General features: G+C 65.3%; 40 protein-coding genes, 1 pseudogene and 1 riboswitch. Of the genes and pseudogenes, 24 read left to right on the forward strand and 17 right to left on the reverse strand.

The genetic code is table 11. The features are described 5' to 3' along the window. The 4 genes from pgk to FFS60_RS21510 form a co-directional block, all read right to left on the reverse strand. Positions 1–593: phosphoglycerate kinase (pgk, locus tag FFS60_RS21495; RefSeq protein ID WP_137823095.1), on the reverse strand; the 593-nt coding region annotated here is incomplete at its 3' end. A 28-nt stretch (positions 594–621) separates the two neighbouring features. Then, a complete protein-coding gene (gene epd, locus FFS60_RS21500; RefSeq protein ID WP_028629583.1) occupies positions 622–1,671 on the reverse strand; it encodes an erythrose-4-phosphate dehydrogenase in 1,050 nt (349 codons plus the stop codon). A gap of 122 nt (positions 1,672–1,793) precedes the next feature. Beyond that, on the reverse strand, positions 1,794–3,794 hold the full coding sequence (gene tkt, locus FFS60_RS21505; RefSeq protein WP_137823096.1) for a transketolase: 2,001 nt from the start codon (positions 3,792–3,794) through the stop codon (positions 1,794–1,796). 104 nt (positions 3,795–3,898) lie between these two features. After that, positions 3,899–5,032 carry a TDT family transporter gene (locus FFS60_RS21510; RefSeq protein WP_137823097.1) on the reverse strand — a complete coding sequence of 378 codons (1,134 nt, stop codon included), beginning with the start codon at positions 5,030–5,032 and terminating at the stop codon, positions 3,899–3,901. Between the two features lie 108 nt (positions 5,033–5,140). On the opposite strand from FFS60_RS21510, the gene FFS60_RS21515 reads away from it, so the two are divergent. The 4 genes from FFS60_RS21515 (at position 5,141) to ligB (ending at position 10,155) form a co-directional block, all read left to right on the forward strand. Next, complete coding sequence (locus FFS60_RS21515) at positions 5,141–6,022, forward strand: LysR family transcriptional regulator (protein WP_137823098.1); 882 nt, start codon at positions 5,141–5,143, stop codon at positions 6,020–6,022. 77 nt (positions 6,023–6,099) lie between these two features. Then, positions 6,100–7,101, forward strand: coding sequence for a metalloregulator ArsR/SmtB family transcription factor (locus FFS60_RS21520; RefSeq protein WP_137823099.1), 1,002 nt, complete (start codon positions 6,100–6,102; stop codon positions 7,099–7,101). 19 nt (positions 7,102–7,120) lie between these two features. Beyond that, the gene (gene metK / locus FFS60_RS21525) at positions 7,121–8,311 is read left to right on the forward strand and encodes a methionine adenosyltransferase (RefSeq protein WP_137823100.1); all 1,191 of its coding nucleotides are present in this window, start codon (positions 7,121–7,123) and stop codon (positions 8,309–8,311) included. Between the two features lie 173 nt (positions 8,312–8,484). Beyond that, positions 8,485–10,155, forward strand: a complete 1,671-nt coding sequence (gene ligB, locus FFS60_RS21530; protein WP_137823101.1) for an NAD-dependent DNA ligase LigB — start codon at positions 8,485–8,487, stop codon at positions 10,153–10,155. Here the strand turns inward: ligB and FFS60_RS21535 are convergent. Together FFS60_RS21535 and FFS60_RS21540 are read right to left on the reverse strand one after the other, a co-directional pair. Next, positions 10,149–10,601, reverse strand: coding sequence for a cytochrome c (locus FFS60_RS21535; RefSeq protein ID WP_137823102.1), 453 nt, complete (start codon positions 10,599–10,601; stop codon positions 10,149–10,151). The two genes, ligB and FFS60_RS21535, sit on opposite strands and share 7 nt — an antisense overlap. Before the next feature lie 386 nt (positions 10,602–10,987). Beyond that, entirely contained in the window at positions 10,988–11,377 is a 390-nt protein-coding gene (locus FFS60_RS21540) for an acyl-CoA thioesterase (RefSeq protein WP_028629575.1), read from the reverse strand. A gap of 185 nt (positions 11,378–11,562) precedes the next feature. After that, positions 11,563–11,689: riboswitch (S-adenosyl-L-homocysteine riboswitch) on the forward strand. A gap of 22 nt (positions 11,690–11,711) precedes the next feature. On the opposite strand from FFS60_RS21540, the gene ahcY reads away from it, so the two are divergent. The 11 genes from ahcY to FFS60_RS21595 all read left to right on the forward strand — a co-directional run bounded on the left by ahcY (position 11,712) and on the right by FFS60_RS21595 (position 27,249). Then, entirely contained in the window at positions 11,712–13,121 is a 1,410-nt protein-coding gene (gene ahcY, locus FFS60_RS21545) for an adenosylhomocysteinase (RefSeq protein ID WP_137823103.1), read from the forward strand. 71 nt (positions 13,122–13,192) lie between these two features. Continuing rightward, the gene (gene metF / locus FFS60_RS21550; RefSeq protein WP_028629573.1) at positions 13,193–14,038 is read left to right on the forward strand and encodes a methylenetetrahydrofolate reductase [NAD(P)H]; all 846 of its coding nucleotides are present in this window, start codon (positions 13,193–13,195) and stop codon (positions 14,036–14,038) included. A 428-nt stretch (positions 14,039–14,466) separates the two neighbouring features. Further along, complete coding sequence (locus FFS60_RS21555; RefSeq protein ID WP_137823104.1) at positions 14,467–16,281, forward strand: DUF1302 domain-containing protein; 1,815 nt, start codon at positions 14,467–14,469, stop codon at positions 16,279–16,281. Positions 16,282–16,292: 11 nt separating this feature from the next. After that, complete coding sequence (locus FFS60_RS21560) at positions 16,293–17,666, forward strand: DUF1329 domain-containing protein (RefSeq protein ID WP_036997552.1); 1,374 nt, start codon at positions 16,293–16,295, stop codon at positions 17,664–17,666. A 300-nt stretch (positions 17,667–17,966) separates the two neighbouring features. Next, positions 17,967–18,896 carry a LysR family transcriptional regulator gene (locus FFS60_RS21565; RefSeq protein ID WP_137823105.1) on the forward strand — a complete coding sequence of 310 codons (930 nt, stop codon included), beginning with the start codon at positions 17,967–17,969 and terminating at the stop codon, positions 18,894–18,896. A gap of 147 nt (positions 18,897–19,043) precedes the next feature. Next, the gene (locus FFS60_RS21570; RefSeq protein WP_028629569.1) at positions 19,044–20,225 is read left to right on the forward strand and encodes a M20 aminoacylase family protein; all 1,182 of its coding nucleotides are present in this window, start codon (positions 19,044–19,046) and stop codon (positions 20,223–20,225) included. Then, positions 20,222–21,511, forward strand: a complete 1,290-nt coding sequence (locus FFS60_RS21575) for an MFS transporter (protein WP_137823106.1) — start codon at positions 20,222–20,224, stop codon at positions 21,509–21,511. Before FFS60_RS21570 ends, FFS60_RS21575 begins: the two co-directional genes overlap by 4 nt. A 17-nt stretch (positions 21,512–21,528) precedes the next feature. Next, positions 21,529–23,001: a CapA family protein gene (locus FFS60_RS21580; protein WP_028629567.1), complete on the forward strand. Its 1,473-nt coding sequence runs from the start codon at positions 21,529–21,531 to the stop codon at positions 22,999–23,001. A gap of 153 nt (positions 23,002–23,154) precedes the next feature. After that, positions 23,155–24,231, forward strand: a complete 1,077-nt coding sequence (locus FFS60_RS21585; RefSeq protein ID WP_028629566.1) for a M14 family metallopeptidase — start codon at positions 23,155–23,157, stop codon at positions 24,229–24,231. Between the two features lie 108 nt (positions 24,232–24,339). Continuing rightward, positions 24,340–25,101 (forward strand): ABC transporter substrate-binding protein, encoded by a 762-nt coding sequence (locus FFS60_RS21590; RefSeq protein ID WP_028629565.1) that lies wholly within the window; start codon positions 24,340–24,342, stop codon positions 25,099–25,101. 183 nt (positions 25,102–25,284) lie between these two features. Further along, the gene (locus tag FFS60_RS21595) at positions 25,285–27,249 is read left to right on the forward strand and encodes a DEAD/DEAH box helicase (protein WP_171016556.1); all 1,965 of its coding nucleotides are present in this window, start codon (positions 25,285–25,287) and stop codon (positions 27,247–27,249) included. Between the two features lie 287 nt (positions 27,250–27,536). Here FFS60_RS21595 and FFS60_RS21600 read toward each other — a convergent pair whose 3' ends face one another. From FFS60_RS21600 to FFS60_RS21610, 3 genes are all read right to left on the reverse strand, one after another. After that, on the reverse strand, positions 27,537–28,112 hold the full coding sequence (locus tag FFS60_RS21600; RefSeq protein WP_137823107.1) for a YceI family protein: 576 nt from the start codon (positions 28,110–28,112) through the stop codon (positions 27,537–27,539). Between the two features lie 31 nt (positions 28,113–28,143). Continuing rightward, positions 28,144–28,698 (reverse strand): cytochrome b, encoded by a 555-nt coding sequence (locus FFS60_RS21605; RefSeq protein ID WP_028629562.1) that lies wholly within the window; start codon positions 28,696–28,698, stop codon positions 28,144–28,146. Between the two features lie 234 nt (positions 28,699–28,932). Beyond that, entirely contained in the window at positions 28,933–30,408 is a 1,476-nt protein-coding gene (locus FFS60_RS21610; protein WP_137823108.1) for a flavin monoamine oxidase family protein, read from the reverse strand. Positions 30,409–30,569: 161 nt separating this feature from the next. Here FFS60_RS21610 and FFS60_RS21615 point away from each other — a divergent pair, with 161 nt between their 5' ends. Both FFS60_RS21615 and FFS60_RS21620 read left to right on the forward strand, forming a co-directional pair. Continuing rightward, complete coding sequence (locus FFS60_RS21615) at positions 30,570–31,976, forward strand: adenosylmethionine--8-amino-7-oxononanoate transaminase (RefSeq protein WP_137823109.1); 1,407 nt, start codon at positions 30,570–30,572, stop codon at positions 31,974–31,976. Positions 31,977–32,041: 65 nt separating this feature from the next. After that, entirely contained in the window at positions 32,042–32,761 is a 720-nt protein-coding gene (locus FFS60_RS21620; RefSeq protein ID WP_137823110.1) for a 16S rRNA (uracil(1498)-N(3))-methyltransferase, read from the forward strand. A 122-nt stretch (positions 32,762–32,883) separates the two neighbouring features. Here FFS60_RS21620 and FFS60_RS21625 read toward each other — a convergent pair whose 3' ends face one another. The 8 genes from FFS60_RS21625 to pilG all read right to left on the reverse strand — a co-directional run bounded on the left by FFS60_RS21625 (position 32,884) and on the right by pilG (position 46,669). Then, on the reverse strand, positions 32,884–33,354 hold the full coding sequence (locus tag FFS60_RS21625) for a chemotaxis protein CheW (RefSeq protein WP_137823111.1): 471 nt from the start codon (positions 33,352–33,354) through the stop codon (positions 32,884–32,886). A 13-nt stretch (positions 33,355–33,367) separates the two neighbouring features. Next, positions 33,368–34,387: a chemotaxis protein CheB gene (locus tag FFS60_RS21630; RefSeq protein ID WP_028629557.1), complete on the reverse strand. Its 1,020-nt coding sequence runs from the start codon at positions 34,385–34,387 to the stop codon at positions 33,368–33,370. Next, on the reverse strand, positions 34,384–42,138 hold the full coding sequence (locus FFS60_RS21635) for an Hpt domain-containing protein (RefSeq protein ID WP_137823112.1): 7,755 nt from the start codon (positions 42,136–42,138) through the stop codon (positions 34,384–34,386). Before FFS60_RS21635 ends, FFS60_RS21630 begins: the two co-directional genes overlap by 4 nt. 9 nt (positions 42,139–42,147) lie before the next feature. Next, positions 42,148–43,008, reverse strand: a complete 861-nt coding sequence (locus tag FFS60_RS21640) for a protein-glutamate O-methyltransferase (RefSeq protein WP_137823118.1) — start codon at positions 43,006–43,008, stop codon at positions 42,148–42,150. Between the two features lie 62 nt (positions 43,009–43,070). Further along, positions 43,071–45,119 carry a methyl-accepting chemotaxis protein gene (locus FFS60_RS21645; RefSeq protein WP_137823113.1) on the reverse strand — a complete coding sequence of 683 codons (2,049 nt, stop codon included), beginning with the start codon at positions 45,117–45,119 and terminating at the stop codon, positions 43,071–43,073. 139 nt (positions 45,120–45,258) lie between these two features. Further along, positions 45,259–45,795 carry a chemotaxis protein CheW gene (locus FFS60_RS21650; RefSeq protein ID WP_137823114.1) on the reverse strand — a complete coding sequence of 179 codons (537 nt, stop codon included), beginning with the start codon at positions 45,793–45,795 and terminating at the stop codon, positions 45,259–45,261. A gap of 55 nt (positions 45,796–45,850) precedes the next feature. Beyond that, positions 45,851–46,216 (reverse strand): twitching motility response regulator PilH, encoded by a 366-nt coding sequence (gene pilH, locus FFS60_RS21655; protein WP_028629552.1) that lies wholly within the window; start codon positions 46,214–46,216, stop codon positions 45,851–45,853. Between the two features lie 45 nt (positions 46,217–46,261). Next, positions 46,262–46,669, reverse strand: coding sequence for a twitching motility response regulator PilG (pilG, locus tag FFS60_RS21660; RefSeq protein WP_003455569.1), 408 nt, complete (start codon positions 46,667–46,669; stop codon positions 46,262–46,264). Positions 46,670–46,936: 267 nt separating this feature from the next. Here pilG and gshB point away from each other — a divergent pair, with 267 nt between their 5' ends. From gshB to FFS60_RS21695, 7 genes and pseudogenes are all read left to right on the forward strand, one after another. Further along, positions 46,937–47,899: a glutathione synthase gene (gene gshB, locus FFS60_RS21665; RefSeq protein WP_137823115.1), complete on the forward strand. Its 963-nt coding sequence runs from the start codon at positions 46,937–46,939 to the stop codon at positions 47,897–47,899. Positions 47,900–47,955: 56 nt separating this feature from the next. Beyond that, the gene (locus FFS60_RS21670) at positions 47,956–48,849 is read left to right on the forward strand and encodes an energy transducer TonB (protein WP_137823116.1); all 894 of its coding nucleotides are present in this window, start codon (positions 47,956–47,958) and stop codon (positions 48,847–48,849) included. 104 nt (positions 48,850–48,953) lie between these two features. Further along, positions 48,954–49,520 (forward strand): YqgE/AlgH family protein, encoded by a 567-nt coding sequence (locus FFS60_RS21675; RefSeq protein ID WP_028629549.1) that lies wholly within the window; start codon positions 48,954–48,956, stop codon positions 49,518–49,520. Then, on the forward strand, positions 49,520–49,960 hold the full coding sequence (gene ruvX / locus FFS60_RS21680; RefSeq protein ID WP_137823117.1) for a Holliday junction resolvase RuvX: 441 nt from the start codon (positions 49,520–49,522) through the stop codon (positions 49,958–49,960). Before FFS60_RS21675 ends, ruvX begins: the two co-directional genes overlap by 1 nt. A 13-nt stretch (positions 49,961–49,973) precedes the next feature. Then, on the forward strand, positions 49,974–50,486 hold the full coding sequence (gene pyrR, locus FFS60_RS21685) for a bifunctional pyr operon transcriptional regulator/uracil phosphoribosyltransferase PyrR (protein WP_028629547.1): 513 nt from the start codon (positions 49,974–49,976) through the stop codon (positions 50,484–50,486). Between the two features lie 37 nt (positions 50,487–50,523). Then, on the forward strand, positions 50,524–51,531 hold the full coding sequence (locus FFS60_RS21690; RefSeq protein WP_028629546.1) for an aspartate carbamoyltransferase catalytic subunit: 1,008 nt from the start codon (positions 50,524–50,526) through the stop codon (positions 51,529–51,531). Further along, positions 51,531–51,818, forward strand: a pseudogene (locus tag FFS60_RS21695) (dihydroorotase); the annotation flags it as partial. The gene FFS60_RS21690 and the pseudogene FFS60_RS21695, both read left to right, overlap by 1 nt.

A 51,818-nucleotide genomic window follows, 5' to 3' on the forward strand; every position in this document is an offset into this window, starting at 1 on the left:
AGCTTGGTGGACACCTTGGAGCCGGCAACGATGGCGGCCATCGGACGGGCCGGGTTGCCCAGAGCCTTGCCCAGTGCATCCAGCTCGGCAGCCAGCAGCGGGCCGGCAGCGGCGACCTTGGCGAACTTGGCGACGCCGTGAGTCGATCCCTCGGCGCGATGGGCGGTACCGAAGGCGTCCATCACGAAGACGTCGCACAGGGCGGCGTACTGCTGGGCCAGCTCGTCGGCGTTCTTCTTCTCGCCCTTGTTGAAGCGCACGTTCTCGAACAGCACGACCTGGCCGGGCTGCACATCAACACCACCGAGGTAGTCGGCCACCAGCGGCACTTCGCGACCGAGGGCCTTGCTCAGGTAGTCGGCGACTGGCTTGAGGCTGTTCTCTTCGGAGAACTCGCCTTCGGTGGGACGGCCCAGGTGGGAGCAGACCATTACCGCCGCGCCCTTCTCCAGTGCCAGCTTGATGGTCGGCAGGGAGGCGAGGATGCGCGCATCACTCTTCACGACGCCGTCCTTCACCGGCACGTTGAGATCCTCACGGATCAGTACGCGCTTACCCTGGAGGTCGAGGTCGGTCATTTTCAACACGGTCATGGGGTCAGTCCTTCACGGGGGCTGGTTGTTAACGAGAAACAGCGGAAACCCGCAGATAGTGGTCTGCGGTGTCGAGCATACGGTTGGCGAAGCCCCATTCGTTGTCGAACCAGGCCAGCAGGTTGACCAGGCGCGGGCCGGACACGCGGGTCTGGCTGCCATCGACGATGGCGGAATGGGGATCGTGGTTGAAATCGCAGCTGGCGTGGGGCAGCTCGGTGTAGGCCAACAGGCCCTTCAGCGGGCCGCTTTCCGCGGCCTCGCGGAGCACCTGGTTGATCTCGGCGGCCGAGGTATCGCGGGCGGTCTGCAGGGTGATGTCCAGGCAGGACACATTCACCGTCGGCACGCGGATGGCCTTGGCCTGGATGCGCCCTGTCAGTTCCGGCAGCAGGCGCTCGATGCCCCGGGCGAGTCCGGTGGATACCGGAATCACCGACTGGAAGGCGGAGCGGGTGCGGCGCAGGTCTTCGTGGTGGTAGGCGTCGATCACGGGCTGGTCATTCATCGCCGAGTGGATGGTGGTAATGGAGACGTACTCCAGACCCACGGACTCGTTGAGAAGTTTCAGCAGCGGCACGCCGCAGTTGGTGGTGCAGGAGGCGTTGGACACCAGCTTTTCGGAGCCGGTCAGGCTGTCCTGGTTGACGCCGTAGACGATGGTGGCGTCGATGTCCGCTTCGCCGCTCATCGGCTGCGACAGCAGCACCCGGGGCGCGCCGGCAGCCAGGAAACGCTCGGCCTGTTGGCGATGGGTGTACTGGCCGGAGCATTCCAGCACCAGGTCCACGTCGAGGGCGGCCCAGTCGATACCCTCCGGCTCGGCGCTGCGCAGCACCTTCACGCAGTTGCCATTGATATGCAGGCAATCGCCATCCACACGCACTTCTCCGGGGAAGCGGCCGTGAGTGGAGTCGAAGCGGGTCAGGTACTCGATGCTGGCCTGGTCGGCCAGGTCGTTCAGCGCGACGATCTCGAAGCTCGCCCCGCCACTGCGCTCATGGAGCGCGCGCAGCACGCAACGACCAATACGGCCGTAGCCGTTGAGGGCGACTTTGAAGGGGCGATTGCTAGGCATGGGGCGGTCTCGGATCGAAAAGCCACTCCCGCGCAACGCGGGAGGGCGGACCGTAGGATGGGTGGAGCGCAGCGATACCCATGCTGCATGCCGAGGGGTATCGCGGGCTCAACTCATCCTACTCAGACGTCCAGCAGCTCTTCGGCGGTGCCGACGATGTTGTCGACGGTGAAGCCAAAGTGCTCGAACAGCGCGGCAGCCGGGGCCGACTCACCGAAGGTGGTCATGCCGATCACGCGGCCTTCCAGGCCGACGTACTTGTACCAGAAGTCGGCATGGGCGGCCTCGATGGCGATGCGCGCGCCAACCTGTACCGGCAGCACGGCCTGCTTGTAGGCGGCGTCCTGCTGGTCGAACAGGTTGGTGGACGGCATGGACACCACGCGCACCTTGCGGCCGGCGGCGGTCAGCTTGTCGAAGGCCTGGACGGCCAGGCCGACTTCGGAACCGGTGGCGATCAGGATCAGCTCCGGCTCGCCATCGCTGTCCTTCAGCACATAGCCACCGCGGGCGATGTCGGCGATCTGGCCGGCATCGCGCGCCTGGTGAGGCAGGTTCTGGCGGGAGAAGATCAGCGCGCTCGGGCCGTCATTGCGCTCGATGGCGGACTTCCAGGCCACGGCGGATTCCACCGCGTCGGCCGGACGCCAGGTGTTCAGGTTAGGGGTGCAGCGCAGGCTGGCGAGCTGCTCGACCGGCTGGTGGGTCGGACCGTCTTCGCCCAGACCAATGGAGTCGTGGGTGTAGACGAACAGCACGCGCTTCTTCATCAGCGCGGCCATGCGCACGGCGTTGCAGGCGTATTCCATGAACACCAGGAAGGTGGCGCCGTAAGGAATGAAGCCGCCGTGCAGGGCGATGCCGTTCATGATGGCGCTCATGCCGAATTCGCGAACGCCGTAGAACAGGTAGTTGCCGGAGGCATCTTCAGCGGACACGCCCTTGCAGCCTTTCCACAGGGTCAGGTTGGAGCCGGCCAGGTCAGCCGAGCCACCGAGGAATTCCGGCAGCAGCGGACCAAAGGCATTCAGGGCGTTCTGGCTGGCCTTGCGGCTGGCGATGGTTTCGCCCTTGGCGGCAACTTCAGCGATGTAGGCATCGGCCTTGGCGGAGAAGTCGGCCGGAAGTTGGCCCTTGATGCGGCGCTGGAACTCGGCAGCCAGTTCCGGATGGGCGGCGGCGTAGGCGGCGAAGCGCTCGTTCCACGCGGCCTCACGGGCGGCACCGGCAGCCTTGGCGTCCCACTCGGCGTAGATGTCGGCCGGGACTTCGAAGGGCGCATGGTTCCAGCCCAGCGCAGCGCGGGTCAGGGCGATTTCGTCGTTGCCCAGCGGCGCACCGTGGCACTCTTCCTTGCCCTGCTTGTTCGGCGAACCGAAGCCGATCACGGTCTTGCAGCAGATCAGGGTCGGACGGTCGCTGGACTTGCGCGCGGTCTCGATGGCGGTCTTGATCTCGTCGGCGTCATGGCCGTCGACATTGCGGATCACCTGCCAGCCGTAGGCTTCGAAGCGCTTCGGGGTGTCATCGGTGAACCAGCCATGGACTTCGCCGTCGATGGAGATGCCGTTGTCGTCGTAGAAGGCGACCAGCTTGCCCAGGCCCAGGGTACCGGCCAGGGCACAGACTTCATGGGAAATGCCTTCCATCATGCAGCCATCGCCGAGGAACACGTAGGTGTTGTGGTCGACGATGTTGTGACCTTCACGGTTGAACTGGGCAGCCAGGGTCTTTTCGGCGATGGCGAAGCCAACGGCGTTGGCGACTCCCTGGCCCAGCGGACCGGTGGTGGTTTCCACGCCGGCGGTGTAGCCGTATTCCGGGTGACCCGGCGTGCGGCTACCGAGCTGGCGGAAGTTTTTCAGGTCTTCGATGGTGAGGTCGTAGCCGGTCAGGTGCAGCAGCGAGTAGTTCAGCATCGAGCCGTGGCCGTTGGACAGCACGAAGCGGTCACGGTTGGGCCATTCGGGGTTGTTCGGGTTGTGCTGCAGGTAATCCCGCCAGAGCACTTCGGCGATATCGGCCATTCCCATGGGGGCGCCGGGGTGGCCGCTGTTGGCTTTCTGCACAGCATCCATGCTCAGGGCACGAATGGCATTGGCACGCTCACGACGGCTGGGCATCGCTTATCTCCTGCAGGTCTGAATAGACGGCTAATCGAAAAAAGGCCGCTATTTTCGCCCAGCCGGCAGGTCGCGGGCAATCACAGATGGTCGCAGTTCGCCGGTCAGTTGCGCGAAAGTCCCTCCGCAGCCGCAAGGCAGGGCGCCTGGAACAGTTCTCCGTGCCAGAGCCCGCCCAGTGTCCGCGCCATCACTTGCACCCAGATCAGCGCCAGTCCGAGGACCAGCGCCGCGCCCGCCGGGCCGAAGAAACCCATGCTGGTGCGCCGCTGGAGCTCGAAGGTGGCCAGGGTGAATACCGCCAGCGGGAAGGTGAAACCCCACCAGCCAAGGTTGAAGCGCATCTCCTGGCGCAAGTGGCGGCGGGTGCAGAACAGTGCCATCACCAACCACCAGGCCGCAGCCCCCCAGAGCAGCAGGCCGCCGAGCAAACCGACATCGCGGGCGAGTTCCGCCACACCCGCCAGCGCGGTGCCGGCAAAGGCGGCCGGCATCGCCTTGCCCAGACTCAGCAGCCCCAGGCAGCCCGTGGCCAACGGGCCGACCGGTAGCCAACTGGTCGCGGCGAACTCGCTGCCCGGCAATTTGTGCAGGGCCAGGCGCAGCAGCACCAGCGTGATAAGGGAGAAGGCCAGGCTCAGGGAGACGCCCCAGAGCAGGTAGCCCACAACCAGCATCTGCCGCGCCAGCTCCGGCGCCAGGTGCGGCGCCAACACGCCGGCCGAGGCTGCCGCCACTTCAGGAGCGACGATGGGCAGCAGCCAGACCGCCGTGAGCTTCTCCAGGGCGTGGTCCTGCCGGGTGAACATCAAATAAGGCACCAGCAGGGCGACACCCAGCGCCAGCATCACATCCAGCCACCACAATCCGTGGGCAACGGCGAGCACCCCATCGCCCCAGCGCGGCACGCCGAACAGCACCAGGCCGTTGATCAGGGTTGCCAGCCCCATGGGAATGGCGCCGAGGAACATCGACTGCACCGGGTGTAGCAGCATCGGTCGCACGGTGTCGCGAAACAGCAGAACCCGCGCAACGAACAACAGGGCGAAGCCCACGAAGAGTGCGGCATTGAACAACCACAGCGCCTCCGCCAGCCGCGCCTCCAGCTCCCCGCCCCAGGGCAACGCCGCCACGACCAACGCCAGCGCACCAGTGCCCATGGTCACGGCAAACCAACTGGGGGTGAACTGACGAACGAACGCCAAGGGCTCGGCGAGGCGGGTAAAGGGGCGTGGCATCGTGGACTCCGGTCGGGTGATCCCGCAGCGGGAAAGACCGAGCCAGACTAGGCCGCGCCGTGCTATATGAAAAATACATAATCAACATCTAACGCATGCCTTTCATTTATGAATCTGCACCACCTCAAGGTCTTCCTTGCCGTCGCCGAGAGCGGCAGCATCAGTGCCGGCGCCAGCCGCCTGTTCATCAGTCAGCCGGCGGTAACCCGGGAAATCCGCGATCTGGAAACCAGCATCGGCCTCACCCTGTTCGACCGCCGGCCACGTGGGGTCAACCTGACCGAGGGCGGCCAGCGCCTGCTGCAATACGCCCAGCGCATCTTCGCCTTGGAAGCGGCCGCCGAGCGTGACCTGCGCGGCTTCGCCAGCCTCGATGACGGTGAGCTTCGCCTTGGCGCCAGCGCCACCCTGGGCAGCTACCTGCTGCCGGAACTGATCGAACGCTTCCACCAGGTGCATCCGTCCGTGGCGGTGGACCTCGCCGTCAGCAATACCCGCGAAGTGGCAGCACAGTTGGAGGATGGCCGCATCAGCCTGGGCTTCGTCGAAGGCGAGTTCGACCGCCAGGCCTTTTCCAGCCACCTGCTGGACCGCGACCGCCTGCTGGCAGTGGTCGGTCCGACGCACGTGCTGGCCGGAAGCGGCGAACTCAGTGCCCAGGATCTCGCTGGGCAGGACCACTACCTGCGCGAACAGGGCTCGGCCACGCGCGCCAGCGTCGAGCAGGCGTACCGCGAACGGGGCATCGAACTGCGCGTGCGGATGTCCATCGGCAGCACCGAAGCGTTGAAACGCCTGGTGCAGGACGGCCGCGGCATCGCCTGGCTATCGCCGCACATGGTCCGCGCGGAACTGGCCAGCGGCCGCCTGGTGCGCCTGGAGGTAAGCGACCTGCGCATCGAACGCGAACTCCACGCTCTATGGCGGCCAGGGCAGAGCCTGAGCCCGGCACCGGCCGCGTTCCTCGAACTGACGCGGAAACCCGGCTAACCGCCGATCACCCAATATCAAAACTTTTTGATATTGGCATTGCGACACCCGGGGACGGGGGCTAGACTGCGCCCCCTATGAGCCTGCGCGTACCCCAGATCCGCCATGACGACAGCGACGAGCTGGCCGCCCTGTGCAAGGCCGGCGGCGACCCACTGCGCCTGAACGTGCTGCGGGTACTGGCCAACGACTCCTTCGGCGTGCTGGAACTGGCACAGATCTTCGCCACCGGCCAATCAGGCATGAGCCATCACCTCAAGGTGCTGGCGCAGGCGGGGTTGGTGGCGACCCGGCGCGAAGGCAATGCGATTTTCTACCGTCGTGCCCTGGCGCAGAACGAGCGGGTCGGCGGCATGTTGCACGCAGCCCTGTTGGCCGAAGTCGACGAACTGGAGCTACCGGCCGAGATCGCCGGGCGCATTGCCGAAGTGCACGCCCAGCGCGAAGCGGTCAGCCGCGACTTCTTCGCCCGCGCGGCGGAAAAATTCCAGGCGCAGCAAGACCTGATCGCAGGATTGCCGCAATACCGTGACAGCGTGCTGGCATTGCTCGACGCACTGAGCTTCGAAACCGGCGCCACGGCGCTGGAGGTCGGGCCTGGTGACGGCGGTTTCCTGCCGGACCTGGCACGGCGCTTCCGCCAGGTCACGGCGCTGGACAACAGCCCGGCCATGCTGGAACTGGCGCGGATGCGCTGCAGCGAAAAAGGCCTCGGCAACGTCGAACTGCGACTGGCCGATGCCCTGAATGACGAGCAGGCGGCCGCCGACTGCGTGGTGCTGAACATGGTCCTGCACCACTTCGCGGCACCGGCCGATGCGATGAAACAATTGGCCCAGCGGGTGCAGCCAGGTGGCGCCCTGCTGGTAACCGAGTTGTGCAGCCACAACCAGAGTTGGGCCAGGGAGGCCTGCGGCGATCTATGGTTGGGCTTCGAACAGGACGACCTGGCCCGTTGGGCCAATGCCGCGGGGCTCACGCCCGGCGAGAGCCTCTACATTGGCTTGCGAAACGGCTTTCAGATTCAGGTTCGGCACTTCGCCAAACCGGACTCACGAAGCGAACTCACCCACCGGTAACGAATAGGAAAACCGATAGATGAGCGAATACTCCCTGTTTACCTCCGAATCCGTGTCCGAAGGCCATCCGGACAAGATCGCCGACCAGATTTCCGATGCCGTCCTCGACGCCATCATCGCCCAGGACAAGCACGCCCGCGTTGCCTGCGAAACCCTGGTCAAGACCGGCGTTGCGATCATCGCCGGTGAAGTCACCACCTCTGCCTGGGTCGACCTGGAAGAGCTGGTGCGCAAGGTCATCATCGACATCGGCTACGACAGCTCCGACGTCGGCTTCGACGGTGCCACCTGCGGCATCCTGAACATCATTGGCAAGCAGTCCCCCGACATCAACCAGGGTGTCGACCGCTCCAAGCCGGAAGACCAGGGCGCCGGTGACCAGGGCCTGATGTTCGGCTACGCCAGCAATGAAACCGACGTGCTGATGCCCGCCCCGATCTGCTTCTCCCACCGTCTGGTGGAGCGCCAGGCCGAAGCCCGCAAGTCCGGCCTGCTGCCGTGGCTGCGCCCGGACGCCAAGAGCCAGGTCACCTGCCGCTACGAGAACGGCAAGGTCGTCGGCATCGACGCCATCGTGCTGTCCACCCAGCACAACCCCGACGTGAAGTACTCCGACCTGCGCGAAGGCGTGATGGAGCTGATCGTCAAGCACGTGCTGCCGGCCGAGCTGCTGCACAAGGACACCCAGTTCCACATCAACCCGACCGGCAACTTCGTGATCGGCGGCCCGGTGGGCGACTGCGGCCTGACCGGTCGCAAGATCATCGTCGACTCCTACGGCGGCATGGCCCGTCACGGTGGCGGCGCGTTCTCCGGCAAGGACCCGTCCAAGGTTGACCGTTCCGCTGCCTACGCCGGCCGTTACGTGGCCAAGAACATCGTCGCCGCCGGTCTGGCCGAGCGTTGCGAGATCCAGGTGTCCTACGCCATCGGCGTGGCCCTGCCGACCTCCATCTCGATCAACACCTTCGGCACCGGCAAGATCAGCGACGACAAGATCGTCCAGCTGGTTCGCGAGCACTTCGACCTGCGTCCGTACGCGATCACCAAGATGCTCGACCTGCTGCACCCGATGTATCAGCCGACCGCGGCCTACGGCCACTTCGGTCGCAATCCCTATGAGATGACCTACGGTGACGACACCTTCACCGCGTTCACCTGGGAAAAGACCGACAAGGCCGAAGCCCTGCGCATTGCCGCTGGCCTCTAAGCCCTGACCGATCGACAAAGAGCCCCGCCTTGTGCGGGGCTTTTTGTTGGGCGCTTCACAGCAGTGCGCTTTCCCTCACAACGAACCGCGCCCGGACGGACACGCAATTCAGCTCCCGCCGACAAGCACCCTGCCTAGACTGGCCGCCTCCCCCACGAGCACGGAGGCTCGCCATGAAAACCTGGATGTTTCTTCCCTTCCTCCTGCCTTGCCTCGCCCTGGCCGACGCCTGCCCGGACTGGCCAAGCGAACGCGCCAGCACCGAGCTCGCCGCCCTCGACACGCGCATCGCCGACTTGGACGTCCAGTACCACCGCGAGGGCCGTTCGCCGGTGGACGACGAGCTCTACGACCAGAGCCGCGCACGCCTGGACCTGCTGCGCGACTGCTTTCCCGCCGAGGCACCGCCAATCCGCGATCCCCTTGCCGGCGCTTCCGGCCGCGCCCGCCACCCGGTGTCCCAGACCGGCCTGGACAAGCTGCGGGACATCGACGAACTGCGCCGCTGGCTTGGACAACGCCGCGACCTGTGGGTCCAGCCCAAGGTGGATGGCGTGGCCGTCACCCTGGTGTACCGCCAGGGGCGGCTGGCGCAGGCCATCAGCCGGGGCGACGGTGACCACGGACAGGACTGGACTGACAAGGCACGGCGCATCGCCGCCATTCCGGCGCAGCTGGCCGGCATCGGCGATGGCGTACTGCAGGGCGAACTCTACTGGCGACTGGACGCTCACGTGCAGGCGGAACATGGAGGTCAAGGCGCACGCGGGAAAGTGGCCGGGCTGCTCAATCGACGCGAACTGGAAGAACGCGACGCCCTCGGCATAGGCCTCTTCGTCTGGGACTGGCCAGACGGCCCCGCGCAGATGGAAAAGCGCCTGCAAGGCCTGGGGGCAATGGGGTTCGAAGATGCCCTAGAACTTACCCACCCCGTCGCCAGCGCCAAGGACATCGCGACCTGGCGCGAACGCTGGTATCGCTCGCCACTGCCGTTTGCCAGCGACGGCATCGTCATTCGCCAGGGCATACGACCGGCGGCGCGGCGGTGGAAGCCGCAACCGCCGAACTGGGCGGTGGCCTGGAAATACCCGTTCACCAAGGCCCTGGCGGAAGTCCGCGCGGTGGAGTTCAAGGTCGGTCGCACCGGTCGGGTCACGCCACTGCTGAAGCTGGCGCCGGTCGAACTGGATGGCCGGCGCATCCAGCGCGTCGGGCTGGGCTCCCTGAAACGCTGGCGAGCACTGGACATCCGCCCCGGCGACCAGGTGGCCATCGCCCTGGCCGGCCTGACGATTCCGCAGCTGGATTCCGTGGTGCTGCGTGCCGCCGAGCGTCCCAAAGTGCAGGCGCCAGCGGCTGGCCAGTATCACGCCCTCAGTTGCTTTCGCCCGGAACCTGACTGCCGCGAGCAGTTCCTTTCGCGACTGGAATGGCTGGGCGGCCGCAAGGGACTGGCCTTGCAAGGAATGGGGCGCGGCACCTGGGCACGCCTGCAACTGACCGGACTACTGGACTGGCTGGACCTCGACGTGGCGGCACTGGAAGCCAGGCCGGGCATCGGCGCATTACGCGCCAGCGCACTGGCACAGCGCTTCGACGATGCCCGCGCAAGACCGTTCGCACGGTGGCTGGCCGCATTGGGCCTGCCGCCCACGGGCGCAGCACGGCTGGAGGCCAACTGGGCAACGCTCAGCAGCAGGACCGCACGAGACTGGCAAACGCGCGAGGGCCTGGGGCCGATCAAGGCTGCCAGGCTGGAAGCCTTCTTTCAGCATCCGGACGTTCAGGCGCTGGCAGAGCGGCTCCGCAGCGCCGGGGTAGACGGATTCGCCGCGCCTCAGTAAGCGCGGAATTCCTTGTGGCAGGCCTCGCAGCTGTCTTCCACCTTCTGCACCAGGGGCGCCATGCCCTGGGCGGTCAGCGGGGGGGCCTGGGCGGCACTGGCGAGCTGGCCGGTGCTGGCTTCCAGCTCGCGCACGAGTGTCTGGAAACGCTCCTCGCGTTGCCAGACCTCATCGCGGGCGGCGCTGTCGGCGTCGCCTTCCTGTACCTGTGGAAAGTGCTGCCAGGGCTGACGGGAGAGCTGGTCCAGCTTGGTCGCGCCAGTGGCGAAGCGCTGCTCGTCGAAACTGATGCGGCCACGCAGCATGCCGCCAAGGTCTTCGCTGGTACGCAGCATGTCCTTGAAGATCGCCTGGCGCTTGCCCAGCGGCGAATTGGGGTCCACGCCACCGCAGGCGGCAAGGCCCAGGCAGGCGGCGACAACGATCAGAAGCGTCTTGGCATTCATCGGCAGGATCACGGGTAGGGCTGAAGGCGGGCGACAGTATCCCCACCTGTCCGGCAAATACCAAGCCTGGCGACAGTTTGTCGCAGATCGATGAAGAGGCCATCCAGCCCGTACCAGCCGGCGTTTCCCGCCAGAATGTAGCCCCCGCGACTGGAGGAAAAACCGATGAACAGACGTTTTATCCTACCCGTAGCGACCCGCGCCGAGCTGCAGGCAGCCGAGCAGGCGCTGCTGCGCTGAATCCCCACGTGCGCCGACCGGGGTCGTGGTTCTGGCGCAGGCCGAAATCGCCCCCGGTGAACTTGGCCGTGGCGGTGGAGAGATGTCGCGCCATCGCCAGCCATCGCAGGCCTGCCCGAGCGAAACGCGCCCGGGCCAATGCATGATTATTCCTTGAACTGGTCCTTGATGAAGGTGATCTCGGTCTTGCCATGCGGCGCCGGAAGGCCGTCTTCACCGATGTTCACGAACACCATCTTGTCGATCGTCAGGATGCTCTTGCGGGTGATCTTGTTGCGCACCTCGCAACACAGGGTGATGGAGGTGCGGCCGAACTCGGTGGCGGTGATGCCCAGTTCGATGATGTCGCTCTGGCGCGCCGAACTGACGAAATTGATCTCGGAGATGAACTTGGTGACCACGCGCTGATTGCCGAGCTGGATGATGGCGTAGATGGCCGCCTCTTCGTCTATCCACTTCAGCAGGCTACCGCCGAACAGGGTGCCGTTGGGGTTGAGGTCTTCGGGCTTGATCCATTTGCGCGTATGGAAATTCATGCAGCGTCCTCCTTGTGTGAGATGGGATGAATCATGGACGCGCGACTAAGGCTTGTCGCAACAAGGGTTTCAATGGCTGCGATAGGCACCCGTCCGGGCGACGGAAAACCTTGGGCTTGCCCGCCAGCACCGCTATAATCCGCAGGTTTTTCAAACGACCGGCACAGCCCGGTCGTTCCCGCCTCCCTTCCGAGGGGCGCTGCAGCACGTGGTGCCTGTTTCGAATCAGGCTCCGCCTGTCAGGCTCGGAAGGGGCGTAGACCCGGTCAGCAGCCAGCTGATCGACAAACGCATCAACGGCGCCCATTCGCACACTACGAATGGAGACTCACGCATGAGCGCTGTCATGACGCCTGCCGATTTCACCGACTACAAGGTCGCCGACATTTCCCTGGCCGCCTGGGGCCGCCGCGAGCTGATCATCGCCGAATCCGAGATGCCGGCCCTGATGGCCCTGCGCCGCAAGTACGCTGGCCAGCAGCCGCTCAAAGGCGCGAAGATCCTCGGCTGCATCCACATGACCATTCAGACCGGCGTGCTGATCGAAACCCTGACCGCCCTGGGCGCCGAAGTGCGCTGGTCCTCGTGCAACATCTTCTCCACCCAGGACCAGGCCGCTGCCGCCATCGCCGCCGCCGGTATCCCGGTATTCGCCTGGAAGGGCGAGACCGAGCAAGAGTACGAGTGGTGCATCGAGCAGACCATCCTCAAGGACGGCCAGCCGTGGGACGCCAACATGGTGCTGGACGACGGCGGTGACCTGACCGAGATCCTGCACAAGAAATACCCGGCGATGCTGGAGAAGATCCACGGCATCACCGAAGAAACCACCACCGGCGTGCACCGTCTGCTCGATATGCTCAAGGCCGGCACCCTGAAAGTCCCGGCGATCAACGTCAATGACTCGGTGACCAAGAGCAAGAACGACAACAAGTACGGCTGCCGCCACAGCCTGAACGACGCCATCAAGCGCGGCACCGACCACCTGCTGTCCGGCAAGCAGGCCCTGGTGATCGGCTACGGCGACGTGGGCAAGGGCTCGGCCCAGTCTCTGCGTCAGGAAGGCATGATCGTGAAGGTCTCCGAAGTCGACCCGATCTGCGCCATGCAGGCCTGCATGGACGGCTTCGAAGTCGTTTCCCCGTACAAGAACGGCCTGAACGACGGCACCGAAGCCAGCGTCGATGCCGCGCTGCTGGGCAAGATCGACTTGATCGTCACCACCACCGGTAACGTCAACGTCTGCGACGCCAACATGCTCAAGGCCCTGAAGAAGCGCGCCGTGGTCTGCAACATCGGCCACTTCGACAACGAGATCGACACCGCCTTCATGCGCAAGACCTGGGCCTGGGAAGAAGTGAAGCCGCAGGTGCACAAGATCCACCGCACCGGCAACGACGGCTTCGACCCGCTCAACGACGACTACCTGATCCTGCTGGCCGAAGGCCGCCTGGTGAACCTGGGCAACGCCACCGGTCACCCGAGCCGGATCATGGACGGTTCCTTCGCCAACCAGGTGCTGGCGCAGATCCACCTCTTCGAGCAGAAGTTCGCCGACCTGTCGGCCGCCGACAAGGCCGCGCGCCTGACCGTCGAAGTACTGCCGAAGAAGCTGGACGAAGAAGTGGCTCTGGAGATGGTCAAGGGCTTCGGTGGCGTGGTCACTCAGCTGACCAAGCAGCAGGCCGACTACATCGGCGTGACCGTGGAAGGCCCCTTCAAGCCGGACACCTACCGCTACTAAGAGCCATGGGCAGCAAGCTGCGGGGAAGGTTCTTCCCGCAGCTTGAGGTCTGCCACTGAAGGAAATCTTCAATGTCCCAAGAACGCCGTTACAGCTTCGAGTTCTTCCCTGCCAAGACCGAAGCCGGGCACGAAAAACTCATGGCCACCGCCCGCACCCTGGCCAGCTACCAGCCGGATTTCTTCTCCTGCACCTATGGTGCCGGCGGCTCCACCCGCGACCGCACCCTGCAGACCGTGCTGCAGCTGGACGGCGAGGTGAAGGTGCCGACCGCACCGCACCTGTCCTGCGTCGGTGACAGCAAGGCCGAACTGCGCGCCCTGCTGGCCCACTACAAGGATGCCGGCATCCAGCGCATCGTCGCCCTGCGTGGCGACTTGCCGTCGGGCATGGGCATGGCCAGCGGCGAGCTGCGCTTCGCCAACGAACTGGTTGAATTCATCCGCGCCGAAACCGGTGACCACTTCCACATCGAAGTCGCCGCGTACCCGGAAGTTCACCCGCAGGCGCGCAGCTACGAGTCCGACCTCGCCAACTTCGTGCGCAAGGTCAAGGCCGGCGCCAGCAGCGCGATCACCCAGTACTTCTTCAATGCCGACAGCTACTTCTACTTCGTCGAGCGCGTACGCAAGCTGGGCGTGGACATCCCGGTAGTCCCGGGCATCATGCCGATCACCAACTACAGCAAGCTGGCCCGTTTCTCCGACGCCTGCGGCGCGGAAATCCCGCGCTGGATACGCAAGCAACTGGAGGCCTACGCCGATGACACGCAGAGCATCCAGGCCTTCGGCGAGCAGGTGATCACCGAGATGAGCGAACAGCTCCTCCAGGGCGGTGCTCCCGGTCTGCACTTCTACACCCTGAACCAGGCCGAACCGAGCCTGGCAATCTGGAAGAACCTCAATCTGCCGCGTTGAGTACCTTGTAGAAGACAAGAAGGCCGGGCGTTGTCCCGGCCTTTTTCTTTTCCGCATCTGCATGGCCGCGCAGGAGCGAGCTTGCTCGCGAACAGCCCCGGGCACGGCCTTCTCGAGCAAGCTCGCTCCCACAACAAGCGCTGACTCTGCCCGGAACGCCGCATCCGTCTTTAATCCTGTTTATCGGGATAACTCCGGGTTATGCGCGACCAGCGCCTAACGGAGCAGCATTTTCCCGGCTCCCGCCTGCGCCTCGCCGCCAACTGCACCGTCGCCATCCTCACCTTTGGCTATGGGCATAAGGATTATTCAGAAGTCAGGAGGCCGTCCCCTTACCTAGGATGCCCCCGCACCTGTCATCAGGCTGCAAAGAAGCGTGAGCCCGGCGGGTCTTTCCGCGGGCCTTCTTTGACCAGGCGGAGAGCATCATGAAAAGAACAACAACAGGCGTGGGGGCCATGTATCCCAGCGCCCTGGCCCTGGCTGTAGCGCTGTCCAGCGCGCTACCGGCACAGGCCGCCAGTTTCAACATCGGGGAGATCGAGGGCCGTTTCGATTCGTCGCTGTCCATCGGCGCCAGTTGGGCCATGGACGATGCCGACAAGACCTTCATCGGCAAGGCCAATGGCGGCACCGCCTCGACCCGCACCAGCGACGACGGCCGGCTGAACTTCAAGAAGGGCGAGACCTTCTCGAAGATCTTCAAGGGCATCCACGACCTCGAACTCAAGTACGGCGACACCGGCGTCTTCCTGCGTGGCAAGTACTGGTACGACTTCGAGCTCAAGGACGAACACCGCCCGCTCTATGACATCGACGACAGCGGCCGCGATAACGCCGCCAAGTCGTCCGGCGCCCAACTGCTGGACGCCTTCGTCTACCACAACTACCTGCTCGGCGACCTGCCCGGCAGCGCGCGCGCCGGCAAACAGGTGGTGAGCTGGGGCGAAAGCACCTTCATCGCCAATGGCATCAACGCCATCAACCCGACCGACGTCGCCGCGTTCCGCCGCCCCGGCTCGGAGATCAAGGAAGGCCTGATCCCGGTGAACATGCTCTACGCCACCCAGGGCCTGACCGAGAACCTCTCGGTGGAAGCCTTCTACCAGCTGGAGTGGGACAAGACCGTACTGGACAACTGCGGCACCTTCTTCGGCAGCGATACCGCGCCGAAGGGCTGCGATCTCGGCATGACCACCTTCGGCACCGACTTCGACCGCGACCCGGCCCGCTACGGCTGGGTGCCGCGCCTTCCGGATGACGAAGCCCGCGACGGCGGCCAGTTCGGCGTGGCCATGCGCTGGCTGGTACCGGCGCTGAACGATACCGAGTTCGGTTTCTACGCCATGAACTACCACAGCCGTACGCCGGAAAGCGTCTGGACGGTTGGCGCGCCCAGTCTGGCGGCGATCAGCGGCGCCCCCGGCCCGGCCACCGCGCGCTACCAGCTGGCCTACCCCGAGGACATCCGCCTTTACGGCATCAGCTTCGCCACAACCCTGCCGGATGGCACCGCGCTCTCGGGCGAGATCAGTCACCGACCCAACATGCCGCTGTCGCTCAACGGCACGGACGTGTCCACCGCCGCCAGCGTCGGCGGCCTGGTGGGTCTGCTGAACCTCGATGGCCTGGCGATCTTCGACACCGACTGGGCCGACACCAGCGCCGGCAGCCTGGTACAGGGCTACAAGCGCATGCCCTTCAGCCAGGCCCAGGTCACCGCGGTGCACACCTTCGACCAGATACTGGCCGCCGACCGCCTGAACCTGGTGGCCGAAGTGGGCTTCAGCCATATCGGCGACCTCGGTTCCAGCGATGGCTCGGACCTGCGCTTCGGCCGCAGCAGCGTGTTCGGCAACGGCGCCCTGCCGAGTTCGGCATCCGCGTTGGGCAGCACCGGCAACAGGGTATGCACCGCCCTGCTCAACACCACCAACCCGGACCAGTGCACCGACAAGGGCTTCTACACCGACAACTCCTGGGGCTACCGCCTGCGCGCGCAGCTGGAGTTCAACGACGCCATCGCCGGGGTCAACCTCAAGCCCAACCTGGCCTTTGCCCATGACGTCGACGGCTTCGGCCCGACCTTCACCGAAGGCAACAAGTCGGTGAGCGTCGGCCTGGATGCCGACTACCTGTCCACCTACACCGCCAGCCTGAGTTACACCGATTACTTCGGCGGCGACTTCAACACCAATACCGACCGCGACTTCCTCGCCTTCAGCGTCGGCGCGAGCTTCTGAGGTCCCTGCACATGAAACTGAACATGATCGATTCACGACTCCTGCGCGCCGGCTGCATCGGCCTCAGCCTGCTCGCCACTCAGGCGCTGGCCGCGGTGCCGGCCGACCAGGTTGCGCGCCTTGGCGCCGACCTCACCCCGATGGGGGCCGAGAAAGCCGGTAATGCCGAGGGCAGCATCCCGGCCTGGACCGGCGGCCTGGCCAAGGACGCCGGCCAGCGTGACGCCGACGGCTTCCTTTCCGACCCCTATGCCGCCGACCAACCGCTGTTCACCATCACCGCGCAGAATGTCGAGCAGTACAAGGACAAACTGACCCCCGGCCAGTTGGCGCTGTTCAAGCGCTACCCGGACAGCTACCGCATTCCGGTCTACCCGACTCGCCGCTCCATCAACCTGCCCCAGGGCTACCTGGACACCACCCGCGAAAACGCCGGCAACACCCAACTGGCGGAAAGCGGCAACGGCCTGCAGCACTACAAGAGCGGCGGCCTGCCTTTCGCCATCCCGAAGGACGGCCTGGAGGTGATCTGGAACCACATCGGCCGCTACCGCGGTCTTTCCCTGCAGCGCCAGGTGGTGCAGGCCTCGCCCCAGGCCAACGGCGCCTTCACCCCAAGCCTGGTGAAGCAGCAGCTGGCTTATCCGGTGGGCCTGTCGGACTACTCGCCGCAGGAGATGGAGAACATCCTTTACTTCTACCGCGAGGAATTCCTCTCCCCGGCTCGCCTGGCGGGCGGCGTGCTGTTGATCCACGAGACCATCAACCAGGTCCGGGAACCACGCATGGCCTGGCAGTACAGCGCCGGTCAGCGCCGCGTGCGCCGTGCCCCACAGATCGCCTACGACAGCCCCGGCGCCGAAGGCATGCGGACCCTGGACGACTTCGACATGTTCAACGGTGCGCCGGACCGCTTCGACTGGAAACTGGTAGGCAAGCAGGAGCTGTACATCCCCTACAACGCCTACAAGCTGGGCTCGTCCAAGCTGAAATACAGCGACGTCATCAAGCCCGGCCACCTCAACCCCGAGCACACCCGCTATGAGCTGCACCGCGTCTGGCACGTGACCGCGACCCTGAAGCCAGGCCAACGCCACATCTACTCGCGGCGCGACCTGTACATCGACGAGGACAGCTGGCAAGCCGCCGAAGCCGACGCCTACGACGGTCGCGGCAACCTGTGGCGGGTTTCCGAAGGCCACACCAGCTTCTTCTACGACCAGCAGATGCCGCTGTTCAACGCCGAAACCCACTACGACGTGCAATCCGGTCGCTACGCGGTGAACGCCCTCTACAACGAGGAAAAGAACGCCTACCAGTTCGACATCAACTACAGCCGCAAGCAGTTCACCCCCAACGCCCTGCGCGCCACCGGTATCCGCTGATCGCATCGCGCTCCACCTTGGCGGCCTTCGGGCCGCCTTTTTCGAAGCTGGATCGGCCCACGGCCACCTTGTAGGGGCGATTTCAATCGCCAAGCAGGCCGAAGGTCTGCCCCTGGAACCCGCAGGGGCAGCTACGCCGCCCTTGGCGATTGATATCGCCCCCCACAGGAGAAGCATTTCATCACCCGGATGGAGTCCGGAAATTCCCGGCACCGTCGCACCGCTGAAACTTCTCTTTACAGCACCAGGCCCACTTCTTGCCTTAAAGTCGGCCCACTCTCCAACCACCCGGGCCCGTTCATGAAGTTGCACCAGCTCCGCGCCATCGTCGCGATCTGCGAGAGTGGCAGCATCCAGGAAGCCTCGCGGCTGCTCCATATTTCCCAGCCCGCCCTGTCCAAGGGCATCAAGGAGCTGGAGGCCGAGCTTGGCGTACCGCTGCTGGTGCGCTCCAACCGCGGCATCACCCTGACCGAGTACGGCGAACGCCTGGTGCGCCGCGCACGGCTGATTCTCGAAGAAGTGCGTCGCGCCCGCGATGAGATCGAAACCCTCAAGGGTGTGATGGACGGCAAAGTCTCCATTGGCGTCTCGCCGGTGACCCCGGGGGCGCAATTCATCGCCAGCCTCAACCGTTACCGCAAGCGTTTCCCCAAGGTGCAGGTGAAGATTCACGAACTGCGCCCGTCGAAGCTGATGGAAGGCCTGCGCGAAGGTTTACTCGACCTGGTGCTCACCTCACTGCCGGCTTCCCGCAGCAGCGATGGATTCCACTGGACCGAGCTGTTCACCCAGCCCACCGTGCTCGCCGTGCGCAAGGGCCACCCATTGCGCCATGCCCGCTCCCTGGGCGAGTTGCGCGACCAGGAGTGGCTGCTGCAGGACTCGCTGGAGCAGTCGCGGGTCGGCTGGATGTTCGAAACCTATCAGGTGGAGCCACCGGAACGGGTCATCGAATGCGCCTCGGTGGTGCTGTTCTCCGAACTGGCGCTGAACACCGACGCGGTGAGTTACTGGTCACTGCGCGTGCTCGACCATGTGCGCAAGCTCGGCCAGGAACTGGAGACGCTCGACCTGGTGGAGCAGGTGCCGCCGATGAACATCTCCCTGGTGTGCCGTGACCAGGAATTGATGACCCGCGAAGCCAAGGCCCTCACCGATGAGCTGGTCTACGCCTACAAGAACCCCCATGCGCCCAAGGCCAGCCTGCTGCTCAACCCCGCCCCCTGAATCCCGCCGGCCCCGTCGTGACCTGCGCTGCCCGTTGGCAACGCGTGCATAACCAAAGCCGATACGCATGCCCAGAGGTGATTATCACGGCCACCCCGGGCTGCGGCATGCTGCGCGCCATGCTGATCACGACAACAAGGGCAAACCATGCAGCTGATCCCACAGATCCTGGCCTGGCAGGATGAATTCGCGCAGATTCGGCGACGGATCCACCAGCACCCCGAGCTCGGTTTCGAGGAGCACGTCACCAGCGAGCTGGTGGCCGGCTACCTGCGCCAATGGGGTTATGAGGTCTTCGAGGGTATCGGCGGCACGGGCGTCGTCGGTGCCCTCAAGCACGGCAGTGGCAACCGCAGCATCGGCATCCGCGCGGACATGGACGCCCTGCCGATCCAGGAAGAAAGCGGCGTGCCCCACGCCAGCCGCGAAGCCGGCAAGATGCACGCCTGCGGCCATGACGGCCATACCGCCATCCTGCTCTGCGCTGCCCGCTACCTGGCCGAGACGCGCCAGTTCGACGGCACCCTCAACCTGATCTTCCAGCCCGCCGAGGAAACCCTGGGCGGCGCCCGGCGGATGATCGAAGACGGCCTGTTCGAGCGCTTTCCCTGCGATGCGGTCTACGCCCTGCACAACATGCCGGGGCTCCCGGTGGGCATGTTCGTCAGCCAGCCGGGGGCCATGAGCGCCTCGTCCGACGTGGCGACCATTCGCCTGATCGGTGTCGGCGGCCACGGTGCCATGCCGCACAAGGCCCGCGATCCGATCGTCGCCGCCGCCGAACTGGTCCTGGCGCTGCAGACCATCGTCGCGCGTAACGTGCCGGCCGGCGAGGTGGGCGTCATCACAATCGGCGCCATCCAGGGCGGTGAAGCCCATAACGTGATCCCGGATGTGGCCACCCTGAAACTCAGCGTGCGCTCCACCAGCCCGGACATCCGCACCCTGCTGCGCCGACGCATCACCGAAATCAGCCAGGGCGTCGCCCTTGCCCATGGCATCGAGTTGGACCTGGACTACGACGAGCGCATCGGCGTGCTGGTCAATACGCCGGCCGAGACCACGCTGCTGCAGCAGGTAGCACGCGGCCTTGTGGGCGAAAAGGCGGTGCTCACCAGCGTGCCCAGCGGCTACCTGGGAAGCGAGGACTTCGCCTCCATGCTAGAGGCGCGCCCGGGTTGCTACATGGTGCTCGGCAATGGCAACAGCGGCCCGAGCGGCTGCATGGTCCACAACCCCGGCTATGACTTCAACGACTCCGCCATCCCCTTCGGCGCCAGCCTCTGGGCGCGTCTGGTGGAAACCTACCTGAGTGAGACCCGAGCATGAGCGTCCCTTCCGACAGCCGCCGCCCCCTGGTGGTGGCCCTGCTGATGGCCGTGATGGTCATCAGCGTGCTGGACAAGAGCATCTTCGCCTTCGCCGGCCCGCAGATCATCGACGAGCTGAAACTCAGTCCCGAGCAGTTCGGCTTCATCGGCAGCGCGTTCTTCTTCCTCTACTCCATCTCCGGCGTGCTGGTGGGCTTTCTCGCCAACCGCCTGCCGAGTCGCGGCATCCTGGCCGGCATGTCCGTGGTGTGGATGGTGGCCCAGCTGCTGACCGCCCTCAGCAGCAGCTTCTTCGCCCTGGTGGCCAGCCGCATGCTGCTTGGCGCCGGTTGCGGGCCGGGCACCGCGGTGACCCAGCACGCCTGTTTCAAGTGGTACGCACCGCGCGAGCGGGTACTGCCTTCGGCGCTGATCCAGGTGGCGATCATGCTCGGCGCGATTGCCGGCGCATTGTCGCTGCCGCTGCTGATCCAGCACTTGGGCTGGCGCGTGGGCTACCTGATCCTGGCCGCCATCGGCCTGGTGTGGCTGGTGCTGTGGCTGGTGTACGGACGCGAAGGCCAGCATGACGATGCCGAGGGCGAAGCCTCCGGCGGCACCGCCCCCTATCGCCACCTGTTGCTCAACCGCACCTTCGTTTTCATTACCCTGGCCGGCTTCTGCAGCTACCTGCCCACTGCGCTGATCTACAGCTGGGTGCCGGTGTACCTGCAGAAGGGCCTCGCGATGACGCCAATGCAGTCCGGCTACGTGGTGATGGCCGCCACCGTCGGCGTGATTGCCCTCAACCTGGCGGTTTCCAGCCTCTCGCAGCGCGCCCTCAAGCGCGGCGCCAGCGTACGCCTGGCAATGGTCGCCCCACCCATGCTGGCCTGCCTGGTCGCCGGCCTCGCCATGAGCCTGATGGGCTTCGTTGAGCAGGGCCTGACCGCGACCCTGGCGCTGTACCTGGTCGGAGGCATCCTGGTGAACCTGCTGCCGGCCTTCGCCAACAGCATCGTCGCCTTCATCGCCCCGCCCCGTCAGCGCGGCAGCATGCTGGCCATTCACATTGGCCTGATGACCAGCGCCGGCATGCTCGCGCCCCATGTGGTCGGCCAGGCTGTCGGCTGGGAGGGCGGCGACATCGCCAGGGGCTTCGAACTGGCTGTCGGGCTGTTCGGCCTGGCCCTGATCGCCGGCGGCCTGCTCGGCGTGCGCCTGATCGACCCGGAACGCAGCCGCGCAAAGATCGCCACCCACTCCACTGAATCCGCCAACACGCCGGCCCCGTGCCAGGCCTAAGTCAGGAATCACGCTTCATGCATCAACGTATCAGCGCTCCGCAGCAGCGGCCGGCCACCTTGGAACTGCAACCCTCCTGGCGGGAAGCCGAGGTCGAGGACGGCTTCTGCGTGATCGCCGTGGGCGACATCATCATCACCCACGCCATCGCCCATAAGCTCAAGCGCAAGTCCCCCGAGTTGCTGGACATCCTCAGTCGCGGCGATGTGGTGGTCGGCAACTACGAAGGCTCGGCCATCGACCTGAAGACCTACGACGGCCACCCGGAAGCCGAGTCCGGCTTCGCCTGGCTGATCAGCGACCCGGACGCGCCGGCGGACCTCGCCTCGCTGGGCTTCAACCTCATGGCCCGCGCCAACAACCACGCCCTGGACTGGGGGACGGCCGGCATGCGCATGACCAACGAACTGCTGGATGCCGCCGGCATCACCCACGCCGGCACCGGCGCCAGCCTAGCGGCCGCCCGGGCGCCGGCTTTCGTCAACACCGACCGGGCGCGGGTGTCGCTGATCTCCTACGCCACCACTTTCGAAGCCAACTCGCCGGCCAACGACGGGCTGGGCGTCGTGCCGCCGCGCCCCGGCCTGAACCCGCTGCGCACCACGCCCCATCGCCTGGTGTCGGCTGAAGACTTCGCCGTGCTCAAGCGCCTGAACGACCAGGAAGCCTTCCAGGACCATTACCTGCTGAAAGCCCTCTACGGCCAGCACAGCGTGCACCTGGGGATGGCCCTGCACTATCGCGTCGATCCGAACGCCGCCGCCGGCTCGCTGCGCATCCACCATGAGTGCGACAAGCGCGACCAGGCCGAAATCCTGTTGAACCTGCGCCAGGCCAAGCAGACCTCCGACTTCACCATCGTCGCCCAGCACACCCACGAGCCGGACAACTTCACCACCGAAGTGCCCAACTACCTGCCGACCCTGGCGCGCAGCCTGGTGGACAACGGTGCCGACATGCTCTGTGGCCACGGCCCGCATCAGATTCGCGGCATCGAGGTCTACAACGGCAAACCGCTGCTCTACTCCCTGGGCAACTTCTGCTTCATGGACAACAGCCAGCAGGTCGTGGCCCGCGACGAGTGGGAGGAGATGGAATGGATGGCCGCCGAAGCCATCGTCGGCCCCAAGGGCATCACCAACCCACGGATCTCCACCCCGGCCGAGTTCCTCGAGTGGAAGCGTGTGGTGGGCATCTTCAGCGAGCCGATCTGGTTCGAAAGCGTGGTCGCCGAATGCCGTTTCAATACGGATGGCCGCCTCAAGGAACTGCTGCTGCACCCCATCGAACTGGGTTTCGACGGACGTGACGCCGAACGCGGCATCCCGCGCCTGGCCTTCGACAGCGCGGACAACCAGCAGCAGGCGCGGCGCATCCTCGAGCGCCTGCAGACACTGTCCGCCGAGTTCGGCACGCAGATCGAGATCGACACGGTGGAACTCGGCCAGCGCGTCACCAGCGTCGGCCGGGTGGTGATCCCGGCAGCCTGATTGACCCGCGCCGACCGGCGCCCAGCGCGGTGGCCCATCCGGTCGCCAACCGCTCCCCTGCCCTCATTGCCGTCGCCAGGCACCGGCCACAAACCAGTGCCCGGGCACGGCCGCGCCCGTGAACGACCACGGGCGCATGACACGGAACCTGAAATGGACCTGACCTGTTTCTCCCGCGACTACGCCGAAGCCCGCCGCAAATTCCTCGAAAGCTGTGACCAGCGCGGCCTCGCCGTAGAGTCCCACCTCCACCCCATGCGCGGTTTCGACAACGAGCATCTGGCCCTGGACCTGGCCTACAGTGGCCCGCGAGATGCCGCCAACCTGCTGGTGCTCAGCAGCGGCTGTCACGGCGTCGAGGGATTCTGCGGCTCGGCGATCCAGGTCGACCGCCTGCGCGACGAGGCCTGGGCCGCGCGTTGCCGGCGAGACGATCTCGCCGTGCTCTACCTTCACGCCCTCAACCCCTACGGCTTTTCCTGGCTGCGCCGGGTGAACGAGGACAACGTCGACCTGAACCGCAACTTCCTCGACTTCACCCAGCCGTTGGCCGATAACCCCGACTACCGCGCCGTAGCACCCTGGCTGCTGCGACCGAACCTGCTGAACGACCTGCGCCTGCTCGGCTATGCCCTGCGCCATGGCAAGAAAAGCCTGCAAAGCGCCATTTCTCGCGGCCAGCACAGTGACCCGCATGGGCTGTTCTTCGCCGGAACCCGGCCGACCTGGAGCAACCTCACGCTGCGCCGCGTCCTGCGCGAATACGGACGGCAATGTCGGCGCATCGCCTGGATCGACGTGCACACCGGGCTCGGCCCTCACGGGGTGGGCGAACGCATCTACAAAGGACATCAACAGGCCGCGGCCATCGCCCGCGCCCGCCGCTGGTGGGGCCCCCAGGTGACCAACAGCGCCGAAGGCACCTCGGTATCGGCGAAGCTCAATGGCACCCTCGACCAGATGGTGATGAGCGAGTGCGAACAGGCCGAATACAACGGCCTGACCCTGGAGTACGGCACGCTACCGGGACGCAAAGTCCTGTACGCGCTGCGCGCCGAGCAGTGGTTGCAGAACCACCCGGACGCCGCCCACACGACACGCGAACGCATCAAGCAGCGGTTGCGTGGCGCTTTCTACCCTCAACAGGATGGCTGGAAACGAGCGGTACTGGGTCAGGCACGCGAGGTGATGGACCAGACCCTGGCCGGGTTGGCCAGTCCACTGGATTGATGGCGGCTGTATCCGCCTGCGCGATGGGGTCGCGAAGGCGGTCACAGCTTCGGTTCTTTGACCCTTGCCGTACTACCCACGGCGCTTGCGGCCACGTAATCTGGCCACATGCCATTACTCAGCATGCTCCTCCTCACCCTGCTCGCCAGCCTCGGCTCAGCCGTCCAGGCCGAGCCCCTGCGCATCGTCAGCGAGCCCTGGGCACCCTATATCTACGAGGAGAACGGCCAGCCCCGCGGCCTGGACTACGAGGCCAGCGCCATCGTGTTCCAGCGTCTGGGAATCGAGGTGCAATGGAGTCTGATGCCCTGGAAGCGCTGCCTGGTGGAGCTGGAGAGCGGGTCGGCCGATGCGGTGCTGGATATTTTCCAGAACCGGGAACGCGAGAAGCAGATGGCCTTTCCCCGCGAGCCGTTGTCGCAGGTGGAGTTCGTGCTGTTTTACGCCCGGCAACGGCCCTATCCCTTCCAGCGCCTGGCCGATCTTCAGGGTCTGAAAGTAGGTGTCTCCCCCGGCTACTGGTACGCCGACCAGGCCTTCCGCACCTCGCCGTTGTTCATCCGCGAGCCAGCCCCCACCCACGAGGCCAACCTCGGCAAGCTGGTGCGCGACCGGGTCGACCTGGTGGTGAACGACCGCCGGGCAGGACAATTCCTGCTCCGCCAGATGGGGCTCGAAGACGAGGTCGGTCAGCACGCCAAAGTGATCAGCCGCGACCACCTGTACCTCGCATTTCGCCGTCTGCCGCGCCTGGAAGGCCTGGCCGAGCGCTTCGGCGAAGCGCTGCGGCGCTTCAAGCAGGAACCCGAATATGCACAGCTGATAGCCCGCTACCAGGAGCCCGGTGGAGACATCTCCAGTAACCGTTGAGCACCACAAGGGCTGTACATTGTCGAGGAGCTGTTATACTCGGCGCTCCGTCAGGCATACGCCCGGACGCTGAGCCATCCCTTCGGCCAGCAGGACCGGTCGGGACCGCGCGCCATCGCCGCGATTCTAGCCAGACACGATCACCCTATTGGGCCAGCCCCTTAGAACTACACAGGATTTCCCATGTCCTTTGCTTCCCTCGGTCTCTCCGAGGCATTGGTCGGCGCCGTCGAAGCTGCCGGCTACGCCCAGCCCACCCCCGTGCAACAGCGGGCCATTCCCGCCGTGTTGCAAGGCCGCGACCTGATGGTTGCTGCCCAGACAGGTACCGGCAAGACTGCCGGTTTCGCGTTGCCCGTTCTGGAACTGCTGTTCCCCAACGGTCACCATGACAAATCCCAGCGCCACGGCGCGCGCCAGGCGCGCGTACTGGTACTGGCCCCCACCCGCGAACTGGCGGCCCAGGTACACGACAGCTTCAAGCTCTACGCCCGTGACCTGAGCCTGACCAGTGCCTGCATCTTCGGCGGTGTCGGCATGAATCCCCAGGTGCAGGCCCTGTCCAAGGGCGTGGACCTGCTGGTGGCCTGCCCCGGCCGTCTGCTCGACCTGGCCGGACAGGGCAAAGTCGACCTCTCCCATGTGGAAATCCTCGTGCTCGACGAAGCCGACCGGATGCTCGACATGGGCTTCATCCACGATGTGAAGAAGGTCCTCGCCAAGCTGCCGCCCAAACGCCAGAACCTGCTGTTCTCGGCGACCTTCTCGAAAGACATCGTCGACCTGGCCAACAAGCTGCTGCATGACCCCGAACGCATCGAGGTAACCCCGCCGAACACCACGGTGGAGCGCATCGAGCAGCGCGTGTTCCATCTCCCCGCCAGCCACAAGCGCGCCTTGCTGGCGCACCTGATCACGGTCGGCGCCTGGGAGCAGGTACTGGTCTTCACCCGTACCAAGCACGGCGCCAACCGGCTCGCCGAATACCTCACCAAGCACGGCCTGGCCGCTGCCGCGATTCACGGCAACAAGAGCCAGAACGCGCGCACCAAGGCCCTGGCGGACTTCAAAGCCAACGACGTGCGCATCCTGGTCGCCACTGATATCGCCGCCCGCGGCCTGGACATCGACCAGTTGCCCCATGTGGTCAACTTCGAGCTGCCCAACGTCGAAGAAGACTACGTGCACCGTATCGGTCGTACCGGCCGTGCCGGCCGTAGCGGTGAAGCCATCTCCCTGGTAGCACCGGATGAAGAGAAACTGCTGAAGGCCATCGAGCGCCTGACCAAGCAGAAGATCCCGGACGGCGACACCCAGGGCTTCGACTCGGCGACAGTCGAAGCCGAACGCCCCGAGGCTCGCCCATCGCGCCCCGAACGCCAGCCGCGCGCCGACAAGCCCAAGCGCGAAGGCAAGGCACCGGCACACCAGGCTGCCGGTGAGTCCAAGGACGCCACCGGCGAAAGTGCCGAAGGCAAGGAGCGCAAGAGCCGCAATCGCCGCCGTGGCAAGGGTAAGGGCCAAGGCCAGGAGCAAGGCCAGCAAGGCCAACAGGCTGCCGGCCAACGACAGCCCCAGCCCCAGCCTCAACAGCCCAAGCAGGCACGTCCGCAGCAGTCCAACGCGGACCGCGATCCGGAAGAGTTCCTCGATGACGAGGTGGACAACTTCGGTAACCGCGTCGACTACGTCAGCCCCTACCCACCCAAGGGCCAGAACCAGGGCCGCAATCAGCGCCGTGGCGGTCAAGGCCAAGGCCAGGCACCGCGTCCGCAGGGCCAAGGTCAGGGTCAGGGTCAGGGCCGCAGTGGTGGTGGCGGCGGCGGTCAGAGCCGTAGCCAGGGCAGCAACCCGGCTCCGCGTCAGGGTGGTGGTGGCCAGAAGCAGGGCCAGAAACAAGGCCAGCAGCGCCAGGGCAAGCCCGCCAAAGGCCGTGGCAACGGCCCGCGCCGTGGCGAAGATCAACTGGTGTCTCGTGGTCGCGACGAGCCGGCCGTGCAGGACCCACGGGCCAACAAGCCGGCACCGAAGATCATCATGAAAGAGTCCCGCACCGACCGTTTCCCAACGCCGGAGCAACTGGACGAACTGCAACAGAGCAACCGCCCGCGCGGCGAGAAACCGGCATTGCTGACCCGCAATCGCTGAGTTTCAGCTGCTCATGAGAACGCCGGCCCAGTGCCGGCGTTTTCGTTTCCGTGAGGAGCGCATTCCCCCGTGTGAGCGATTTCAGTCGCGAATGAATTCGCTCACAGGCCCCCGACGCCGAAGGATGAGCTTCAGCCGTTCGGCATAACGCCGCTGGTGGATGGAAAGGCGTCATCCACCCTACGTGGCCAAGGCGTTGACATGGAATCTCCCGCAAGGTCAGTTTTCTGCCCACAAAGCAGAACGCCGGCTCAAGGCCGGCGTTCTGGTACTGCGGGAAAGCGCGCTTAGGAACGCACGCCCTCGAAGGAGATGATCAGCTCGGCTTCCTGGGAGGCCGGGCCGAGGTCCTTCTGGATGGCGAAGTCCTTCAACTTGATGGTGGTCGAGCCTTCGAAGCCGGCGCGGTAGCCGCCCCACGGGTCGTCGCCCTGGCCGACGAACTTGGCCTTGATGACGACCGGCTTGGTCACACCGTTGAGGGTCAGGTTGCCGGTTACATCGGCAGTGCCCTGGCCAGTGGACTTGACCGCGGTGGACTCGAAGGTGGCGGTGGGGTTCTTGCTGACGTTCAGGAAGTCACCGCTCTTGATGTGCTTGTCACGCTCGGCGTGGTTGGTATCAACGCTGGCGGTCTTCAAGGTGACCTTGACCTTGCTGGCCTCAGGGTTCTTCTCGTCGAAGCTGAACGTGCCGTCGAAATCCTTGAAAGTACCGTAGATGTAGCTGTAGCCCAGGTGGCCGATCTTGAAGTTGACGAAGGCGTGCTGGCCTTCCTTGTCGATCACGTAGTCGGCGGCCATGGCCTGGCCAGCGAACAGTGCGGCACCGAGAGTGAGCGCAGCGAAGGTTTTCTTCAGCATCGGTGAATCTCCTTGTTGAGAGGTTGCAGCGTTATTTGGCGGCGCGACCGAGCATACGGGTCAGGGTCGCGTCGCGATCGATGAAATGGTGCTTGAGGGCGGCCAGGGCGTGGACGCCTGCGAAGATGAGCAGCCCCCAGGCCAGGTATTCGTGTATGGCGCCGGCCACATCTTCCTGGTCGGGAATGGCGGTCAGGGTGGCCGGTACTTCGAACAGGCCGAATACGGCGATGCCACGACCTTCGGCCGTGGAGATCAGGTAACCGGAAATCATCAGGGCGAACAGACCGACGTAAAGCACCAGGTGGCCGACCTTGGAGCCCAGGCGAGTCATCGGACCATGGTTCGGCAGGGCCGGCGGCGGCGGGCTGATGAAGCGCCAGGCCATGCGTGCCAGCATCACCAGGAAGAGCAGGATGCCGACGCCCTTGTGAATGTCCGGGGCGGTCTTGTACCAGCTGCTGTAGTAGTTCAGACCGACCATCCACAGGCCCAGGGCGAACAGGCCGACGAAGACGATGGCCACCCCCCAATGCAGAAGAATACTGACCAGGCCGAAGCGGGACGGGGAATTACGCCATTGCATGGAGGACATCCTTGGAAAACACAAGCTGGGTAAAAGCGAGTGATAAAGCCTAGCGGTAAATCTATCGAATTAAAGCGGAAAATTTTGCTTTGAAATATCGAGTAAAACGATCTTTATAACGAGTGGGACTTCGCAGACTTTTGTCGGAAGAAAAGTCTGATAGCTCGTCAGCCGCGGCCGAACGGTATGAGGAGGGGGGACCGGCGGCGATGAGCTCGCCACCGGGGATACAACTCAGTTGAACAGACGGGAGAAGAAGCCTTTCTTCTCGTCCTTGGTGAGCGTCTTGGGTGTCGCTTCGGGCCTGCTCTCGGTTTCTGCTTCCACCGGGCCAACGGCCTTGCCGGCCTTGAGGTCAATGACCTGGGCGGCGGCGCGCTGGCCGCTGCGCAGGGCGCCTTCGAGGGTGCCTGGATAAAGCGCGTCGGTGTGCTCACCGGCGAATACCACGCGGCCCAGGGGCTTCTCCCACATGCGCCAGTAAAGGCTGATTTCGCCGGGGCCGTAAGCCAGGTAGGCGCCACCCGCCAGGGCGTCCTTGCCATAGCGACGCACCTCGAAGCCCTTGAATTGCTCGCGGGCGCCCGGGAAATGTTTGTCGAAGCGGATCAGCACCTGGTCGACCATCTGCCGGTCGCCGAAGGCCTGCATCAGGCGGGCGTTGTCGCCGGACAGGTTGATCAGCAGGTTGGCGCCGCCCTTGAGGGCCGGTTCGACCCAGAGCATGCCCAGCCCCTGGTCGCTGTAGACCTCGCCGGAAAGTCGGCTCTTGCCCCAGACCGGCTTCTTGAACTGCAGCAGCATCTGGTCGCGCCAGCCATAGTTGATGTCCTTCAGCGCGCGCAGCTGCAGGGCCGAGAGGGACGGCGTCATGCTGATCCTGCCCAGGGCCGGCAGCGGTACGGCAAGCACCACGTAATCGGCGTGGTAGCCGGCACCCCCGACCTTGACGGCGACGCCGTCCTTCTCTTGCACGATGGCCGAGACGCGGGCGTTGGTCTTGATGGTCTTGATCTGCTTGGCCATGGCCTGGGCCAGGCCCTGGCTGCCGCCGGGCAGGCGCGCGGCGCGCATCTCGGTATCCGGCAGGCCGCGATAGACGCGGGCCTGCTGGGCCAGGTAGAGCAGCGACAGGCGCGAGGGTTCGTCATAACGGGAGCGGATGCGCTGCTCCACCAGGGCCTTCGCGGTGGGTGGCAGGCTCAGCTTCTCCAGCCAGCGGGCGACGCTGATGGAGTCGAGGGTTTGCAGCGTGTGATTGACCAGCGGCTTGAGTGGGTCTTCGATCGAGGCGGCCAGGTCGTCCAGGCTCTTGTCGAAGCGTTTCAGGCCCTCCACCGTGCTCGGGGATTCCTTGAGCAGGTCGGCCTCGGAGAAGTAACGGCCGTTCACCAGGTAGCCCGGATTGCGCACGTAATCCGGCGCGGGCACGGCCTTCAGCTTGAACTGGTCCAGGTAGCGGTAGAGGCTGGGCTGCAACTTGGCGCTGCCGACCCACTCGCTGGCCGCCAGGCCCGAGCGACCACCGATGCTCGGCTTGGCCTCCAGAACGGTGACCTGCCAGCCCTTCTGCTGCAGCTCGTAGGCCGAGGTCAGGCCCGCCATGCCACCGCCGATGACGATGGCCGTCGGCTGCTTGTCCTTGGCCAGCGCCGTCGCGCTGAGCCCTCCCACGATGATCAGCGCCAAGACGCGCCAGGCTGCAGGCATGAAGATTCCCCCGGTGAAACAGCGTTGTTCGAAATTGGCGCGCAGGATACGCCAGCCCCAACGGCCGGGCCAGACGTGCCTTCCGGGTGGTTGGGTGCGTCCTGCTTGTCCGGGCCGGCCTCATTGCATAGGCTTCGCCGATCGCTACAGGAGAACGACTCATGGGCCTCAATGCCGACTGGATGCAACGTGACCTCGCCGTGCTCTGGCACCCCTGCACCCAGATGAAAGATCACGAACGCCTGCCGGTGGTGCCGATCCGCCGCGGCGAAGGCGTCTGGCTGGAGGACTTCGAGGGCAAGCGCTACCTGGACGCCGTCAGCTCCTGGTGGGTCAATGTCTTCGGCCACGCCAACCCGCGCATCAACCAGCGCATCAAGGACCAGGTGGACCAGCTGGAGCATGTGATCCTCGCCGGCTTCAGCCACCAGCCGGTGGTGGAGCTGTCCGAGCGGCTGGTGAAGCTCACGCCGAAGGGGCTGGACCGGGTGTTCTATGCCGACAACGGTTCTTCCGGCATCGAAGTGGCCCTGAAGATGAGCTACCACTTCTGGCGCAACCAGGGCCTGGAGCGCAAGAAGCGCTTCGTCACGCTGACCAACAGCTACCACGGCGAAACCGTGGCGGCGATGTCGGTGGGCGACGTGGCGCTGTTCACCGAAACCTACAAGTCGCTGCTGCTGGACACCCTCAAGGTGCCGAGCCCCGACTGCTACCTGCGGCCCGAGGGCATGTGCTGGGAAGAACACTCCCGTGCCATGTTCGCCCATATGGAGCGCACCCTGGCCGAACACCATGAAGAAGTCGCGGCGGTGATTGTCGAGCCACTGATCCAGGGCGCCGGCGGCATGCGCATGTACCACCCGGTGTACCTCAAGCTGCTGCGCGACGCGTGCGACCGCTACGGCGTGCACCTGATCCACGACGAGATCGCCGTCGGCTTCGGCCGCACCGGCACCATGTTCGCCTGCGAGCAGGCCGGTATCGCACCGGACTTCCTGGTGCTGTCCAAGGCGCTGACCGGCGGCTACCTGCCCATGGCCGCCGTGCTCACATCCGAAACCGTCTACCAGGGCTTCTACGACGACTACCAGACCCTGCGCGCGTTCCTACATTCCCACACCTACACCGGCAACCCACTGGCCTGTGCCGCCGCCCTGGCAACGCTGGATATCTTCGAGCAGGATCGGGTGATCGACGCCAACCGCAAACTGGCCATGCGCATGGCCACCGCCACCGCGCACCTGGCAGCCCACCCGCACGTGGCCGAAGTGCGTCAGACCGGCATGGTGCTGGCCATCGAAATGGTCCAGGACAAGGCCAGCAAGGCGCCCTACCCCTGGCAGGAGCGTCGCGGCCTGAAGGTCTTCCAGCACGCCCTGGAGCGCGGCGCCCTGCTGCGCCCCCTGGGCAACGTGGTGTACTTCCTGCCGCCCTACGTGATCACCGAGGAGCAGATCGATTTCCTCGCCGAAGTGGCCAGCGAAGGCATCGACATCGCCACCCGCGAGTCGGTGAGCGTGCACGTTGCCGCCGACCTCCACCCGAACCATCGCGATCCGGGCTGACGGGTAACACGGACGGCGCGCCAGGCCTTAAACTGCGCGCCTGTCCTCCCTTTGCCCGAACGCCCATGCGCCTCTCCCGCTTCTTCATCGACGCTCCACTCGCCCTCGGCCAACACGACCTGCCCGAAGCCCAGGCCCACTACATCGGCCGCGTGCTGCGGCTTGCCTCCGGTGACCCCGTGCAACTGTTCGACGGCTCCGGCCAGGAATACCTGGGCGAGCTGGTCGAGGTCGGCAAGAAGACGGTGCGGGTAGAGCTGCGCGAAGCCTTTACCGGCATGGCCGAATCGCCATTGCGGGTGCATCTGGGCCAAGGCCTGTCGCGCGGCGAGCGCATGGACTGGGCGATCCAGAAGGCCACCGAACTGGGTGTCGCCCAGATCAGCCCCATCGTCAGCGAGCGCTGCGAAGTGCGCCTGAAAGACGAACGCGCCGACAAGCGCCTGGCGCACTGGCGTCAGGTGGCTATCAGCGCCTGTGAGCAGTGCGGCCGCTCGGTACTGCCGGTGATCCATTCACCGGTCACGCTGGCCGATTGGCAGCGCGACGTGCAGGCGGATCTCAAGCTGGTCCTGCATCCGGTGGCCGAGCCCCTGGCCGGCCATGCCAGGCCGAGCAGCCTGGCCTTCCTGATCGGCCCAGAGGGCGGCTTGTCCGAGGCCGAAGTGGATGCCGCGAAGGCGGCGGGCTTCCACGCGGCACGACTGGGGCCGCGGGTACTGCGCACCGAGACGGCGCCGGTGGTGGCGCTCAGCGTGGCGCAGCAGCTCTGGGGCGATTTCTGAATCGGAGCGCCCGTAGGACGGCGTAGCGCGCAGCGAATCCATCGACCGCTGCTGGTGGGTTTCGCAGGTTCAAGCGGAGCGCCGCCCCGCCACTTCCTACGAACCGCCCCTGCTCGTCCGAGTCAGATCAGGCCGGCATCGGCCAGCATCTGCTCCAGTCCCGCCAAGTCGGGGATCTTCACCACATCAGTACCCAGTTGCACCGCATCCAGCTCCAGCACCGACAGCGGCGCGTTGGCCCGTCGCAAGTCTGCTTCCAGCTTCAGTGAACGCGGGATCCCCTGCAGCAGCAAGGCGATGAACTTGACGTGAGGGCGGCCGCCGAGGGCATTGAGTACCGCCACCCGCGCGCCTGAGCCCACCTTCACCTCGCCGCCGGCGGCGCCTTCGAAGGACAGCAGCGGCAGGCGCAGGTCGCGCCAGGCTACCTGGCCCAGCAGCCAGGCGGGCAACCCCGAGGTCGACTGGGGGGCGCGGTAGGGAATCAGCTCAGCCAGGGCCACGTTGGGCACCAGCAGGGTACGGTCGGACAGCGGCAGCAGCAGCCCGGTCAGGCTGGCGGTGCTGTTCTGGGTGGTAACGGCTTGGCTCATGAGAATTCCTGGGTTAGCTGCACTGCGCAGCCAGATGTTCGACCAGCTTGGCGGCCAGCTCGCGCGGGTCGCCGCCGAAGGTGCTGTAGCCGCCTTCACGCAGGCTGTCCGGCATGCTTGAGCAGGCGCAGGTATCGGCACTCTGGGTCCAGATCAACCCGCCCTGACGGCGCAGGTAGGCGGCTGCGGCACTGCCATCGCTGCCCATGCCGCTGAAGGCGATCACGCCGCACTGGGCGCCGTAATGCTGGGCCAGGTTGAGCATGGCCTGGTCGATGGACGGGCTGTAGGGTTCCGGCCAGGGGCGTTCGCCCATCTGCATGCGGCAGTCGTCGGAGAAATTCAGTTCACGGCTGATGGGCACCACCACCACTTCGCCGCAGCGCACGGTATCACCGTGGCGGGCCTGGTTGACGTGCCACTGGCTATGGCGGCCCACGGCCTGCGGCAGCGCGCCCTCGAAACTGGGGTCTATGTGCTGGGCGTAGAGAAAGCCGATCGGCAGGCCACCGGGCAAGGCATCGAGGAACGCCTTGACCGCCGCCGGCCCCCCCAGGGAGGCAGCCAGCAGCCAGACCTGGCGCGCGGGCTCCCCCGCCACCAGCGGGGTATCGGCAAGCACCTTGGGCAGTTCCAGGCGTGTCGGGCGCTGGGCCTCGGCCAGCAGGGTTTCCAGGCTCGGCCCCACGGCCACCGCCGGATCGCCCACCAGCTTTTTCAGCTTGCCGAACAGACGCCGTTCCCAACGCGGGTAATGCTCTGAATGGCGCTCGGGGGCATGGCCTTCGCCGAACAGCACGGGAGAACTGGCGTGCTCCAGCAGGCTGTCCACCAGGGGCGAATCCTCGGACAGGGCCAGGTCCACCAGCCAGAGATCCGCCTCGCAGGCGCTCAGCGCCGCTTCGTCCAGGCGGGCTGGATCGCTGTTGAGCACGACCTGGTAGCCGTTGCCGGTCAGGGCCTGCTGCAACACATGGCGCTGCAGCGAGGTGTCGGCGAGCACGGCAATGCGTGCGGATGTCTTCTCTGTCATGTCCGTTTGACCAGGTGCTGGATAGTTTCGAGCAACAGCGACTCCTGGTAGGGCTTGCCCAGGTAGTCATTGACGCCGATGGCCATGGCGCGCTCGCGGTGTTTCTCACCGGTACGCGAGGTGATCATGATGATCGGCAGGTCTTTCAGGCGCTCGTCGTGGCGGATCAGGGTAGCCACCTCGAAGCCGTCCATGCGCGGCATTTCGATATCCAGGAGCACGATGTCCGGCCGCTGCTCCTGCAGCAGGCCGATGGCATCGACCCCATCCTTGGCGGTGAGCACGTTCATGCCGTTGCGCTCCAGCAGACGGCTGGTGACCTTGCGTACGGTCACCGAATCGTCCACGACCATCACCAGCGGCGGACGCTCCACGTCCACGTCGGCCGGCAGCAGGTTGGCGCTGGCCGAGCGCAGTTGCGGTTGTACCAGGTGGGCGTGGCGCGAGCGAATGGTCGCCAGCAGGTCGAGAATCACCACCACGCGTCCATCGCCGAGGATGGTGGCGCCGGAGATGCCGTGGACCCCTGCGAACTGCGGGCCAAGGCTCTTCACCACGATCTCGCGGGAACCCACCAGGGAGTCCACCTGCACGGCCATGGCATGCTCGCTGGAGCGCACCAGGATCACCGGCAGCGGCAGACTCTGGCCCACCAGTTTGGGGTGCTGGCCGTTGCCCAGCAGATCGCCCAGGTACTTCAACTCGTAGTTCTGGCCGGCGTACTCGAATCGCGGTGCATCGGGCTGGTAGTAGGCCTCGAGCTCGTAAGGGGAGACCCGCACGATGCCTTCGATGGTGTTCAGCGGGATGGCATACAGGTCTTCGCCGGAAAGCACCATCAGCGCACGGTTCACCGACACGGTGAACGGCAGGCGGATGAGGAAACGGCTGCCCTCGCCAGGGGTGGAGTCGATGCTCATGGTGCCGCCGAGCTGCTTCACCTCGGAGTGCACTACGTCCATGCCGACGCCCCGGCCGGAAATCTGCGTGACCTTGTCGGCCGTGGAGAAGCCCGGTTCGAGGATGAACTGCAGAACCTCGTAATCCGAAAGGTCGGACTCGGCATCCATCATGCCGCGCTCGATGGCCTTGCGGCGCACGGCTTCGAGCTTGATACCGGCGCCGTCGTCAGCCAGGGTCAGGACGATGTCGCCACCCTCGCGGCCAAGGTTCAGGCGGATGGTGCCGCTTTCCGGCTTGCCGGAGGCGCGACGTGCCTCGGGAACCTCGATGCCGTGGTCGACGGCATTGCGCAGCATGTGTTCCAGCGGCGCCACCATACGCTCGAGCACGGTGCGGTCCATCTCGCCCTCGGCGTTGCCGACGACGAATTCCACCTGCTTGTCGAGCTCGCTGGCCACCTGCCGGACGATACGGCGCAGGCGCGGCACCAGGCGGTCGAAGGGCACCATGCGGGTACGCATCAGGCCTTCCTGCAGCTCGGTGTTCACCCGTGCCTGCTGGAGCAGCAGGGTTTCCGCGTCGCGGTTCTTCGCCGCCAGGGTTTCCTTGAGGTCGAGCAAGTCGGATGCGGACTCGAACAGCGCACGCGACAGCTGCTGCAGCTGCGAGTGACGGTCCATTTCCAGCGGGTCGAAGTCCTCGTAGCCGGCGCGCTCCGCCTCAGCCTGATAACGGCTGAGGATTTGCGCCTGGGTCTCGGTGTCGAGACGGCGCAGCTGGTCACGCACCCGCTCGATGGTCGCTTCCATCTCACTCAGGGTGAAGCTGAAGTCACTGACCTGCTGCTCCACCCGGCCGCGGAAGATGGAGGTTTCACCGGCCAGGTTGACCAGCCCCTCCAACAACTCCGCCGGCACCTTCACCAGTTCCTGGGGCGCACGACGAGCAGCGGCGTCCTGGGCGGCTTCCCGGGCTCGACGAACGAAGGGCAGGACGCGCTCTTCATTGACAACCCGCGGTAGAACGCTGGCCGCGACAATTGGGCTGGCCAACTGCGGCGCTTCTGTCAGGGTCAGCGCCTGGGGCGGCGTCGGCAGGTCTTCGGCCAGGCTCTGGTCGAGCTGCTGACGCAGTTCATCCAATTCAGCCTGCAAGCCTTCATAGCCGGACTGCACGTCAAGGAAGAGGCTTTCCGGCCAGGGCGCCCCCTGTTGCTGCGCCTCGATCAGGTGGTGTTCCAGGTCGTGGGCAAGGTCGCCCAGGCGCTTCTGCCCGGCCAGTCGCGCGCCGCCCTTGAGCGTGTGCAGCACGCGTAGCAGCTCATCGATCTGGGCACCGTCCTCGCGTGCCTCTTCCCAGCGGCCAATGGCGGTTTCCATGGCCTCCAGCAGGTCGTCTGCCTCTTCCAGGAAGATATCGAGGATGTCCGCCTCAGCCACGGCATCACGGTCGTCCTCGACTGCCGGCTGCAGATGCACGGCGCTGGGCATGCTCAGCTGCTCGCTGGGATTGGCGCGCCAGCGCTGGATGGCTTCGATCAGTGCCTGGCCGTCCGGCAACGGGCGACGCGCACGCACCGCGTCGAGCATTTCGCTCAGGCGGTCCTGACAAGCCTGCAGCAGGTTGAACAGCGTCGGACTGGCACGCAGACGGCCACCACAGAGGCCTTCGTAGAGGAATTCCAGTTCGTGGGCGAGGTCGCCGATGGGACCGATTTCGGCCATCCGGGCACCGCCCTTCAGCGTATGCAGGTCCCGTTGCAGGGCTTCTATCTCGAGACTGTTGTCCGGGTCATCGATCCAGCGCTGCAGGGCGGCACCGGCGCTGTCGAGGATGTCGAAGCCTTCCTCGAGGAATATCTCCACCAGCTCCGGGTCCTGGTCGCTGTTGAAGACCTGGACCTCGGGCAGCGGTGCAGCCTGGGTCACCGGCTGTTCGTCAGTCCGGACGTCCAGCAGCTCGGCCAGGGACAACTCGGTAAGGTGTTCCGTGGCGACGTCGTCCGCCGCCTCTTCCATCTCGTCATTGGCTGCGTCAAAGGGCTCGCACAGCTCGACAATGTCGTCCTCCCCGGCATCTTCGTCGTCGAATGCATCGAACGTGGGCAGTGGCTGCACCACGGCGGCCGAAAGGCTCTGCGCGCCACCCTGGCGGAAGCCGCGAATGTCCTGGATAAGCTGCAACGGATCACTCAGGGATCGGCGCGCCTGCAGTTGCTCCAGCAACGAGGCGAGGCAGTCATGGCTATGCTGCAGCAGGCCGGCGAGGCGCGGCGAGTGGCTGTAGCGGCGGTCTACCAGACCTTCGTAAAGCGACTCCAGTTCGTGGGCGAGGTCGCCGATTGGACGGATCTCAGCCATACGCGCACCGCCCTTGAGGGTGTGCAGGTCGCGTTGCAGGGCCAGCAGCGCCGGGTTGTTCTCCGGCTCGCCGAGCCAGCGTTCCAAGGCCTTGCCGGCGCTGTCGAGAATATCCACCGCCTCTTCGAGGAAGATGGACACCATCTCCTCGTCCAGGGCAGCAGGTACTTCGTCCAGCCGTTCGGTCTCGGACGTTTCGTCCGGGTCGAAGGACGCCAGTTCGGGCAGCGCCACGTCCTGCAGCGCCTGGGGCTCTTCCACCCGATCAGACTGCAACGGGCGGCTTTCAGCGTGTGGCCAGTCCGCGTCCAGTTCCTCGATTTCGAGGTCAGGGATACCGGGTTCCAGCAGGGACAGGGCCAGCGGGTCGACGACGTCCTGCAGCAGGTTGAGCAGGGCCTGGGCACGCTCGGGCTGGGGGGTCACTTCAAGGGCTGCCGCCACCTGATCCATCATGCCGATCAGGGCTTCATGGGCTGCCTCGGCTTCGCTGAAGAAGCGTTCGCTGACCGGCAGGCTGCCTTCGTCCACAGCGCCATAGACATCCAGCAGCGCTTCGCAAAGCTCTTCGATCTGCGGTAGTTCGGCCATCTCGGCACCACGGCCGAGGGTGCTCAACTCTTCCAGCAACGCCCCCAGTTCCTGACGCTCGGACGGGTGCTCACGCCAGCGGCGCAGCAGGTCCTCGGCGTCCAGCAGGATATCCATGCCTTCGGCGAGGAAGAGGGAAATCATCTGCGGGTCGCGGGTCTCGCCCTTGTCGTCGCGGCGTGCGGCATTGGCGGCGTCCAGGCGGTGCTGATGCAGTTGCTGGATGCGCTCCAGCAACGCCCCGGCACCTGGGATCGAGGCCAGCGGCGTGCTGTCCAGCTGATCCACGCCCTTGCGCAGCAGGTTCAGTGCCTCGCGCAGCAGTTCGGCCTCGGAGAGGTCGATGCGGAGCAGGTTGGTCTTGTACTCCTTGGCCAGCTTCTCCAGGGGCGTGGCGATTTCGGCGATCGGCAGGATGCCGGCCATGTGCGCGCTGCCCTTGAGGGTGTGCAAGGCGCGCTGGAGGTCATCGTTGACCGACTGGGGCAGTTCCTGGTCGCAGGCCTTGACGAAACCGGCGAGGGTATCCAGGTGGAGCTCCGCCTCGTTGCGGAAGATTTCCAGCAGTTGCGGGTCCAGGGCCTCACCGGATTCCGTGATGACAGGAGCATGCGGCTCGCCCGCGGGCTCGATGGCCTGCTCTGAACCCGGGGCTTCAGATTTTGGGAGGATCTGCCCCTTCGCCAGGGCATGGGCCGTGGCGGCCAGCTGGTCGACGTCGTCGCGCTGGCGCTGGGCCTTCGCGGCGTACTCATCGACCAGGGCAGGCAGCAGGTCAACCACATCCTGGACGACCTGGTGCACAGGTTCGGCGGCCTCGATGCTACGGTCCAGCACGCGATTGAGCAGGTTTTCCACCGACCAGGACAGCTCGCCGATGATCAGCGCTCGCACCATGCGCCCACTGCCCTTGAGGGTATGGAACGCACGACGCACTTCGCCCAGGGCATCGCGGTCGTTGCTGTCGGCATGCCAGCGCGGCAGGTAGTCGGCCAGTGTTTCCAGCACTTCACCGGCTTCTTCGATGAAGACTTCCTGCAGCTCGTCGTCCACCGGTTCCTCGTCGGCGGGCGGCGGCAGCAGGCTCGGCGGCACGTCGCGCGCCGGCGGATTGAAGGCCGGCACCGGAACCGCCATGACGTCGGCCAGGGACAGCGGTCGCTCTGCGGCAGGTTCCACTACCGGCTCTTCCAGCGGCGCGCTGGGCAGGTCGACTTCCGGCAGACCGAGTTCGGCGAGGGCCGCCTCGTCCCACTCCAGGGGGGCCGGCAGGTCTTCAAGGTTCAGGGCTTCCAGCTCGACCACCGGCTCGGCGGCGGGCAGGCTGTCCAGCTCATCCAGATCAAGGCTGGGCAGTGCATCGAAGGTGTCCAGCGACAGGTCGAGGGCGGGCTGGTCGCCCGGCAGCGCTGGCGGCAGCTCTTCCAGATCGGCCAGATCGAAGCTCGGTAGCGGTTGTCCCTCGCCGAACTCCAGCGGGGTATCCAGGCTGAAGTCGAGCAGTTCGTCCTCGGCCCCGGCTACTTCGGTCACGCTCGGCAGGCTGTCCAGCTCATCCAGATCGAGGCTGGGCAGGGTTTCACCTTCTATTCGCAGCGCCGGTTCCAGCTCGGGTTCCAGGGCGGCGACGGCATCGGGCTGGAACGGGGAATCCAGGCTGAGATCGATGGTTTCGGTAGCGGGTTCAGCGTCCAGCGCCTCCAGGCTCCAGGTCTCGTCGGCAACCAGCAGCTCGCTCTCTGCTGCTGCGGGCTCCAGCGGCGCATCCAGGCTGAAGTCGATGCTTGCGGCAGCCGGTTCAACGTCCAGCTCGCCCAGGTTCCAGTTGTCATCGGAGACCAGCAACTCACCCTCGGCAGCCGGTGCAGCGGCGGCGGTAGAAACCTCCAGCGGTGCGTCCAGGCTGAGGTCGATGCTTACGGCAGCCGGTTCAACGTCCGGCTCGCCCAGGCTCCAGTTGTCGTCAGAAACCAGCAGCTCGCCCTCGGGGGCTGCCGCCAAGTCCAGCGGCGCATCCAGGTCGAAGTCGAGGCTACCAGCGGCCGGCTCGAAGGCCAGCGCCTCGGGCATGACGGCTTCCGGCTCGTCTTCCGGATCGAGGTGCTGGTGCAACTCCGACTCTTCAGCGGCCAGTACTTCGATTTCCTGTATCGGGTCAGCCAGGGGCGCCGGGGCTTCCTCCTCTTCTACGCGGTCGAGGATGGAGGGCTTTTCCTTGAGCGGATAACCCAGGGTATCCAGGCTTTCCTCGGCCACGTCGAGAATCATGTCGCCCTGGGCGGCATGGTCTTCGGACAGTCGTTCGAGGTAGTACTCGACGCTGGTGATGGCGTCAGCCAGGGTGTCCAGGCTCTGCCAGTTGGGCACGGCCTTGCGTGCCAGCAGCTGTTCCAGGATGTAGCGGTTGCACGCTTCCAGCAGGGCGGCAGCGCGCGGCAGCGGGATCATTGCCAGGCCGCCTCGGGCCTGGGTCAGCAGCTCCGGCACACGGGCCAGGTGCTCGTGGTTCCACTGCGAGGCGATGAACTCGATGATGGCGTCCTTGGCCTGTTCCAGGCCGTTGCGCGCCTCCTTGATCACCAGTTGGTGGATCTGCGCCACGTCGGTGGTGGGCAGGTGGCTTTCTTCCGCCGCGCCCTCTTCCGCCGGCCCGACCATGCCGGCCAGGGTGGCTTCGACGTAGAGCAGTGCACCGGCGACATCCATCAGCACCGCATCGCTGGGCTCGCGCTGACCAAGGGAGAGTCCGTGGATCACGTCGATCTGGTCGAGAATGACTTTGCGCGGCTGACCGAAGCCCAGTACCGCCAGGGTGTCGGCAATCTGCTTGAGCGGAGGCAGCAGGGAATCCAGTTCGGCGACGCCGCTGCGGTCGCTGCGCACGAAGAGGTCGAGGCTGTCCTTGACCCGTACCAGTTCCTCGCAGAGGGCGGTGACCACCGAACGCATGGCGTCGCGGTCAGGGCCGGCGAGGCGGGCACGCTCCTCATCCACCACGGCGGTATCCGGCAGGGCTTCGTCGAGGCGGTAGCGCTCCTTGAGGGCACGGATACGCGGCGACTGGGCCGGGGCCTTGGCCACGTAGAACAGCAGGTTTTTCACCAGCTCTTCCGGTGCCGCCTGGTTGAAACCATCGGCACCCTGCTCGAGCAGGCGTTTGAGTTCCTTGTCCACTTGGCGCAGCAGGTTGCGCACCGAGGAGCCGTTGACCACGGAGCCGTTGGCAAGCCCCTCCACCAGGCCTGAGGCGATCTGCCAGAGAGCGCCGAGCGGCGCGTCCTGGCAGAGGGACTCGAGACGGGCGAAGACGCGCGCCATGTAGCCCAGGTTGGCGGCCAGGTCCTGGTTGCGGATCACGCCCACCAGGGCGGTCTGCAGCATTTGCCGCAGCTTGCGCAGCAGCACCGGCAGTTCGGCCGTGCGCATACGTGCCAGGGTGTCCATGGACAGCGCCGGCAGCATGCCGGAGAGGTCCGGAGCGAACAGGCTGGTCTCGGACAGCAGGTTGTCGCCACGGGCGGCACGCAGGTCATTGAGCAGCGGCAGCAGGACCATCGGCAGGTCGCGGCGGGCGCTCTGGATACGGTCCAGGTACGGCGGTAGCTGCAGGATGGCCTGCATCAGCACTTCCAGCGCCTCGCCACGGTTGGCCGTGCGGCCTTCCATCAGCGCCTGGGCCAATCGCTCCATTTCCTCGGCGAGCAGGGCCGCGCCGTAGAACTCGACCATCTGCAGCGTGCCCTGGACCTGATGGATATAGGTCAGGCAGAAACGCATGCGCGTCGGGTCCTGCGGGTTCTCGACGAAGGCCTCCAGGGCCTGTCGAGCCTGCTTCAGGGTTTCCGCGATCTCGCCCTTTACCCACTCGAGGGCGACGTAGTCGTGCCGATCAGTCATAGCCGTCTGCTATCCCTTCCGGGTGAATGCCAGAACCTGTTCATTGGGCACCGGCTCAAGGTCCGGGTGCTGCCAACCCACCACTTCCCCCACGCCCAGCACCATCAGCCCCCCTGGCGCCAGGCGTTCGGCCAGGCGATTGAGGATTTCCCGGCGGCGCCAGCGGCGGAAGTAGATCAACAGGTTCTGACAGAAAATTACGTCCATGCCGGACATTGGCGCCTTGGCCAGTTCCAGCACATTGAGCCGTGCACAGCACACCCGTGCGGCCAGGCTCGGCGCTATCTTGTAACGGCCATCGTCCTGGGCCTCGAAGTAGCGCTCGGCGAGCGCCGCTTCGAGTTGTTCCAGGCGTCGGGCGCCATACAGGCCCTCGCGGGCCTTGGCCAGGGCGCTGAGGCTGATGTCGGTGCCGGTCACGCCGAAATACGCCGGCTGTTCGGTACCGCTGAGCGCCTCGGCCGCCACCATGGCCAGGGAATAGGGCTCTTCACCGCTGGAGCAGCCCACGCTCCAGATTTCCAAGGGGCGCTCCAGGCCCCGTTCGACGCGCCCGCACAGGTACTCGGCGAGCAGTTCGAAGGAGGCCGGGTGCCGGAAGAACCGGGTTTCCTGCACCGTCAGGCGATCCAGCAGGGTCGACCACTCCACCGCGCCTCGCGGCCCATCGGTGACCTGGCGGTAGTAGCTGGCGTAGTCCTGCACGCCCAGTTCGCGCATACGCGCACTGAGATTGGTCTGGAGGAAGGAGCGGCGCTGGTCATTGACCACCACGCCGGTGCGTTCCTCGAGCAGCTTCTGCCAGTCCTGGAATTCCGCTGTCGTCATATCGGCCAGGGGTTTCAAGGCCCAGACACCGCCTGGCTGCATGCTGTCGTGCCCTTGATTCATGGCCGTCGTGCCGCGACCTCAGGCCGCGGCGCCTCCCCTGGTCAGGCTATGTCCTGAGTTTCCGGCAGCTTGAAGCCGGAAACCGACTTGCGCATCTCGCTGGCCATCTTCGCCAGGTTGCCGATGCTCTTCGCGGTGGCGGTGGTACCAGCGGAGGTCTGCGAGGTGATCTCCTGGATCACATTCATGGTGTTGGAGATATGGCCAGCGGAGGACGCTTGCTGACGAGCGGCGTTGGAGATGTTCTGGATGAGCGCCGCGAGGGTCTTGGATACCTTCTCGATCTCTTCCAGGGCCACACCGGCGTCCTGGGCCAGACGGGCACCCCGGACCACTTCGGAGGTGGTCTGCTCCATGGAGATCACCGCCTCGTTGGTGTCGGTCTGAATGGTCTTCACCAGAGCCTCGATCTGCTTGGTCGCCGCGGAGGAACGTTCCGCAAGGCGCTGTACTTCGTCCGCTACCACGGCGAAGCCACGGCCCGCATCACCGGCCATGGACGCCTGGATCGCGGCGTTCAGGGCGAGGATGTTGGTCTGGTCGGCGATGTCGTTGATCAGGCTGACGATGTCACCGATCTCCTGGGACGATTCACCGAGGCGCTTGATCCGCTTCGAGGTGTCCTGGATCTGCTCACGGATGTTGTCCATGCCGGTGATGGTGTTGTGCACCACTTCGTTGCCCTTGTTGGCGATGGCTACGGAACGTTCCGCTACCGCCGAAGATTCAGAGGCGTTCGCCGATACCTGGTCAATGGACACGGCCATTTCGTTGATCGCGGCAGAGGCGCCGGCGATTTCCTGGGCCTGGTGCTCGGAAGCCTCGGCCAGATGCATGGCAGTGGCCTGGGTTTCCTGGGCGGCGGCGGCCACCTGCACGGCTGTCAGGTTGATGGTTTCCACCAGCTCGCGGAGCTGGTCGATGGAGTAGTTGATGGAGTCGGCGATCGCACCGGTGAAGTCCTCGGTCACGGTCGCGGCTACGGTCAGGTCACCGTCGGCGAGGTCGGCAATTTCGTCCAGCAGACGCAGAATCGCCGCCTGGTTACGTTCGTTCTTCGCGGCGGTTTCGGCCAGTCGGCTGCGGGTGCTTTGCACCATCACAAGGCCGATCAGGATGACCGCGGCAAGGGCCAGGGCGCCCAGTACGTAGCCAGCCAGGGTGTTCAGGCCACGGCCGCCTGCCAGGTTCTCGAAGCCGGTGGTCAGGGCGGAGGCCTTGTCCAGCAGGGTCTGGGAGCCGGTGAAGATGGTGTTGGCGGATTCACGCACCTGGAAGAGTTCGGGCGAGGTTTCGAGGATTTCGTCCACGGAGCCGGACACGAACTCGAAGAGTTCGGAAATCTCCTGCAGACGCTCCAGGGCCTCGGTGTTGGTGACCTGGGAGATCTCCATCGCCGCGTTGCCTTCGAGCATGGCATTGAGTACGCGGCCGAACAGGCTGGCGTCGCGGCCGAACATGTCGGCGGCCTGGACGGAGTCTTCGTCACCCGCCAGCACCTTGTTCACCGAGCCGAGGATACGTTCGGCCAGCAGCGACTGGCGCTGGGCTACCGAGACCTGGCTGGCGGGTGCGCCGCTCTCGAGGAGGATGTCCACGACTTCCTCGTACTCGACCTGCAGTTGCGGGATGGTTTCGGCCAGGGTGGCGGCTACCTGGTGGAGCGAGAGTACGGTCTGCTCGCTGGCGAGGATGGCGTCGGCGTTCTTGCGCAGGCTGTCCCAGTCCTTCTGTACGACATCCATCTCGCCCTTCACAGCGGCAGGCGCAGGCGGCAGGCCGGTGGCGGCGTCGCCTTTCAGCAGGAAGTTCCAGCGCTTCTCGAAGTCGTTGCGCGCGTCTTTCAGCAGGGCGAAGGCTTCGGCCTTGCCCGCCGCGGCCTCGCTGGAGTTCTTGGCGATACGCTGGGACAGCACGCGCAGTTCACCTGCGTGGCTGATGTATTCCTTGTCGTAGTTCGCCTGGGTGTTGAGGTACGCGAAGTTCGCGAACAGCAGCACGATGGCGATGATCAGGACTACGAAGAGTCCGGCGATCAGCGACGTGCTACGCACCCCGGAAAAAAGATTGCCTGCGTTTAGTCTTTTCATTATCGGGCCCCCGCCTGGACCAACCACTCTATTCCCATGTAACGCCAAAGGGCCGGCAAAGCCGGCCCAACCTTGAAGCCAGGGTCCCGGAAGCTCTAACCCGGGACCGGTACGGGACGCCAGGCGCCCCGCGTAGAACCTAGATCGCTACCTCGAGGAACGCCTGGTGCTGTGCAAGCGCGTGCGGGCTGAACACCAACCAGGGCTGCTCGCGATGGAAAACACCATGGATGAAGGGCTGGATGCTGGCCTCCAGCGGGGGCAACTCCTCGCTGAAGGCATCCACCAGAAAGTGCTGCATGCCGAAGACTTCGTCGACGATCAGCCCGGCAAAGATTTCCTGGTGGTCCACCACCAGCACCCGGCGTTGCTTGCGCAGGGGCGACAGGTCGCCACCGAAAAAGCCGCACAGGTCCATCACCGGCAACAGGCGTCCGCGCACGTTGGCGACGCCCTTGACCCAGGTCTTCACACCGGGAAGCAACGTGTGGCGCGGCTCGTGCAGCACTTCGCTGACCTCGCCCATGGGCGCCACGAACAGGCGTTCCCCCATGCGGAAGCCGATACCGCTCCAGCTCTGCACCACCTGTTGTTGCGCAGGCAAGCCCGCCGCCAGCGCGCGACAGCGCTGGTCGATCTCGTAGAGGAGCTGGAAGGGAGTCTGCGAATCCGACATGGCGACCGGCCTTGGCCTGTTTCTAATAGTTATGGTTCAGGGTCCGGCGCGGCAATCAGCCGGCCAGTACCGCGTTCAGCGTCTTGATCAGCGTGTCTTCTTCGATCGGCTTGGTCAGGTAGTCACGCGCCCCCTGGCGCTTGCCCCAGACCTTGTCGGTTTCCTGGTCCTTGGTGGTAACGATAACCACCGGGATATGACTGGTTTCGGCGTCCTTGGTCAGTTGACGGGTTGCCTGGAAACCATTGAGGCCGGGCATCACGATGTCCATCAGGACGGCGTCTGGCTTCTCCTGGCGGGCCAGGGCCACGCCATCAGCGCCATTCTCGGCCTTGAGTACCTGGTGGCCATGCTTCTCGAGCATGGCAGTCAGCTTGTACATCTCGGTCGGCGAGTCATCAACAATCAGAATACGAGCCATGGTGTTCCCCATATGGAAAGGCTTCACCGGCCATCAGGCCGGACTTCAGGAGGCTTGCTCCACCGGGGTGAAATCGGGGACATGAGTCTTGATCGCGCCGAGCAGCTCTTCCTTGCTGAAAGGCTTGGTGAGGTACTGATCGGAACCGACGATGCGACCCTTGGCCTTGTCGAACAGGCCGTCCTTGGAAGACAGCATGATCACCGGGGTGGACTTGAAAGCACTGTTGTTCTTGATCAGGGCGCAGGTCTGATAACCGTCCAGGCGAGGCATCATGATGTCGACGAAGATGATGTTCGGGTGGGAATCGGCGATCTTGGCCAGGGCGTCGAAACCATCAACTGCAGTGATGACCTCACACCCCACTTTCTTGAGCAGCGTCTCGGCGGTACGACGAATCGTTTTCGAATCGTCGATCACCATGACCTTCAAACCCTCGGAATGCTGTTCCATGTTCGCCCTACCATCGCCTCGGTGAGTCGTTATTCTGCTTTATATATGTGCCTGAGGCCCTACAACCGACGGGCTGCGACCCAATCGTCGGGCCTTTTTAGCACAGTCTCCAGACGCAAGCTACACGGCCCCCGCATCTGCGATTCTTCCCCTTTAGGGGAAGGATTTTTCCTTGACCGCAATCAATGCCGGCGCCACCCTGAGCGCCTTATCCAACCGGCCCGCCCGCTGTGGCGCGCCCCTTGAAACCTGTTGCGGAGAACCCCCATGAGCGTTCGCCTCGGGATCGTCATGGACCCCATTGCGCAAATCTCCTTCAAGAAGGACAGCTCCCTGGCCATGCTGCTGGCCGCCCAGGAACGCGGCTGGTCGCTGTTCTACATGGAGCAGCAGGACCTATACCAGAAAAACGGTGAAGCTCGCGCTCGCACGCGCCCCCTGAAGGTTTTCCTCGACCCCGAACACTGGTTCGAGCTGGAGGCCGAGGCCGATATCCCACTGGCCGAGCTGGACGTGATCCTGATGCGCAAGGACCCGCCCTTCGACAACGAGTTCGTCTACTCCACCTACCTGCTGGAACAAGCGGAACGGGACGGCGTGCTAGTGGTCAACCGCCCGCAGAGCCTTCGTGACTGCAACGAGAAGTTCTTCGCCACCCTGTTCCCCGAGTGCACACCGCCGACCGTAGTCAGCCGACGAGCGGACATTCTGCGCGAGTTTGCCGAAGAACAGCGTGACATCATTCTCAAACCCCTTGATGGCATGGGCGGTTCCTCGATCTTCCGCCACCGCGCCGGCGATCCCAATCTCTCGGTGATCCTCGAGACCCTGACCGCCCACGGCAGCCAGCAGATCATGGCGCAGCGCTACCTGCCCGCGATCAAGGACGGCGACAAGCGCATCCTGATGATCGATGGCGAGCCGGTGCCCTACTGCCTGGCGCGCATCCCCGCCCAGGGCGAGACCCGCGGCAACCTGGCCGCCGGCGGCCGTGGCGAGGCCCGACCGCTGTCTGAGCGCGACCGCGAAATCGCCGCGATCGTCGGCCCGTCCCTGCGAGAAAGAGGGCTGCTGTTCGTCGGACTGGACGTGATCGGCGACCACCTCACGGAGATCAATGTCACCAGCCCTACCTGCATCCGCGAGATCGACAAGGCCTATGACACGCGCATCGGCGAACGTTTGATGGATGCGATCGCCATCAAGCTCGAGGCGCGGAGTGCTTCATAGACTTTTATGCGCACGCTCGGCAGACTGCGCCGCTATCTGAAGCAAGCTGACTGGCGATGAACGCAGCCGTGAACACCCCGCCCCAACTGTCCGCCGGCGTCCGCCCGGCGGATCGGCTGGGCTTTACCCTGTTCCTCGCCGCCGTGCTGCACGTTGCGCTGATCCTCGGGGTTGGCTTCACCATTGGCGACCCGCAGCAGATCAGCAAGACCCTGGAAATCACCCTCGCCACCTTCAAGAGCGAGGAGAAGCCGAAGAACGCCGACTTCCTCGCCCAGGCCAACCAGCAGGGCAGTGGCACCCTGGAACACAAGGCCACGCCCAAGACCACCGAGCAGGCGCCCTTCCAGGACAAGGAAATCCGCAAAGCCACTCCGCCGGCCGCGCCGCCCCAGGCACCGAAGAAAGAAGCCCCCAAGGCCGCCGTGGCCACCAAAAGCCCGCAGCCGCAGAAAACCACGATCAAGCGCGAACAGAGCAAGCCGCAACCCGAGACCACGCTCGCGCCGACCTTTGACAGCTCGCAGCTCTCCGCCGAAATCGCCAGCCTGGAAGCGGAACTGGACAAGGAGCGCCAGCTCTATGCCAAGCGCCCGCGCATACACCGCCTCAACGCGGCCTCGACCATGCGCGACAAAGGCGCCTGGTACAAAGAGGAGTGGCGCAAGAAGATCGAGCGCGTCGGCAACCTCAATTACCCGGATGAGGCCCGCCGGCAGCGCATCTACGGCAACCTGCGTCTGCTGGTGTCGATCAACCGCGACGGCACCCTGTTCGAAGTGCAGGTACTGGAATCCTCCGGCCAGCCGGTACTGGACCAGGGCGCCATGCGCATCGTGCGCCTCGCGGCCCCCTTCGCGCCGTTCACCGGGGACCTCGCGGACATCGACCGCCTGGAGATCATTCGCACCTGGCGCTTCGAGCGCGGCGACCGCCTGTCGAGCAATTGAGGGCGGCCGCGCACAATCGGCTCTAGGCTTCAACCAAGGGGCACCGATTCAAGCCATCGCCTTGCCGCTTGAAGCCTGCCGTCTTAAGACTGAAACTAGCCGACATGAAAAGCGCACCGAGCTACCTCAAACACCACTTCCTGATCGCCATGCCGCACATGGCCGATCCGAACTTCGCCCAGACCGTCACCTATCTGGTGGAACACAACGAGCAGGGCGCCATGGGCCTGGTGATCAACCGCCCCAACGGCTTGAGCCTGAGCGACGTACTGGAACAGTTGCGACCTGACTACACCCCGCCGGCCCGCTGCCAGGGCCTGCCGATCTACTCCGGCGGCCCGGTGCAAACCGACCGCGGGTTCGTCCTGCACCCCAGCGGACAGACGTTCCAGGCCACCCTGGAGCTGGGCGAGCTGGCCCTGTCCACCTCCCAGGACGTGCTTTTCTCAATCGCCGATGGCGGCGGCCCGCAGAAGAGCCTGGTAGCCCTCGGGTATGCCGGCTGGGACGCTGGCCAGCTGGAAGTCGAGCTGAGCGAAAACGCCTGGCTGACCTGCCCGGCAGACATGGCCATCCTCTTCGACACGCCGACCGAGCAGCGCCTTTCGGCTGCCGCGGCACGACTGGGCGTGAACCTCAGCCTGCTCACGGCCCAGGCCGGGCACGCTTGATGGCCGAATCCAAGCCCCTGCGCCTGTTACTTGGCTTCGATTACGGCACCAGACAGATCGGCGTTGCCGTTGGCCAGGCGGTAACCGGCCAGGCTCGCGAGCTGAAAGTGCTGAAAGCACAGAACGGCGTGCCGGACTGGCAGCAGGTGGAAGCACTGATCCGCGAATGGCAGCCCGACGCCATCGTCGTAGGCCTGCCGCTGAACATGGACGGCACCCCCAGCGAAATGAGCGCGCGCGCGGAGAAATTCGCCCGACGCCTGAACGGCCGTTTCAATCTGCCGGTATTCACCCACGATGAGCGCCTGACCACCTTCGAGGCCAAGGGCCAACGCCTGGCCCAAGGCCAGCGCGACGGCTACCGCGAGCGCCCGGTGGATGCCCTGGCCGCCGCGCTGCTGCTGGAAGGCTGGCTGGCCGAAAACTCCGCAACTTCTTAAGCGAGGACCGCCGATGACCCTGCCCAACCCCGCCGAACTGCTGCCGAGGATGGCCAGCGACCTGCAAACCCACCTCAAGTCCCGCAACATCGCCGAGCCGCGCTACATCGGCATCCGCACCGGCGGCGTATGGGTGGCACAGGCCCTGCTGGAGCAACTGGGCGAGTCGAGCCCCATGGGCACCCTGGATGTGTCTTTCTACCGCGACGACTTCACACAGAACGGCCTGCACCCGCAGGTGCGACCGTCCGAACTGCCCTTCGAGATCGAAGGCCAGCATCTGGTGCTGATCGACGACGTACTGATGAGCGGGCGCACGGTGCGCGCAGCCCTCAATGAGCTCTTCGACTACGGCCGCCCAGCCAGCGTAACCCTGGTCTGCCTGCTCGACCTCAACGCCCGGGAGCTGCCGGTACGCCCGGACGTGGTTGGCGCAACCCTGTCCCTGGGCGCCACGGAACGGGTAAAATTGCTCGGCCCCGCGCCGCTCACCCTCGAGCGTCAGGACCTCGCTTCACCCGCCTGACCCTTCCGATTTCTCGTAACCTTTCAGGGCCTGCCCCATGCCGACAGACGCCAAGCGCCCGCTGCAGCTCAACGACCAGGGCCAGCTGCGCCACTTCCTCTCGCTCGACGGTCTGCCCCGCGAGCTGCTGACGGAAATCCTCGACACCGCCGACTCCTTCCTCGAAGTCGGCGCCCGTGCGGTGAAGAAAGTCCCGCTGCTGCGCGGCAAGACGGTGTGCAACGTGTTCTTCGAGAACTCCACCCGCACCCGCACCACCTTCGAGCTGGCAGCACAACGCCTGTCCGCCGACGTCATCACCCTCAACGTCTCCACCTCTTCCACCAGCAAGGGCGAGACGCTGTTCGACACCCTGCGCAACCTGGAGGCGATGGCTGCCGACATGTTCGTGGTGCGCCATGCCGACTCCGGCGCCGCCCACTTCATCGCCGAGCACGTGTGCCCGGACGTGGCCATCATCAACGGTGGTGATGGCCGCCACGCACATCCGACCCAGGGCATGCTCGACATGCTCACCATCCGTCGCCACAAGGGCAGCTTCGAGAACCTCTCGGTGGCCATCGTCGGCGACGTCCTGCACTCGCGCGTGGCCCGCTCGAACATGCTCGCCCTGCGCACGCTGGGCTGCCCGGACATCCGCGTGATCGGGCCGAAGACCCTGATCCCCGTAGGCGTCGAGCAGTACGGCGTGAAGGTCTACACCGACCTCGCCGAAGGCCTGAAGGATGTGGACGTGGTGATCATGCTGCGCCTGCAGCGCGAACGCATGCAGGGCGGCCTGCTGCCCAGCGAAGGTGAGTTCTACAAGCTCTACGGCCTGAGTACCCAGCGCCTTGCCCTGGCCAAACCGGATGCCATCGTCATGCACCCCGGCCCGATCAACCGTGGCGTGGAAATCGAGTCCGCAGTGGCTGACGGTGCCCAGTCCGTGATCCTCAACCAGGTCACCTACGGCATCGCCGTGCGCATGGCGGTGCTTTCCATGGCGATGAGCGGGCAGGCCGCGCAACGCCAAATGAACCAGGAAGCCGAGGAGCTGAACTGATGCGTACCCATATCCTCGGCGCTCGCCTGATCGACCCGGCCAGCGGCCACGATCAGGTCACCGACCTCTTCCTCGAAAGTGGCAAGGTCGCCGCCATCGGCCAGGCTCCAGCGAACTTCGAGGCGGACAAGACCCTCGACGCCAAGGGCCTCGTGGCCGCGCCCGGCCTGGTGGACCTGTCCGTCGCCCTGCGCGAACCCGGCTTCAGCCGCAAGGGCAATATCGCCAGCGAAACCCTGGCCGCCGTCAGTGGAGGCGTGACCAGCCTCTGCTGCCCACCCCTGACC

It is taken from the genome of Pseudomonas sp. D(2018) (assembly GCF_005502555.1).
GTDB classification, from domain to species: domain Bacteria; phylum Pseudomonadota; class Gammaproteobacteria; order Pseudomonadales; family Pseudomonadaceae; genus Metapseudomonas; species Metapseudomonas resinovorans.

Coding starts and splice junctions, on each gene's coding strand:
- FFS60_RS21560 (WP_036997552.1), top strand. CDS start 16,293: ATGAAACTGAACATGATCGATTCACGACTCCTGCGCGCCGGCTGCATC.
- FFS60_RS21640 (WP_137823118.1), bottom strand. CDS start 43,008: ATGCAGCCAGGCGGTGTCTGGGCCTTGAAACCCCTGGCCGATATGACG.
- FFS60_RS21645 (WP_137823113.1), bottom strand. CDS start 45,119: ATGAAAAGACTAAACGCAGGCAATCTTTTTTCCGGGGTGCGTAGCACG.
- metK (WP_137823100.1), top strand. CDS start 7,121: ATGAGCGAATACTCCCTGTTTACCTCCGAATCCGTGTCCGAAGGCCAT.
- FFS60_RS21625 (WP_137823111.1), bottom strand. CDS start 33,354: ATGAGCCAAGCCGTTACCACCCAGAACAGCACCGCCAGCCTGACCGGG.
- FFS60_RS21635 (WP_137823112.1), bottom strand. CDS start 42,138: ATGACTGATCGGCACGACTACGTCGCCCTCGAGTGGGTAAAGGGCGAG.
- FFS60_RS21535 (WP_137823102.1), bottom strand. CDS start 10,601: ATGAATGCCAAGACGCTTCTGATCGTTGTCGCCGCCTGCCTGGGCCTT.
- metF (WP_028629573.1), top strand. CDS start 13,193: ATGTCCCAAGAACGCCGTTACAGCTTCGAGTTCTTCCCTGCCAAGACC.
- gshB (WP_137823115.1), top strand. CDS start 46,937: ATGAGCGTTCGCCTCGGGATCGTCATGGACCCCATTGCGCAAATCTCC.
- pyrR (WP_028629547.1), top strand. CDS start 49,974: ATGACCCTGCCCAACCCCGCCGAACTGCTGCCGAGGATGGCCAGCGAC.
- FFS60_RS21690 (WP_028629546.1), top strand. CDS start 50,524: ATGCCGACAGACGCCAAGCGCCCGCTGCAGCTCAACGACCAGGGCCAG.
- ligB (WP_137823101.1), top strand. CDS start 8,485: ATGAAAACCTGGATGTTTCTTCCCTTCCTCCTGCCTTGCCTCGCCCTG.
- FFS60_RS21510 (WP_137823097.1), bottom strand. CDS start 5,032: ATGCCACGCCCCTTTACCCGCCTCGCCGAGCCCTTGGCGTTCGTTCGT.
- FFS60_RS21620 (WP_137823110.1), top strand. CDS start 32,042: ATGCGCCTCTCCCGCTTCTTCATCGACGCTCCACTCGCCCTCGGCCAA.
- FFS60_RS21565 (WP_137823105.1), top strand. CDS start 17,967: ATGAAGTTGCACCAGCTCCGCGCCATCGTCGCGATCTGCGAGAGTGGC.
- epd (WP_028629583.1), bottom strand. CDS start 1,671: ATGCCTAGCAATCGCCCCTTCAAAGTCGCCCTCAACGGCTACGGCCGT.
- tkt (WP_137823096.1), bottom strand. CDS start 3,794: ATGCCCAGCCGTCGTGAGCGTGCCAATGCCATTCGTGCCCTGAGCATG.
- FFS60_RS21595 (WP_171016556.1), top strand. CDS start 25,285: ATGTCCTTTGCTTCCCTCGGTCTCTCCGAGGCATTGGTCGGCGCCGTC.
- FFS60_RS21630 (WP_028629557.1), bottom strand. CDS start 34,387: ATGACAGAGAAGACATCCGCACGCATTGCCGTGCTCGCCGACACCTCG.
- FFS60_RS21575 (WP_137823106.1), top strand. CDS start 20,222: ATGAGCGTCCCTTCCGACAGCCGCCGCCCCCTGGTGGTGGCCCTGCTG.
- FFS60_RS21570 (WP_028629569.1), top strand. CDS start 19,044: ATGCAGCTGATCCCACAGATCCTGGCCTGGCAGGATGAATTCGCGCAG.
- FFS60_RS21585 (WP_028629566.1), top strand. CDS start 23,155: ATGGACCTGACCTGTTTCTCCCGCGACTACGCCGAAGCCCGCCGCAAA.
- FFS60_RS21650 (WP_137823114.1), bottom strand. CDS start 45,795: ATGTCGGATTCGCAGACTCCCTTCCAGCTCCTCTACGAGATCGACCAG.
- FFS60_RS21615 (WP_137823109.1), top strand. CDS start 30,570: ATGGGCCTCAATGCCGACTGGATGCAACGTGACCTCGCCGTGCTCTGG.
- FFS60_RS21670 (WP_137823116.1), top strand. CDS start 47,956: ATGAACGCAGCCGTGAACACCCCGCCCCAACTGTCCGCCGGCGTCCGC.
- FFS60_RS21555 (WP_137823104.1), top strand. CDS start 14,467: ATGAAAAGAACAACAACAGGCGTGGGGGCCATGTATCCCAGCGCCCTG.
- pilH (WP_028629552.1), bottom strand. CDS start 46,216: ATGGCTCGTATTCTGATTGTTGATGACTCGCCGACCGAGATGTACAAG.
- FFS60_RS21520 (WP_137823099.1), top strand. CDS start 6,100: ATGAGCCTGCGCGTACCCCAGATCCGCCATGACGACAGCGACGAGCTG.
- FFS60_RS21590 (WP_028629565.1), top strand. CDS start 24,340: ATGCCATTACTCAGCATGCTCCTCCTCACCCTGCTCGCCAGCCTCGGC.
- FFS60_RS21675 (WP_028629549.1), top strand. CDS start 48,954: ATGAAAAGCGCACCGAGCTACCTCAAACACCACTTCCTGATCGCCATG.
- FFS60_RS21540 (WP_028629575.1), bottom strand. CDS start 11,377: ATGAATTTCCATACGCGCAAATGGATCAAGCCCGAAGACCTCAACCCC.
- FFS60_RS21515 (WP_137823098.1), top strand. CDS start 5,141: ATGAATCTGCACCACCTCAAGGTCTTCCTTGCCGTCGCCGAGAGCGGC.
- FFS60_RS21605 (WP_028629562.1), bottom strand. CDS start 28,698: ATGCAATGGCGTAATTCCCCGTCCCGCTTCGGCCTGGTCAGTATTCTT.
- pilG (WP_003455569.1), bottom strand. CDS start 46,669: ATGGAACAGCATTCCGAGGGTTTGAAGGTCATGGTGATCGACGATTCG.
- FFS60_RS21610 (WP_137823108.1), bottom strand. CDS start 30,408: ATGCCTGCAGCCTGGCGCGTCTTGGCGCTGATCATCGTGGGAGGGCTC.
- FFS60_RS21600 (WP_137823107.1), bottom strand. CDS start 28,112: ATGCTGAAGAAAACCTTCGCTGCGCTCACTCTCGGTGCCGCACTGTTC.
- ahcY (WP_137823103.1), top strand. CDS start 11,712: ATGAGCGCTGTCATGACGCCTGCCGATTTCACCGACTACAAGGTCGCC.
- FFS60_RS21580 (WP_028629567.1), top strand. CDS start 21,529: ATGCATCAACGTATCAGCGCTCCGCAGCAGCGGCCGGCCACCTTGGAA.
- ruvX (WP_137823117.1), top strand. CDS start 49,520: ATGGCCGAATCCAAGCCCCTGCGCCTGTTACTTGGCTTCGATTACGGC.